The following is a 42,252-nucleotide window of genomic DNA, read 5'->3' as shown; positions in this document are numbered from 1 at the left end:
CAGGAGGTCGACACCGCTCAACTGCTCACGGCATGATCACCGCACTGACCCGCACGGTGTCGAGCAACTCCACCACTCAGCGGGACGTCACCCTCGTCGGTCCCCACGTCGGGTTGCCGTCCGCGTCGGAGCGCCAGAACCAGCCGGCGTGCCGCCCCTCGGGCCAACCGTCCGGGGTGTCCTCCCAGCTCTCGCCGCGTCCGTAGGGCGTCATGTCGAGCAGACCGAGGGCGGCGTTGACGCGCTCGTTGCCGCGCCCCGTCGTCGCGTACGTGAGGAACACGCGGTCACCGTCACGCAGGAAGCAGGTGATCGACCCCATCGCGCTGCCCACCAGACCGTCCACGCCCCGCACCGAGTACCACGGCTGCGCGTAGCCCATGAAGTCGACGAACGGGGCCACCTCGTCCCAGGCGCCCTCGGTGAGCACGGCGAACGAGACGCCGCGGGCGTTCAGGTAGCTGGCGTCGTCCAGGTGCCAGGCCGTGGTGGTGCACCCCTCGCACTGGCCCTGGTGCGGCGCCCCGTCGTGCCACATGTGCTTGTAGACGACGAGCTCGTCGCGACCCCGGAACAGGTCCAGGAAGGGGACGGGCCCGTCCGCGCCGACGACCGGCACCGTCCCGTCGAGCTCGACCATCGGCAGCCGTCGGCGGGCAGCGGCCAGCGCGTCCCCCTCGCGCGTGTACGCCTTCTCCCGGACGAGCAGCTCGTCCCGGGCCGCCGTCCAGGTCTCGAGGTCCACCACCGGCGGTCGTCCCGGGAGCTGCGTGGTCGTGGCGTCCTGCGTCGTCATGAGTCCTCCGTGCGTCCCGTGGTCGCGGCACTCGGGTGCCCACCCTGGTCACCAGGGCGGACTCCCCACCGGAGGAGAACTCATCGCGCACGGTTGACCCTGGCGCGACCAACGGGTCACGCACCGGGACGGCGGCCGCCGGGACCCCGGTGCCGGTCCGGGCGAACCGAGTCGTCCCGGCAACCTGCCGATCGGCCGGCGAGGACACGTTCGAGACGCCGCGCTGACGGTGGTCGGTGGCAGGCTCCACCCGTGCCCCCGCAGCTGCCCGAGCTCGTCGTCCCCGACGCCACCGCGTGGCGGGAGTGGCTCACCGAGCACCACGCGCAGCCCACCGGGGTGTGGTTGACGCTCGCGAAGAAGGGGACGACGTCCCCGACGAGCCTGCGGTACGACCAGGCGCTGGAGGAGGCGCTCTGCTTCGGCTGGATCGACGGGCAGGCCCGCCGCGGTGACGACGCCACCTACTCGCAGCGGTTCACGCCGCGCCGTCCGCGCAGCATCTGGTCGCAGCGCAACGTCGGGATCGTCGAGAGGCTGACCGCTGAGGGCCGCATGCGCCCGGCGGGGGTCGAGCAGGTGGAGCGCGCGAAGGCCGACGGGCGCTGGGAGGCGGCGTACCACGGCCCCGCCACGATCCAGGTTCCCGACGACCTCGCCGCGGCGCTGGACGCCGAGCCGACGGCCCGTGCCTGGTTCGAGGTGCTCACCGCCACCAACCGGTACGCGATCCTCCACCCGGTGACCACGGCGCGTCGGGCCGAGACCCGGGCACGGCGCATCGACAGGTTCGTCACCATGCTCGCGCGCGGCCAGACCCCGTACCCGCAGAAGCGCCGGCCCGACCCGCCGGGGTGACGACCCCGCGCGCCCTCCCTCGCGGCGGCTCAGGCGCGGTCGACCTCGCTGCGCAGCTTCAGCACGCGCGCGCCGTCGTCCTGCTCGATCAGGTAGGCCGGGTCGTCGTCGCTGCCGTTGCGGGTGATCTCACTGCCGCCGAGGGTGCGGGTCACCGTCGCGCGGTGCACCTCCACGACCTTGCCCTCGGCCCGGCCGCTTCCCCACACCCACGACACCGTGGTGCCCTCGCGAATCGCCATGGGGTCACTCTGCCCCGGTGGCGTCCACTCGGCGCGGTCGACGACGTCAGTGCGAACCGCTCCGGTCGTCGGCAGGGGTGCCTACGCTGAGGCCGTGGACCTGGAGGTGACCGGCGAGGTCTGGTACTGGCGCGGTCCGGCGCCGTTCCACTTCGTCACGGTGCCGGCGGAGGAGGCCGCCGAGATCCACGCGGTGGCGCGCGACGTCACCTACGGGTGGGGCGTGATCCCGGTGACGGTCCGGCTCGGCGGGACGACGTGGACGACGTCGTTGTTCCCCAAGGACGGCGGTTACCTGCTCCCCCTGAAGGACGCCGTCCGCCGGGCCGAGGACGTCGAGCTGGGGGACGTCGTCAGCGCGGTCCTCACCCTCGACCTGCGGACCGGGCGCCGCGTGTGACCGGGTCGCGGGTGCACCAGCTGGCCCAGCAGGATGCCCGCCGGGTCGCCGTGCGCGCCCAGCTCCTCGACGCGCGGCGCCCCTCAGGCGTCCTCGAGACCGTGCGCGGGCTGTCGCTGCTGCAGGTCGAGCCCACTGCCGCCGTCGCCCCCAGCGCCGAGCTGGTGCTGTGGTCCCGGCTCGGGTCGGCCTTCCGCCCCGCCCAGCTGTGGGACGCCGTGGACGAGCAGCGGGTGGTCGAGCTGCGCGGCGCACTGCGCCCCGCCGAGGACGTCGCCCTCTACCGGGCCGACATGGAGGCTTGGCCCGGTGCCGACGCGCCGGCGTGGCGGCTGCGCGACGCCGAGTGGTTGCGGGACAACGACTCCTGCCGACGTGACGTCCTGGCGCGGTTGCGCGCCGACGGGCCGCTGCGTTTGCGTGACCTGCCCGACACCTGCGTGCGTCCGTGGCGGTCGACGGGCTGGAACGCCAACCGCAACCTGACGATGCTCCTCGACCTGATGGTGCAGCGCGGGGAGGTGGCCGTCGCGGGCGGCACCGGCCGGGACCGACTGTGGGACCTGGCGTCCCGCGTCTACCCCGACGGTCCCTACCCGCCGGTGGACGAGGCGCGCCGCCTGCGCGACGAGCGCCGGCTGCGCGCCCTCGGCATCGCACGCGGCAAGGGACTGGCGTGCCCCGTCGAGCCGCTGGACGTCGGCGAGGCAGGGGAGGAGGCCGTCGTCGACGGGGTCCGTGGCCGGTGGCGCGTCGACCCCGCCCAGCTCGACCGCCCCTTCGTCGGCCGCACGGCGCTACTGTCCCCGTTCGACCGGCTGCTGCACGACCGCAAGCGGATGCGCGACCTGTTCGGGTTCGAGTACGCCCTGGAGATGTTCAAGCCGGCCGACCGGCGACGCTGGGGGTACTACGCGCTGCCCGTCCTGCACGACGACCGGCTCGTAGGTAAGGTCGATGCTCGTGCGGACCGCAGTGACGGGGTCCTGCAGGTGAACGCCGTCCACGAGGACGAGCCCCTGGACGCGAGGACCCGCGACCACGTCCGTGCCGAGATCGAGGACCTCGGTCGCTGGCTGGCGCTCGACGTCCGGTGGCCGGTCGGCGCTTGAGGCCCGCGTCCGGTGGGCGACCAGACCCCCGGGCCTGTCCGTCACTCGACGTCACCGCTAACCTCTGTCACGGCTGTCACAGCCCCCGTGACTGACATCCGGTCGTCATCTTCGCGAAACCCGTTGTGCCCCAACGAGACGTCGCCTATCGGTTGGATCGGATTATGACTTTAGGTGACAAGTCTGTTACGTTCGGTCAGCAAGGTCGGCGGGGGCTCATCCGTGAGTCACAGCCGATGTCTCGGGGGGCCGCAGGCCCGCGCTGCGAAGGGGGAGACCAGTGATGGTCCGCATGGCGAAGGCATCGTCCTCCGGCATCCTCAGGCCCGTCCCGGCGTCAGCCTGCTGACGGCCGCAGCGCTCGGGGCCGCAACGGCGCAGCACCCGAGCCCATGATCCCCGCGGTCCGGTCCACCTAGCGACCACCCAGCGCGTCGACATCGCGGTCGAGCGCGCCCGTGACCGCTGCACTCCCACCTTTACCAGCTGACCAGGGCACGTCCGGCGTGCCCGTCGGGAGCATCGTCATGTTCGTTTTCCTGCTCATGCTGCGCCACGCCATCGTCGAGGACGGCCAGCTGTTCCTCTTCGCCGTGTTCGTCGGCGTCGTCTGGGGCCTGTGGGCGCTCAAGGTCGTCCTGTCCCGCCGGTACCAGCCGTGGACCGAGCCGCACGACACGACCACGAGCGTCGTCATCCCGGTCGTCGACGAGCCGCTCGACCTCTTCCGCGACGTGCTGACGCGCATCTGCGCGCAGCAGCCGACCGAGACCATCGTCGTCATCAACGGCCCCCGCAACATCGACCTCGAGAAGGTGTGCGAGGAGTTCGCCGACTACGGCGTGCGCCACACCTGGACGCCCGTGCCCGGCAAGCGCAACGCGGTCAAGGTCGGCACCGAGATGGCGACCGGCGAGATCCTCGTCCTCGTCGATTCCGACACCGTCTGGGCGCGCGACACCCTCGACGAGCTGGTCAAGCCGTTCGCCGACCCCCGCGTCGGCGGCGTGACCACCTCCCAGCGCATCCTCGAGCCGGGCCGGCAGTTCATCACCCGCTGGGCCGACTGGCTGGAGAACAGCCGCGTCAAGTACTCGATGCCCGCGCAGTCCGTGCTCGGCCAGATCGGCTGCCTGCCCGGGCGCACCATCGCCTTCCGCCGCCAGGTCGTCGTCGACGCCATGGAGGACTTCCTGAAGCAGCGCTTCCTCGGTGTCTTCCTCGAGGTCAGCGACGACCGCACCCTGACCAACCTGGCGCTCAAGCAGGGCTACCGCACGGTCTTCCAGTCCACGTCGATGGTGTGGACCGACGCCCCCACGAAGATGGGCAAGCTCGCCAAGCAGCAGCTGCGGTGGGCCCGCGGATCGCAGTACAACACGCTGCGGATGCTGCCGTGGATGCTCGGGCACGCCCCCGTCCTCGCGCTCTTCTTCGTCGCCGACATCGTCCTGCCGTTCCTGCTCGCCGGCGCCATCATCGGCGCCGCGTACCGGATCGCCTCCGGCACGGGCATCAACTACTACGGCGCGCTGGTCAGCGAGTACGGCGCCAGCATCGGCATCGTCTCCGTCGTCCTGCTGACCGTCATCGCCTCCGGCCTGTCCATGGGGATCCGGCACCTGCGCCACCTCATGGAGGTCCCCGGCGACTGGTGGCGGATGCCGCTGTACGTCGTGTTCTCCACGGCCTTCCTCATGCCGATCCGCCTGTGGGGCTTCTTCCGGATGGCGCACGTGGCCGGCTGGGGGACCCGCAAGGACGCGTACACCGGCACCAGCTCGGACGAGGCGAGCGACAGCCCCGACCTGATGGACGAGCTCGAGAGCGAGCTCGCCCCCGGCCCCGTCGACGTCGTGGACCTGCGCGGCGAGACGGACCACGAGCTCGACCTCACGGAGGACACCACCTGGTCCGGTCGCGGTGGAGGCACCGCGACGGCCACCGCGACGGCCACGGCCGCCGCCCCCACGTCGACCGCCGCGCCGGCGACCCGGGCCGTGCAGAGCCCCCTGGCTCCCGCCAAGACCCGCAGGTTCAACGTCTGGGCCGGCGTCCCGTACCTGATCGGCTTCGCGATCCTGACCGCAGAGGTGCTGCACATTGTCCGCTGAGAAGAACCCGCCCGCCGAGAACAGCACGCCAGACAGCCACGTCTGGTCCGGGCCGGCCGACGTCGTCGGCGCCGCAGCGGCGCACGTCGCGGCCACGAGCGTGCGCACCCGGCTCGTCGCCCTCGGCCTCGTCGCCGCCATGGCGGCCACGACCCTCGTGATCTGGGGGTCGCCGTCCCTGCGCAGCTCCCTCGACGACGCCGTCGACGGCACCGCCGGTGCGGTGACCGCCTCCGACGACCTCGCCGAGAGCATCAGCGACCGCGACGACAGCGAGCAGCGCGCCCAGCGCAGCGAGACGCGGTCCACCCTCACCGCCCTCGCGGCCGCCCTGACGGCCGCCGACCGGGAGACCGCCGCCGACCTCGCGCGGCAGGTCATCGCCGCCTCCGGTGACGACCCGAAGCTGGAGGAGATGCTCGCCGACATCGGTCTGACGCCCGAGCAGCTGTGGCGCGTCGCCGGGGCCGGCACCGCCAAGACCTTCGACGAGCTCCTCGTCGAGGTCGGGTACGACGGCCAGGGCGGCCAGGGCGGCCGCGCGGGCCAGGGATCCGGCGGCTCGTCCGGCTCGCCCGGCTCGGACGCCTCCGGCGCCGGCTGGCACGGAGGTGCCAGCGGCGGCACGAGCGGCAACGCCCCGGGCACCAGCCCCGCGGGCCGCGACTCCAGCGAGTACGCCAAGCGCCCGGCGCAGCCCGCCCCGGCGCCCGACCCGGCCTGCTGGCAGTTCACCTGGCAGCAGGACGCCCAGGCCGCCTACGTCAAGGACCTGAACGACCCGTACGGCCTGGACGGCAACCCCGGCCCCCGCGACGACGACGGGATCGCCTGCCGCGACCTGCCGGACGACCCGAACCGGGCTGCCAGCATCCCCGCGGGCGCCTTCGAGCCGACCGCGCCGCCGGTGCAGCACCTGCTCGACCCGGCACGCACGTTCTTCGGCGTGCACAGCCCGCAGGCGCCGTACTTCTTCGGCGAGGTCGAGGAGCTCGCGCAGGCGATCGACCACGTGCCGAGCTCGGTGACGTACTTCGCCGGCTGGGACCAGGACTTCCGCCCCGACGCCGCCGACGCGGCCTGGACGCGGAACATGTTCCCGATCATCGCCTGGGAGGCCCGCCCGAACGAGACCGACATGGGTCCGGGCAGCAACAACGCCGTCAACGAGGACTACCAGCTCGCCGACATCATCGAGGGCGACCACGACGAGTACCTGCGGCAGTACGCGCAGGACGTCGCCGAGTACGGCCTGCCCGTCGGGATCCGCCTCAACCACGAGATGAACGGCATCTGGTACCCGTGGGCCGAGCAGGTCAACGGCAACCAGCCCGGCGAGTACGTCGCCGCCTGGCGCCACGTGCACGACGTCTTCACCGAGGCCGGCGCGGACAACGTGCTGTGGATCTGGTCGCCCAACGTCATCGAGTTCCCCCAGGCCCAGCCGCTCGAGGAGCTCTACCCCGGTGACGAGTACGTCGACTTCACCGGCCTGGTCGGCTACTACCGCAAGCCGATCGAGGGCAAGGAGGCGTCCTTCCAGAACACCTACGGCAAGTCCGTCGCCAAGCTCCGCGAGGTCGCACCCGGCAAGCCGATCTGGCTCACCGAGGTCGGTGCGACCGAGCAGGGCGGCAACAAGGTGGACTGGGTCACCTCGTTCTTCGAGGCGATGGAGGCCAACCCCGACATCAAGGGCATCACCTGGTTCCAGCGCGAGGTGACGGCGATCCCGATCGGAGAGAAGGACCCGGTCACCAACGACTGGCGGATCACCTCCTCGCCCGAGGTCACCGCGGTCGCCCGCCAGGCGCTGGACCGCGGCGGCTTCTCCGCCGGCACCGCGCCCCGCCAGCCCCTCCCCGCCCCGATCGGACGGGTCGGCTGATGCCCGGCACCACGCCCGACACCACAGCCGACGTCAGCGCCGACGTCACCGACACCACCGACGACACCACCGCGGCCACCGCCGCAGACACCACCGAAGGACAGCACATGAGCACCCGCATCACCGTCATCGGCACCGGCTACCTCGGCGCCGTCCACGCCGCCGGCATGGCCGAGCTCGGCTACGAGGTCATCGGCGTCGACGTCGACCAGCGCAAGGTCGACACCCTCAACGACGGCCGCGCGCCGTTCTACGAGCCCGGCTTCGAGCCGCTGCTCGCCGAGCACGTCCGCTCCGGCCGGCTGCGCTTCACCACCTCCTACGCCGAGGCCGGCGAGTTCGGCGACGTCCACTTCGTGTGCGTCGGCACCCCGCAGCAGGCCGGCGGCCGCGCCGCCGACATGCGCTACGTCGACGCCGCGATCGACTCCCTCGCACCGCACCTGACCCGCCCGGCCCTCGTCGTCGGCAAGTCCACGGTGCCCGTGGGCACGGCCGCCCGGCTGACCGAGCGGCTTCGCGCCGCCGCCCCCGCCGGTGACCAGGTGCACCTGGCCTGGAACCCCGAGTTCCTGCGCGAGGGCTTCGCCGTCGAGGACACCCTGCGCCCCGACCGGATCGTGCTCGGCGTGACCTCCGCGGACGACGCCGAGACGCTCCAGGGCGTGTACGGTCCGATCCTGGCCACCGGCACGCCGCTCGTCGTCACCGACCTGCCGACCGCCGAGCTGGTCAAGGTGTCCGCCAACGCCTTCCTGGCTACCAAGATCTCCTTCATCAACGCGATGGCCGAGGTCTGCGAGGTCGCCGGCGCCGACGTCACCCAGCTGTCCGAGGCGATCGGCCACGACGAGCGGATCGGCAAGAAGTTCCTCAAGGCCGGGCTGGGCTTCGGTGGCGGCTGCCTGCCCAAGGACATCCGGGCGTTCTCCACCCGCGCCGCCGAGATCGGCGCCCACGAGGCGCTGAACTTCCTGCGCGAGGTCGACGAGGTCAACATGCGCCGGCGCACCCGCGTCGTCGACCAGGCCCGCGACCTGTGCGGCGGGTCGCTGCTCGGCCGCAAGATCGCCGTCCTCGGCGCCGCCTTCAAGCCGAACACCGACGACGTCCGCGACTCGCCCGCCCTGAACGTCGCCGCCACGCTGCACCTCGGCGGCGCCCAGGTCGTCGTGCACGACCCGGAGGCCAATGACAACGCGGCCTCCCGCTTCCCGACGCTGGCCTACGCGGACAGCACCGAGGACGCCGTGCGGGACGCCGACCTGGTGATCCTGGCGACCGAGTGGAAGCAGTTCGTCGAGCTCGACCCCGCCCGGCTCGCCGAGCAGGTCGCCCACCCGTGCATCGTCGACGCACGCAACGCCCTGGACCCGCAGGTCTGGGCGGACGCCGGCTGGCAGTACCGCGGCATGGGCCGCCCCGCCCCGGTCACCTCCGCCGTGCCCGCGACCGTCCCCGCCTCCGTCGTGGCGTCCGTCCCGGCGGAGCTGCAGCAGGCATGAGCGCCGTCGGGGTGGGCCCCACCCAGGTCGGCCGGTCGGCGCCGCAGGCGCCGGCCGGCCGGCACGGCGCCGGCTTCCGTCCGGACGTCGAGGGGCTGCGGGCGATCGCCGCCGGTGTCGTCGTCCTCGGCCACGCCGGCGTGGCGTTCCTGCCCGGCGGGTACGTCGGCGTGGACGTCTTCTTCGTCCTGTCCGGCTTCCTCATCACGGGGTTGCTGCTCAAGGAGGTCGAGCGCAGCGGCCGGGTGGACCTCAAGCGCTTCTACGCGCGGCGGGCCCGCCGGCTGCTGCCGGCCGCGGCGCTGGTCGTGGTCGCGACGGTCGTCGGCGCCTGGTTCCTGCAGTCGCCCCTGGCCGGCAAGCAGGCGGCGCAGGACGGGCTGTGGACGGTCTTCTACGCGTTCAACGTCAAGCTCGCCGCCGACGGCACGGACTACCTCAACGCCGAGGAGGCGCCGTCGCTGCTCCAGCACTTCTGGTCCCTCGCCGTCGAGGAGCAGTTCTACGTCGTCTGGCCGCTGCTGCTCGTGGCGGTCGCGGGGACGGCGCTCGGACGGCGCGCCGCGCGAGCCGGTGAGGACGCTCGACGCGCGCGACCGCGTCCGGTGCGCCGCGGCCGGGTGGCCACCGTCCTGCTCGTCGTGGTGGCCGGCTCGCTGGCCCTCAGCGTCTGGCAGACGTCGGTGGCGCAGTCCTGGGCGTACTTCGGGCTGCACACCCGTGCGTGGGAGCTCGGGGTCGGCGCGCTGCTCGCGGTCGGGCTCGCCGGTGTCCGCCGGGTGCCCACCTGGGTGGCCGTGCCGCTCGGCTGGCTCGGCCTGGCCGCCGTCGTCGTCGCCGCCGTCGTCTACACCGAGGACACCGCGTTCCCCGGGTACGCGGCCGCCGTCCCGGTGCTCGGCACCGCGGCGGTCGTCGCCGCCGGAGCCGCCGCCCCCGGGCGGGGCGCGTCCCGGCTGCTCGCCGCCCGCCCGCTGACGACGGTGGGGTCGATGTCGTACGGCTGGTACCTGTGGCACTGGCCGCTGCTGACGCTGCTGCCGGCGGCGCTGGGCGTCCCCGCGGAGGGCACCGTCCTGCTCGTGGCCGCCGCGCTGGGGCTGGGGCTGGCTGCCCTGTCCCTGCACCTGGTGGAGAACCCGATCCGGTTCTCGCCGTCGCTGTCGGCGCCGGGTGACGGCCTGGCGCTGGGCTTCGCGGTCTCCTCGGTGCTGGTGCTCGTCGCCGTCACCGCGGCCGTGGCGCCCGGTGCGGCGCCCAAGGGGGAGCGGGTGGACGTCGCGTCCTACCGCACGGAGGACGCCAGCCTGGCCCCGGTCATCCAGGCGTCGTTGGAGGCGCCGGCGGCGCCGCAGAACCTCACCCCGGCGGTCGGGGAGGCCAAGGGCGACCTCCCGGCGTCCCGGGAGGACGGCTGCCACGCCGACCTGCTCGACGTCGAGCCGAAGCGCCCCTGCCTCTACGGGGACACCGGGTCCGACCGCACGGTGGTGCTGTTCGGCGACTCGCACGCCGACCAGTGGCTCCCGGCCCTCGAGCCGGTCGCCGCGGAGGCGGGCTGGGCGCTGGCGCACCGGACCAAGTCCGCCTGCCCGCCGGCGACCATGACCGTCCGGTCGGGTGACCTCGGCCGCACGTACGACGAGTGCGACACCTGGCGCGAGGACGTCCTGGCCGAGATCGAGCGCACCAGGCCGGAGCTGGTCGTCGTGGGCGCGTCCTACGGCCTCGGCGACGACGACCCGCAGCAGTGGTCGCAGGCCATGGCCACCACGGTGTCGCGGCTGACCGCGGCCGCGGACCGGGTCGTCCTCCTCGAGGACACCCCGGTGCGCTCGTCGTCCGGACCTGACTGCGTCGCGGCGAACCTCGACGACGTCGCGCAGTGCGCCGTCGACAGGGACGCCGCCACCCCGCACACCGACGTCGCCGAGGCGGTCCGCACCGCCGTGGCGGAGGCCGGTGGGCAGGTCGTCGACCCGCTCGGCTGGTTCTGCGCGGACGACGTGTGTCCCGAGGTGATCGGCAACTACCTCGTCCACCGCGACGCCACGCACGCCACGGCCGCGTACACGCGGTTCCTGGCCCCACGCGTGGGCGAGGCCGTCGGCCTCGTCCGCCACGACGCGAGCTGAAGCCACCCGGCCGCGTCACGAAGCCGGCGGCCCGGTCCCTCAACGGCGAGGGACCGGGCCGCCTGCGCGTCCAGCCCGCGCGTTCAGTCTGCGGGCCGAACGGCCGGCGCCGCGGACGTCGCGGGGAGCGCGGCCGCGAGCAGGTCGCTGGTCACCTCGGTCGCCGGCGCCGAGGACCCGGCGACCTCCACCGCGGCCACGCACACCGCGAGCACCAGCGCCTCGCCGTCGGGGATGGTGAGCACCGGGTCCTCGGCCGGCTGCTCCGACGTCGTCACGGACCGGACGTCCGTGCTGGTGCCGGACGCGTTGGTCGCGACCGCCCGCACCTCGTACGTGGTGCCGGGCGCCAGGCCGGCGAGGGTGACGTCGAACCACCGGAAGCCGGTGTGGGCCGCGACGTCCGCACCCGGCAGGGTCAGGACGGGGCCCCCGTCGCCCGGCACCAGCTCGAACACCAGGGTGCTGTCCAGCGAGTGCGGGTGCACCTTCGTGCGCAGGGTCGTCGTCGTGGCCGTCACGTCCAGCGTGCTCTCGACCTGCACGGTCGGCGGTGCCGTCGTGTCGGTGTGACGGTTCGCGACGACCGTGCTGCCGGCGTCGGTGACGGCGGTGACGCGCCAGTGGTGCCGGGTGCCCGGGGTGAGGCCCTCCAGCCGGACGCGGACCTCCTGGCCCGTGGTGCTCGCCGGCAGGTCGACGGTCCGCGGCGTCCCGCCGAACGTCGTGTCCGTCCCCCACTCGACGACGACACGACCGGCCAGGCCGTGGGTGCCCACCCAGGCGACCACGGTCAGCGCCGTGTCGGTGGCCTCGCGCCCGTCCGCCGAGAGCGTCGGCGCCGCGACGACCGGGTCCGTCCCGGTCTGCCCGTCGCCACCGCCGGACGGCGCCGTCCCGGAGGTGGTCAGGGAGCGGGTGGCCGTGCGGGTGCCGGAGGCGTTCGTGCCGACCGCCTGCACCTCGTACGTCGTCCCGGCGACGAGCCCGGACACGGGCACCGACAGCCACCGGAAACCGGTGTGCGCTTTGACGGTCAGCGTGTCGCTGCTGACCGTCGTCCCCCCGCCGGCCGGGACGAGGCGGAAGCGCACGGTGCTGTCGAGGGAGTGCGGGTGCACGCGCGCGTTGAGCGTCGCCGACGCGGTGGTGACCTGCGTGGGGGCGTCCAGCAGGACGGTGGGCGGGCCGGTGGTGTCCAGGTGCCGGCCGGTCAGGCGGGTCGTGCCCGCGTCGGTCCGGGCCACGACCTTCCAGTGGTAGCGGGTGCCGGGCTGGAGCCCGGTGAGGTCGGTGCGGAGGGTCTGCGACCAGCCGAGCGCCGCGGCGTCCACGGTGTGCGACGACCCGTAGTCGGTGGTCGTGCCCCAGTGGAACGTGACCGTCCCCTCCTGGCCCTGGGTGTTGACCCACGCCGAGATCCTGGCGGTGGTGTCGCCGGTGCCGACACCGTCCCCCGTGACGGTCGGGGGCTTGGCGGCCGCGATGACGCGGGTGCGGGCGGCGGTGCCGCCGAGGACGTCGGTGACGTGCAGGGTCACGGTCCACGTGCCGCCGGCGAAGGTGTGTGGCAGCGCGCTCGGCGGGGACCCCGTGCCCTCGGCGGCGGCCGAGCCGTCGCCGAAGTCGACCCGCCACCGGGCGATGCCCTGCCCCGCGGCGTGCCCGGTCGCGGCGGACGCCGAGGCGTCGAAGGTGACCGTCAGCGGACCGGGGCCACCCGTGGTGTCGGGGAGCAGGGACGCCGTGGTCCGGCCGTGGGCCGAGGCGGCACCGGCGACCTCGCGGAACGCCTCCAGCGTCTGCGGGCTGGAGTCGGTCCACCACGGGCAGGTGCCGTGCGTGTCGAAGTAGGAGACGGCCTTGATCTCGGGCATGGCGTCCAGGGCGGCCATCCCCTCGCGCAGCCACGCGGCCTTGCGACCCGGGTCGGACGGGTCATCGACCGAACCCCACTCGGCCAGCATCAGCGGCTTGCCCTTGGCGGCGCCGAACGTGCGGAACGGGGAGACCACCGTGGCCAGAGGCCGCCACGCGGTGGGCTTGCCGGGGGCGCACCCCAGCCAGTTGTAGGCGTCCAGCGCGGCCCAGTCGACGACGTCACCCCCCGGCCAGTACGCCTGCGCCCCGGCGCCGACGTACTGCGAGCCGAAGCTGGACGGCGTCATGATCCACGTGTACGCGGCGTTCGTGACACCCGCGGCGCGCATGCGGCTGACGTAGTGGCGCCACGCTGCGACGTACTCGGCGGGGCTGCCGAAGCGGGTCTCCATGTCGGGCTCGTGGTGGAAGGACAGGAAGACGGGTGCACCGAGCGTACGCACCGCCTGCGCCTGCACTGCGATGTCGGCGTCCACCGCCCCGGAGGCCACCTGCGACCAGGTGATGAGGGAGCCGTCCCGTCGCTGCGGCCGCACGGACAGGACGGGGGTGCGCCCCCGCGCGACGTCGGTGCGGACGGTGGTGGAGTCGACCGGGTCGTCCCAGCGCAGGAACACCCGCCGCAGGTCCAGCGAGCGCCCGATCCTGCGCTCGAAGGCGTCCACAGCCGCCTGGCTGTCGCCGTCCGAGGGGTTCGTGGGCGAACCGGCCGGGTCGACGAACGCGCCGAAGAGGCGCCCGGCGGGCGGGGCGAGGGCGTCGACGGCCGCGGAGCCGGCAGCGGGCTCGGACGGCTCCTCGGGCTCGGACGACGCGGCCGGCTCGACCGATGTCACCGGCTCGGCGGTCGGCGAGACCGCTGCGACGGCGGTCGGACCGCCCACCGTCCCAGCTCCCACGACGAGCGCGGCGCACAGGACGAGGGCGGAGGTCAGCAGGGTCGGACGAGGGCGTCGGCGGCTGGGACGGGCGGTCGGGACGGGCATGGGTGCGGTGATCCCCCGGGAGCGTGGCGCACTGGGCTGAGAGGGCCGAGCGGGTCCGGGCCCCACTACCTCTGTCGGCTCGCCGGGCCCCCGGACTGAGGTCTGCCGGGGCACCGGCTCGCCGCTTCACCCGATGAGTGCCCGCAGTGGGACGGCTCGACGTCCGGCGAGCCGGGTTGCGGCGCGTCACCCGCTGTGAAGGGATGAGACGCCGACGAGGGAGGTTCACGCGTGAGAGCACTCATCACCCGGGCCCACGACGCGCTGGGGCTGCGCACGGGGCCGGTCATCTTCACGGGGTCGGCGGCCGTGACCCTGCTGTTCGTCGTCACGACCATCCTGTTCACCGACACCGTCGACGGGGTCTTCGCCGGGGCGACCGGCTGGCTGATGGAGAACCTCGGCTGGTTCTACGTGCTGGGCGTGACGGTCTTCCTGATCTTCCTCGTGTACATGGCCGCGAGCCGGTGGGGGCGGGTCAAGCTGGGCGCGGACGACGAGGAGCCGGAACACTCCGGACCGGCCTGGTTCGCCATGCTGTTCGCCGCCGGCATCGGGACCATCCTCATGTTCTGGGGGGTTGCCGAGCCGATCAACCACTACGCCAACCCGCCGATGCAGGACGTCGACGGCGGGACCGTCGCCGCCTTCGAGGAGGCGATGGCGTTCACGCTGTACCACTTCGGCCTGCACACGTGGACGATCTTCACGCTGCCGGCGCTCGCGTTCGCGTACTTCATGTACAAGCGGAACCTGCCGCCGCGGGTGTCCTCGATCTTCTACCCGCTGATCGGGGACCGGATCCACGGCCCGCTCGGCGCCGTCATCGACATCACGGCGATCGTGGGGACGATGTTCGGGGTCGCCGTCTCCGTCGGGCTCGGCACCCTGCAGATCAACAGCGGCCTCGCGGCGCTGTTCGGCGTGGAGGAGAGCCGGGTCACGCAGATCCTCATCATCCTCGTCGTCACCGCGATCGCAACGATCTCGGTGGCCGTCGGGCTGGACCGCGGCATCAAGCGGCTGTCGAACCTCAACATCGTCGTGGCCGTGGGCCTGCTGTTCTTCGTGCTCGTCACCGGCCCGACCCTGTTCCTGCTGCAGGGAACCATCGAGTCGGTCGGCACCTACCTGTCCTGGCTGCCGGAGCTGGCCTTCTGGAACGACACGGTCAACGACAGCGACTGGCAGAGCTCGTGGACGGTCTTCTACTGGGCGTGGACGATCTCCTGGTCGCCGTTCGTCGGCATCTTCATCGCCCGGATCTCCCGCGGCCGCAGCATCCGGCAGTTCGTCATCGGGGTCCTGGGGATCCCGGTGGCCTTCAGCCTGATCTGGTTCGGCGTCTTCGGGTGGGGCTCGTTCAGCATCGAGCGGGACGACCCCGGCACGCTGGTGGAGCCCGTCGTCGAGCAGGGAGACGTCGCCGCCGCGCTGTTCGTCTTCCTCGAGAGCTTCCCGCTGACGACGGTGACGTCGGTCGTCAGCATCCTGCTCGTCGTCGTGTTCTTCACGACGTCGGTGGACTCCGCCGCGCTGGTCATGGACACCATCGCCAACGGCCACGAGGACCCCGCCCCGACGCGGCAGCGCGTGTTCTGGGCGCTGTGCGTCGCCGCCGTGGCCGGCACCCTGCTGGGCGCCACCGGCGCGGGCGGGCTCGAGGCCCTGCAGCAGGTGATCATCGTCGTCGGGCTGCCGTTCTTCGTGATGGGCTACCTGATGATCTACAGCATCCTCAAGGCCCTCAGGGAGGACGCCGGCGAACGGCCACCGCTGCGCACGCGCCGCTGGCGGCGGGTGCTGCCCCCCGAGGAGGCCGAGCGCCGCGGGGGCGAGGGGCACCCGGCGACGACCACCCAGGAGCACGACGAGGACCACGACCACGACGGGGACGGCGACCACGACACGGACGGCGAGGACTCCCGCGGCCCGCTGCTGACGAAGACCGACACCAGCAAGCGCGACCAGGTGCCGCCGCGCGACCGCTGAGGCGCGGCGGGGTCAGGCGAGCAGCTCCCGGACCCGGGGGACCACCTCCGTGCCGTACAGGCCGATCGCGTCGACCAGGTGCGTGTGCGGCATCGGCCCGTTGCTGTACTTGAGGTCGAAGCGCTGGAGCCCGAGCTCGCGCACCGTGCCGGCGATCTTGCGCGCCACCGTCTCGGGCGACCCGGCGAAGACCGCCCCGTGCTCGACCTCCGCCTCGAAGTCCGCGCGGGTGGTCGGGGGCCAGCCCCGCTCGCGGCCGATCCGGTCCCGGTTGGCCTTGAAGTGGGGGAACATCAGCTCGCGGGCCCGCTCGTCGGTGTCCGCGACGAAGCCGGGGGAGTGCACGCCGACCGGCAGCCGGGGCAGCCCGAGCCGCTCGAGCGCCCGGTGGTACAGGTCGGTGTACGGCGCGAACCGGGAGGGCTCACCGCCGATGATCGCGAGCATCATCGGCAGGCCGTGCCGGGCCGCCCGGATCACCGACTCCGGCGAGCCGCCGACCCCGACCCAGGTCGGGACGCCCCCGCGCTCGGTGCGCGGGTGCACCTCCACGTCGTGCAGCGGCGGGCGGACCGTGCCCTCCCACGAGAACCGCCGCTCCCGGCGGACCCTGGTGAACAGGTCCAGCTTCTCGGTGAACAGCGCCTCGTAGTCGGCCAGGTCGTACCCGAACAGCGGGAAGGACTCGGTGAACGAGCCGCGCCCCAGCGTCACCTCGGCCCGGCCGTCCGACAGCGCGTCCAGGGTGGCGAAGCGCTCGTAGACCCGGACCGGGTCGTCCGAGCTGAGCACCGTCACCGCGCTGCCGAGGACGATCCGCTCGGTGCGCGCGGCGATCGCCGCCAGCACGACCTCGGGTGCGGAGACGGCGTAGTCGTCGCGGTGGTGCTCGCCCACCCCGAACGCGTCCACGCCCGACCGGTCGGCGACGACGGCCTGCTCGACCAGGTCCCGCAGGACCCGCGCGGGGTGCACGGGGACGCCGTCCCCGTCGACCGTGACGTCACCGAACGTGTCCAGCCCGAGCTGCACCGTGCCTGGGGCGGGCGCGCCGCCGTTCGCGTCGTCCACGTCTCTCCTCACGTCGGTGACCATCCGAGTGGCCGTCCGAGGCGACAGCGTCCCTGCGGCGCAGCGCATTCCGCGCACGCGCACCGATGGCGCCCGAAGCGACCCGGGACGTTCGGCCCCTACGACCCGTTCACCCGGATGGGGTAAGCAAGGGGCGTCCCTTCCCCCACCCGTGAGGAGCTCACGTGCTCTCGGACCGTTCGCGCCCCGTCGTCGAGGCCACCCTGCCCGTGGTCGCCGACAACATCCACGCCATCGCCCAGCGCTTCTACCAGCACATGTTCGGGGAGCACCCCGAGCTCCTGGACGGCGTGTTCAACCGGGGCAACCAGGCCGAGGGCACCCAGCAGGTCGCCCTGGCCGGGTCGGTCGCCGCGTTCGCGGCCGCGCTGGTGAAGGACCCCGAGCAGCTGCCCGAGCAGCTGATGAGCCGGATCGCGCACAAGCACGCGTCCCTCGGCATCCGACCGGACCAGTACCAGGTCGTGCACGACAACCTGTTCTGGGCCATCGGCGACGTCCTCGGCGACGCGGTCACCCCGGAGGTGGCGGCCGCCTGGCAGGAGGTCTACTGGCTGATGGCGTACGCGCTCGTCCACATGGAGCGGGGCCTCTACAGCGCCCGCGGCGTGCGGCCGGAGACGGTCTGGCGCGAGTGGGAGGTCACCGACAAGGTCGAGGAGACCGCGGACGTCGTGACGTTCAGGGTCAAGCGCACCGACGACCGGCTCGTGCGGACGTCGCTGCCCGGCCAGTACGTGAGCGTCAAGGTGCTCATGCCGGACGGCGTGCACCAGCCGCGCCAGTACAGCCTGACCCGTGCGGACGACGGCGAGCACCGCCAGTTCGCGGTCAAGCGCGTGCGGGGCGGTGGCACGCCCGACGGCGAGGTGTCGAACCACCTGTGCGACAGCGTGCAGGTCGGTGACGTGCTGACGCTGTCCCTGCCGTTCGGTGACGTGGTGCTGGACGACTCGGGCCGGCCGATCGTGTTCGCCTCCGCCGGTATCGGCGTGACGCCGATGGCGGGGATGCTGTCGCACCTGCGCCAGGCCGGTACGCACCTCGACGTGACGCTGCTGCACGCCGACTCGCGCGAGGAGTCCTTCCCGCTGCGCCGGCAGGTGCTCGACGACGTGCGGGCGCTGCCCGGCGGGTCGGCCTACGTCTGGTACGAGCAGGGTGGCAGCGACCTGCCGGTGGACGGCGCCTTCACCGGGGTGATGGACCTCGCGGACGTGACGCTCCCGGACGGCGCCGGCTACTACCTGTGCGGTCCGCTGCCGTTCATGCAGGCGGTCCGCAGCCAGCTCGTCGAGCGGGGCGTGCCGCCGCAGGACATCCAGTACGAGGTGTTCGGGCCCGACCTGTGGGCGGCGGACCTGCTCACCGAGTCCGCACCCGGCGCCACCACGAGCTGACGGACCGCCGCGGCGGCCGGGCCCACGCCGCGCGGGCGGGACGTCCCCGCCCGGCGGCGACCCCGGTCGCCGCGGCCACCGGAACGCGGCTGCCGGCGGCAGCCCCCACCCCGGCGACCTCGCGGTCCGGTGCGTCGTCCAGGGGTCGGCGGGGTGCAGGCAGCGCACTGCGCCCGCCACCCGCACGGCGCCTGTCGGGGCGGCGCTCGCCGCGCCACGGGACGGCGTCCACCACCGGCATGGCCGTGGGCACGGGGACGGCCAGGTCCTCGGCGAGGCGGCGCACCTGCCCGCCGGTCAGCGTCTCGGCGTCCAGCAGGGCCGCGGCGACCGCGGCCAGCAGGGGCCGGTGCGCGTCGACGAGCTCGCGGGCCTTCTCCAGCGCCTGGCCGAGCAGGTCCTCCACGACCTCGGTGACCTCGTCCATGCCGCCCGCCTGAAGGACGCCGTCCGAGCGCACCATCAGGCCGAGCCGGGTCATCCCGAACCGGGTGGTCAGCTGCAGCGCCAGGTCGGTCGCCGACTGCAGGTCCCCCGCGGCGCCCTGGGTGTACTCGCCGTCCAGCAGCGCCTCCTCCGCGGCACGGCCGGCGAGGGCGACCACCATCTGGGCGAGCGCGCGCCGTCGGCCGAGGAAGACGTCGTCGTTGCCGGCCATCCACGTCACGCCGCCCGCGGCGCCCCGGGGCACGATCGTCACCTGGACGGGGTCGTCGGCGTCGGGAAGCAGCAGGGCGGCGACGGCGTGACCGGCCTCGTGCCAGGCGGTGACCTCGCGGTCGTGGTCGGTCACCAGCGCGGAGGTGCGCGCCCGGCCCATCGCCACGGTCGCCACGGCGTGGTCGAAGCACTCGGCGTCGACGAGGTCGCGCCCGCGCCGGACCGCCTCCAGGGCCGCCTCGTCCACGACCGCCGCGAGCTGCGCGCCGGAGAAGCCGGGCGTGCGGCGGGCCAGGGCGGTGAGGTCGATGACGCCCAGGGGAAGCCGGCGGGCGTGCACCCCGAGGATCTGCTCGCGACCGCGGCGGTCGGGGTTCGGCACCTCGATCCGCCGGTCCAGGCGGCCCGGGCGGGTCAGCGCCGGGTCGAGCACGTCGGGCCGGTTCGTCGCGGCGAGCACGACCACGGCGCCTCGGTCGTCGAAGCCGTCCAGCTCGGTCAGCAGCGCCACCAGCGTGTTCTCGTGCTCGGTGGTGTTTCCCCCGCCGTCGGGGCCACCGGCGCCACGGGCCCGGGCGACGGCGTCCACCTCGTCGAGGAAGACGATCGCGGAGCCCGCGGCGCGGGCGCGGGCGAACAGCTCGCGGACCCGCTTGGGGCCGACGCCGACGAAGGTCTCCACGAAGTCGGCACCCGACGCCGCGAAGAACGGGATGCCGGCCTCCCCGGCCACGGCGCGGGCGAGCAGGGTCTTGCCGGTGCCGGGCGGTCCGGTCAGCAGCGCGCCGCGGGGGACGCGGGCCCCCATCCTGGTGAAGCGGTCGGGGTCCTTGAGGAAGTCGACGAGCTCGGCGAGGTCGGCCACGGCCTCCTGCGCGCCGGCGACGTCGGCGAAGCGCGTCGTGGGCACGTCGGTGGGGCGCGTCGCGCGGAACGACCCGCCACCGGGCAGGCGGCGGCGCACCAGCAGCGCGAGCGCCACGAGGGCCACGGCCAGCGCGGACCAGCCGGCGACCTGCGCGGCCACCGCCACGGCGCCGTCCGCGCCGTCCCGGGCGAGGGCCCGCCGCGCAGGCGCCTCGGCGGGCACCACCTCCAGCGGCACACCGGCCTCCACGACGGCGGCGGTGAGGTCGCTGGCGTAGTCGGCGGGGTAGAGGACGGTCGCCGACGTCCGGTCGGGGTAGGTGACCGTCAGTGTCTGGTGCCGCTCGTCCACGGACGCCGTCGCGACCGCCCCGTCGTCCAGGTCGCCGACGACCTCGGCGAGGGTGACCTCGTCGGTCACCGCCGGCACGTCGGGGCCGCGCTCGGCGACCCCCCGCAGGGCCAGGAAGGTCACCAGCAGCAGGGCGGCGACGACCGACAGGGTCACCAGGGGGGTGGGCCGCCACCACGGGCGGGAGGGGTCACGCGGCTCGCTCACCCCCTCCCATCGGCGGTTTCCCGCCGTTCGTTGAGCCGCTGCGCCCGACCAGCCGCCCGACCAGCCGCCCGACCAGCCGCCCGCGAGGGGACCGAGGTCCCGCCGGGTCGGGACCTTCTCGCCCCACCCGGCCCCGGCCGCGCCCCTACGGTGGTCATGGAGCCGCGGTGACGTGGTGCGGGTCGGGGAGCCCGCCCGCCGCGGTCCGGAGAGGCCGGTCGTGAGCACCCAGCAGGACACCCGGACCACCGTCCCGACCACCTCAGCGGCACCCGCGGCCCGCCCCCGCGGGGAGGCGGTGCGCACCGACCCGTGGGAGGGGTTCGCGGACGGCCCGTGGCGCGAGGGCGTCGACGTGGCCGACTTCGTCCGCCGCAACGTCACCCCGTGGACCGGGGACGCGTCGTTCCTGAGCGGCCCCACCGAGCGCACCCGGCGGCTCTGGGAGCGGGTCAGCGGGCTCATGTCCGCCGAGCGCGAGCGGGGCGGCGTCCTGGACGTCGACGTCTCCACGCCGTCGACCATCACCGCGCACGCGCCGGGGTACGTCGACCGGGCCCTCGAGGTCGTCGTCGGCCTGCAGACGGACGAGCCGCTGAAGCGCGCGATCATGCCCAACGGCGGCCTGAAGATGGTGGTGGACGGCCTGCGGGCGTACGGCTTCGCGCCGGACCCGCGGGTCACCGAGGTGTTCAGCCGCTACCGCAAGACCCACAACGACGCGGTCTTCGACGCCTACACGCCGCAGATCCTCGCCTGCCGCCGCGCGGGCGTCATCACGGGCCTGCCGGACGCCTACGGCCGCGGCCGGATCATCGGCGACTACCGCCGGGTGGCGCTCTACGGCGTCGACGCGCTGGTGGCGGCCAAGCGCGCGGACCTGGCCGCGCTGGCCGAGCGCTACGCCAGCGACGACGTGATCCGGCTCCGCGAGGAGGTCAACGAGCAGGTGCGCGCCCTCGGCGAGCTCGTCGAGATGGCCCAGGGGTACGGGTTCGACGTCCGCCGGCCCGCCGCCGACGCCCGGGAGGCGGTGCAGTGGCTGTACCTGGCCTACCTGGCCGCGGTGAAGGAGCAGAACGGCGCGGCGATGAGCCTCGGCCGCACGTCGACGTTCCTCGACGTCTACCTCGAGCGGGACCTGCGGGCGGGTCTGCTCACCGAGACCGACGCCCAGGAGCTCGTCGACCACCTCGTGATGAAGCTGCGGATGGTGCGCTTCCTGCGGACCCCGGCGTACGACGAGCTGTTCTCCGGCGACCCGACCTGGGTGACGGAGTCGATCGGTGGGATGGCCGAGGACGGACGTCCCCTCGTGACGCGCACGAGCTTCCGCTACCTGCAGACGCTGTACGACCTCGGGCCGGCGCCGGAGCCGAACCTCACGGTGTTGTGGAGCCCCTCGCTGCCCGCCGGCTTCAAGCGGTTCTGCGCCCAGGTCAGCATCGACACGTCCGCCATCCAGTACGAGTCCGACGACCTCCTGCGGCCCCGATTCGGCGACGACACGGCGATCGCCTGCTGCGTCTCGCCGATGGCGGTCGGCAAGGCGATGCAGTTCTTCGGCGCCCGGGTGAACCTGGCCAAGACGCTGCTGTACGCGCTCAACGGGGGGCGGGACGAGGTCAGCGGTGAGCAGGTCGGCCCGCGGGTGCCGCTACCCGAGGGCGACGTCCTGCGCTACGAGGACGTCCGCGAGCGGCTGGACACGATGATGACGTGGCTCGCCCGCACGTACGTCGAGGCGCTCAACGTCATCCACCACATGCACGACCGGTACGCCTACGAGCGGCTGGAGATGGCGCTGCACGACACCGAGCTGCTGCGCACCATGGCCTGCGGCCTGGCCGGGCTGTCCGTCGCGACCGACTCGCTGGCGGCGATCCGGTACGCGACCGTGCGTCCGGTGCGCGACGAGCGGGGGCTGGCCGTCGACTTCGAGGTGGACGGCGAGTTCCCGACGTACGGCAACGACGACGACCGTGCGGACGCGATCGCCGTCGACCTCGTCGAGGCGTTCATGGCGAAGGTGCGGCAGAACCCGACGTACCGCGACGCCGTCCACACCCAGTCCGTGCTGACCATCACCAGCAACGTGGTCTACGGCAGGGCCACCGGTGCCACACCCGACGGCCGGCGCGCGGGCGAGCCGTTCGCCCCGGGCGCCAACCCGATGAACGGCCGGGACCGGCACGGGGTGGTCGCCGCCGCGCTGTCCGTCGCCAAGCTGCCGTTCGACGCCGCGCTGGACGGCATCTCGCTGACGACGACGGTGACGCCGGCCGGGCTCGGTCGCACCCGCGAGGAGCAGGTGGCCAACCTCGTCGGCGTCCTCGACGGCTACGTGGCCTCCGGCGGCTTCCACGTCAACGTCAACGTGCTGGACCGGGCCCTGCTCGAGGACGCGATGGAGCACCCGGAGAGGTACCCCCAGCTCACGATCCGGGTGTCGGGGTACGCGGTGAACTTCGTCCGGCTCACCCGCGAGCAGCAGCGCGACGTCGTCAACCGCACCTTCCACGGCGGGCTGTGATGCCGGCCGCAGCCCGCGAGCCGGTGCGGGCAGGGGGTCTGCGGACCACGTCGCGGCCGCCGTCCAGCGCTCGCGACGCGGTGCGCGGTGCCGGTGCGGACGATGTCACCGGCTTCCTGCACTCGTGGGACACCTCGACCGGTGTCGACGGTCCGGGCACGCGCTTCGTCGCGTTCACCGCCGGCTGCCCGCTGCGCTGCGTGTACTGCCACAACCCCGACACCTGGCAGGAGCGGTCCGGGGAGCGGGTGGGCGCCGCGCAGGTGCTCGACCGCGCGCGGTCCTTCGTGCCCTTCATCCGCGCGTCGGGTGGCGGGTTCACCGTCTCGGGCGGGGAGCCGCTGCTGCAGCCCGACTTCACCCGCGCGCTGCTGACCGGCGCGCGCTCCCTCGGGCTGCACACCGCCCTGGACACCTCGGGCTACCTCGGGGCGCGCGCCGACGACGAGCTGCTCGCCGCCACCGACCTCGTGCTGCTCGACGTCAAGTCGTGGGACCCCGCCACCTACCGCCGCGTCACCGGCGGTGAGGTGCGCCCCACGCTCGCGTTCGCGCACCGGCTGGCGGCGCTCGGCACCCCCGTGTGGGTGCGCTTCGTCCTCGCACCCGGCTGGACGGACGACCCGGCGAACGTCGCCGGTGTCGCCGCGTTCGCCGCCGGCCTCGGGGTCGTGGAGCGGGTCGACGTGCTGCCCTTCCACACGCTCGGGCAGGCGAAGTACGACGCGCTGGGCGTCCCCTTTCCCGCCGCCGGCACGCCGTCGCCGTCCCCGGAGCTGCTGGCCCGGGTGCGCGGTCAGTTCGCCGAGCACGGCCTGACCGTCGTCTGAGCCGCGGCCCACCCGCAGCGCGCTGACGGCGGACGGCCGTCGCGGCTCAGGTGCCGGCTGCCCGGGCCGCGAGCACCTGCGACGCCCGCTCCAGCATCCTGCCGTTGAGGCGCACGGAGACCGGCCGGGGCAGCAGCCGGCTCAGGGTGCGCATCGGCCGCCCAGGGACGTGGCTGGCCCGGCCGCGCCGCAGTGCGCGCAACGCCTCCTCCACGGCGGAGGGCACGCTCTGCAGGGCCACCGGCAACGCGTCGCGCTCCAGGCCCAGCGCGTCCACGACGGGGGTGTCCACGGCGCCGGGGAGCAGGACCGTGACGTCGACCCCGTGGGGGCGCATCTCGTGGTGCAGCGCCTCGCCCAGGTTCAGGACGTAGCCCTTCGACGCGCTGTCGTGCGCCATGAACGGCACGCCGTGGACGCCGCCCAGGGCCCCGACCAGCAGCAGCCCCCCGTGCCCGCGTGCGGCCAGCCGGGGGAGGGTCGCGTGGGCGAGGTCGAGGTGCGCGGCGACGTTCAGCCGCAGCCTGCGGTGCAGCTCGGCGAGGTCGGTGCCGAGGAACGCGCCCGGGTGGCCGGCGCCCGCGTCGGAGACGACCAGCCCGACGTCGAGGTCGGCGACGCCGGCGGCCAGGGCCGTGCCCGCGCCGGGTTCGGCGAGGTCGGTGACCAGGACACGGGTGCTGGTGCCGTACTCGGCCCGCAGCCGCTGCGCCAGGTCCTGGAGCCGGTGCTCGGTGCGCGCCGCGAGGACGACGTGCAGGCCGCGGGCGGCGAGTGCGGCGGCGAAGCCGGCGCCGATGCCCGAGGAGGCGCCGGTGACCAGCGCCCAGGGTCCGTACCGCTGATTCCAGATCATGGTTTGGACTGTAATCCAAAGCACCGCCGGTGACCAGGGGCCTCGCGGTAGCGTGCCGCCCGTGAAGAGCCCGCCGGAACGCCTGGCCGACCGGCTCGTCCACCACGCAGAGGACGTCCTGGACCCCGTCCGGTACCCGCGGCTGGAGGACGTCGCCCGGCTCCTCGGGGTCTCCCGGGCGTCGCTGTACTACTGGTTCTCGGGGAGGGACGACCTCGTGGCGTTCCTCCTCGCCCGGCACGTCGCCGAGGGCGGTGAGGTGCTGCGGGAGGCGGCTGCCACTCCCGGCACGGGCGCGGAGCGCCTGGACGCCGTCCTGTCGGCGATGCTGCGGCACCTGGCGGGGCGACCGGCCGCGTGCAGCGCCCTGCTCGCGGCCTTCGGGTCGGCGGGGCGGGTGCAGGAGGTCCTGCGGGCGACCGACGAGGAGGTCGCCACCGTGGTGCGTGACGTGCTCGCCGCGGGGGCGGACGACGGCACCCTCGTCGTGGGGGACGTCACCGACGCGGCGAACGCCCTGGTCGGCGCCGCCCTGCTGGCCGTCCTGGGCCGGGCGGCCGCCGGTGGCGTCCTCGACGACGCCGCGGCCCGGCGGCTGGCCGCGCAGCTGGTCGGCGGCCTGCGACCCCGGTGAGCGGTCGGTCGACGGGTCGGTCGGGGCTCGGTCAGACGAAGTGCACGAGCGCCGGGTCCGGCACGTCGGCGGCCACGACCTGCGCGGCCGAGCGGGAGGCGTCGACCCGGACGGTCCCGGCCTCCAGCTGCTCGGCCAGGTCCTCCACGTCGTCGGCCCGCAACGCCAGGGCGAGCTCGACCGACACCTCGGCCTCGGCCGCCCACTCGGAGCCCGTCAGCGCGACCACGTCGTGGACGAGACGCGGTGCCAGCGCGTGCATCCAGGCCTCCATCCGCTCCGGGGTGGTGTCCCAGACGACGGAGCGCAGCGCGGCGACCTGCTCGGCGTCCGCAGCCAAGGTCGCCACGTCCTCACCGCCCGCGGTCACGGTGAGGGGGGCGCGGCCGGCCACGACGAGCATCTGCGCGACGAGCGCGACGTCGAGGAGATCGAAGGGCCTGCTGTCCGGGCGCGACCAGACGGCCGCCGGGACGGCGGCGGTGGGGGCGCCGGCCGGCAGCAGGGTGCACCGGCCGTGCGGGCGCGCCGCGCGCACCCGGTCGCGGCAGCGCCGCTCGCGCTGTCGCTGGTGCCGTCCTGCCGTGGTCATGCACACAGTGTCGGCACGCTCCCACCTGGCCCTGAGGGTGAAACCTCGGCGACTTGACAGAGGACGTGACGGGGGTGCGTCTCAGCTCCCGGAGGGCAGGCCCGCCGGCCGGTAGAGCAACGCGGGCGCGACGTCCAGGCACTCCTGCCAGTCCAGCAGCAGCGAGCCGCCGTACATCTCCAGCGCCCGCTGGAACACGGCCTCGTCGACGGACGCGGACTCGAACCGCGCCCGCTCGAGCCAGTCACGCGCCTGCGACCAGCTGGCCCCGCGCCGCAGCGTGGCGATCACCGCGGCCTGCTCGGCGGGGGTGCTGCTGGCCACCAGGTCGCGGGCGGCCTTCTCGGCCTCGTCGGCGGGCACGCCGTTCTCGCGCTGGAGCTGCAGGAGGATCTCCTGTGCGTCCATCTCGTTGCCTCTCCTCTTCCGCACGGCGGACCCGAGCGGAGCACACCGTACCGACCGGTACACCCCTTCGGAGCAGGCGCAGGCCCGGCACCCGCATCCGCGGCGTCCGGACGGGCGCACGCCCGCTACTCTCCGGCGGACGGTGATCGCCGTCCGCTCCCAGCTCCCCGTGAGGAAAGAACGTCGTGCGCACACGCCTGCCCCTGACCATCGCCGCCTCGACCCTGCTCCTGGCCGCCACCGGCTGCGGCCTGCTCGCCGAGGAGGGCGAGACGCCGGAGCGCGACGCCTCCTCCGGCCAGGTCACCGAGGCCGTCGACGCGAACGTCTTCGAGATCGCCGTCGGGGACTGCCTGCCGGCCGAGGGCCCCAGCGGCGAGGTCGCCTCGCTGGAGGTCGTGCCGTGCTCCGAGCCGCACGGCAGCGAGGTGTACTTCAGCCACCAGATGGAGGACGCCGAGGAGTTCCCCGGCTCCGAGGCGGTGACCGCGGCGGCGGCCGAGCACTGCCTGCCCGCCTTCCAGGAGTTCGTCGGCGTCGCCTACGAGGAGTCGGTCCTGGAGGTCACCACGCTGGAGCCGACCGAGCAGACCTGGGCCGAGGGCGACCGCGAGCTGCTGTGCATCATCGTGGACACCGAGGGCGCGGTCACCGGGACCCTCGAGGGCGCCAACCGCTGACCCGGGCCGCCCGGACGCTGCCGGACGGCGGCACCGAAGGCGGCACGGACGACGGCACGGACGACGGCGCGCGGGTCCTCGACCCGCGCGCCGTCGCCGTCCTGCTCCCGGCCGACGTCAGTCGCCCGCGTTGCCCTCGCCGACGCGCACGACCTTGGAGTCGGTGACGGCGGCCAGGTCCAGGTCGTCGTCACCGCGCGCGTAGTACACGCGCGCGCTGACGCCGATCTGCGGCCTGGTCGAGCTGACCACCGCCCGGCCCTCGTCGAAGGTGAGCTCGGGGTTGGGCACCGAGTTCGTCACGGTCACCTCGCCGGGCAGGTTCCGGCTGGCGAAGTCGACGGTGAAGTCGGGCGGGATCGAGAAGGTGCTCTGCCCCACCGGCGACGAGTCGTCGCTGAAGCCCTTGTACCAGGTGACCGTCACCCGGTTCGTCTGCTCGGACTGGTTCGTCACGCTGACGACGGTCGCCGAGCGCAGCCGCCCCCCGGTCTGCGAGTTCATGTACGTCACCAGGTAGCGCGGCGTGGACCGCACCAGGGCGCCGGTGAGGTCCTCCAGGTGACCGAGCTCGATCGCCTGCTCCAGCCTGCGCAGCGCCCGCTTCTCGGTCGGTACGTTCGGGCCCTTGGCCCTCAGCTCCTCGGACACGTGGTCCTCCTCGTGCGGCCGGGCGGGGCGGCACCCGCTGCCGGCCGCGAACCACCGGGCGCCGGGTCCGGGCTGGTGCCCGTCCCGGGAGAGGACGTCGCCGAGCGGCAGGTGATACCCGACCCGACCTGCCGCCGACCAGCCACCGGTCGGTCCCGGTCGGTCCCGCAGGTCCGCCGTCGACGTCAGTCGACCGAGAAGGACACCGCCGTCGCGGGCCACGGGCCGCCCGGGTCGGCCGGTGCCAGCCCCACCGCCACGACGTGCCCGTCCGCGGCCCAGCCCCCCGCCGGGGCGGGGACGCTCACCCGGACCCGGTCGCCGTCGGCCCCCTCGGCGGTCGCCGTCGCCGTCACGTCCTCGCCGTCCGCGAGCACGAGCAGCGTCGCGTCGTCGCCCGCCGCGGGCAGCACCACCTCGACGGCCGCGTCGGCACGGTGCGGCTGGCCCGGCAGGGGTCGCACGACCTCCGGCACGACCCCGGTGAAGGCCTCCACGACGACCCGGCCGTCCAGGCGGTGCGCGAACCACGCCCGCGCGTCCCGTTCCGTCATGCCCTCGCGGGTGACCTCCCCCGACGCCACGACGAGCCGTGCGTCCGGGTGGCCCGGCACCTCGGCGACCGTCCAGTCCTGCGCGTCGGCGAACGCCGCGACGCCCTCGGCCAGCCCGGAGGCGAGCGAGTCGAGTCCACCGAGGCCCTCCGCGGCCGCGACGGAGGACGGCCCGAGCAGATCCGTCATCCCCGGGACGTCGGCGTCGCGGGCGGCGGCCAACCACGCGCGGACCGCCTGCTCGGCGTCGTCCGCGGACAGGCCCCCGTCGCTCGTCGGCGACGCGGCCGGCGACGTGGACGACGCCGTGACCGCGGGGGCGTCGCCCGGGGCAGGTGCGTCGACGGAGTCGTCACCGCACCCGGCGGCGCCGAGGGCCAGCACCACGGCCAGGGCGGCCCAGCGACCGGTCGCGCGACGACGGGGCCGGTGCGGTGCGGGCGCGGTCCGGCGGTGGCGGGTCGCGGCGGTCAGGGGGTGGTTCGTCGGGTGCACGCTGTCCTCCGGTCCCTCGGTCTCTGCTGGGTCTCCTGCGGCGTGTGCCGGTCCGGCACCGGTGTGCTGACCCGTGGACGCGTCCGGGGGCCGGGTCGTTGCACCAGCCTGCACCAGGCTCGGCCGGAGCCCGCCGCCGCGCGGGGCGGCGGGGCGCGGTGCGTGCCAGCATCTCGGTCGTGGTGCAGACCGTGGAGCTGGTCCTCGACGAGGGCCTGGACGCGATGGTGCGCGGGGAGTGGGCCGCGCTGCTCGCCGCCGGGCTGGCGAGCCAGGCGCGCCACACGGGGGCCTCGAACCGTCCGCACGTCACGATGGCGGTCGCCGCGCAGCTCCCGGAGGACCTCGACGCCCCGCTGGCGCGGGCCGCGGCGCGCCTGCCGCTGCCGGTGCGGCTCGGCGGGCTGGTGGTCTTCGGGCACCGCCGGGTCGTCCTCGCCCGGCTGGTGGTGGCCAGCAGGGCGCTGCTGGACCTGCACGCGGCCGTGCACGAGGTCACGGCCGACTGCCCGGGGCAGGGGCGGCTCAGCGCGCCGGGGGCCTGGACGCCGCACGTCACCCTCGCGCGCAACGTCCGCCGCGACGACGTGCCGCGGGCGCTCGACGTCCTGCTGCCCGTCACGGAGCGGGAGGGTGCCGCGGTGGCAGCTCGTCGCTGGGACGGCGAGGCCCGCCGGGAGTGGTTCGTGCGCTGAGCGCGCCGTCCGCGGGGGCGCCGCCGCGCGCGCCGGCCCGCGTGAGGACGACCCCGGCCGCCGCGACGAGGTAGGCGACGACGGCGACGACCCAGGCGCCGACGTAGCCGGCGGACGCGCCGTCGCCGGACGTCGCCGACGGTCCCGCCAGGGCGAGGGCCGCGAGCACCGGGCCGACCGCCAGCCCCGCGTAGAAGCCGGCCGTCACGGTGCCGGACTGCCTGCCCGCACGCTCACCCGGTGCGGCGAGCACCAGGGCCAGCATGGCGACGGCGGGCCAGGTCGTGCCGGTGGCGCCGAACAGGGCCGCCCCGACCCACAGGAGGGCGGGGGCCTGGGGTGCGAGGGCGACCAGGGCCACCGACGCGGCGGCGAGCAGCGCCAGCCCGACCAGGACGCCGTCGCCCACCGTCCGCAGCAGTCGCGGCAGGAGCAGGCGGCACAGGACCGCCACGCCGCCGTAGGTGACCGCCGTCCACCCGGCGGCGCCCGGGCCGACGAGGTCGGCGTGGACCGCCGCCAGCGGCAGGTACGCGAACACCACGGCGGAGCCGGTGCCCATGGTCAGGGCGTACCCGGCGAGCCGCAGCACCGCGCGGCGCTCGCTCGCGGGTGCCGCGACCGGGCGTGCGCGTCCGCGGCGGCCGGGGTGGGCGACCGGCGGCAGCCGCCAGGACGCCAGCGCGGCGAGCACGCACGCCGCTCCCGCGCCGGCCAGCGTCCACCGCCACGGCAGCGCGGTGCCGCCCGTGACGGCGAGCAGCCCGGCCGCGACGGCGCCGAGCTGCACCCCGACCTGGGCGAGCCCGACGACGAGGCCGGTGGCCGGTCCCGCGAGGCCGGCGGCGGCGCTGTTCACCGCCGGGTTGACCAGCGACATCCCGAGCCCGCCGGGCACCGTCGCGGCGAGCAGCAGCGTCAGGTCGCCGGCCTGCGCCGCGAGCACCATCCCCGTGCCGGCGAGCAGGGGGGCGGCGACGAGGCACGGGCGCGGTCCGACCGCGTCGACGAGCCGGCCGGCCGGCGGGGAGGCGACGAGTGCGACGACGAGCAGGGTGGTGAACACGAGGCCGACGTCGGACGGCGCCAGCCGCAGGTCGGGCGCGTACAGCGGCGCCATGGCGCCGGCCGCGAACTGCAGGAAGGTGCCGCTGGCCAGGACCGAGGCCAGGACGACGACGAGCCGGCCCGGGCGGACCGGTGACGACGGGGCCGGCTCGGGCGTGGTCACCGGGTCGCCCGCGGAACCGTCACCGGACGGGGTTCTCCGGCTGGGGGGTGTCGACGTCGAGGACCTTCTGCTTCGCCGACGGGGGACGGACGAGGTTCATCACGACGGCGATGAAGGCGGCGGGGACGATGCCGGACACGAGCAGGACGCGCAGGTTCTCGGGGAAGAGGTCGACGGCGGCCGGGACGGCGGCGAAGCCCTGCCCGGCGCCGACGGCCACGGCGATGACGAGGAGGTCGTGGCGGTCCAGCCGCGCCTCGGCGAGCAGCTTGACCCCGGAGGCGGCGACCATGCCGAACATCACCACGGCGGCGCCGCCGAGGACCGCGGCCGGCATCACGGCGATGACGGCGCCGAGCTTCGGCACGAGCCCGCCGAGGATGAGGAAGCCGGCTCCGATCGACACCACGTGCCGGCTCATCACGCCGGTGAAGGCCACCAGGCCGACGTTCTGGCTGAACGAGGTGTTCGGCAGGGCGCTGAACAGGGAGGCGAACGCCGTCCCGACGCCGTCGGCGACGACCCCGCCGGACAGCTCCTTGTCGGTGACCTGGCGGCCTGCGCCGCCCTTGGTGACCGCGGCCAGGTCGCCGATCGTCTCGACGGACGTGGCGATGGCCATGGCGCCCATGCCGATGAGGGCGGCGGCGGGGAAGCTGAGCCCGAACTCCAGCGGGGTGGGGACGGCGAACCAGGCGGCCTCGCGGATGGCGGTCGCGTCGACCTTGCCGAACGGGATGGCCACGACGTAGCCGACGACGAGGCCGATCAGCACCGACGCCGCGCCCAGGATCCCGCGGCCGAACCGGTAGGTGAGCAGGACCGTCAGCAGCACCAGCGACGCCAGCCCGAGGTTGGTCCAGGACCCGAAGTCGTCGGCGCCGACGCCGCCGGCGAACAGGTTCATGCCGGTCGGCAGCAGGCCGATGCCGATGACGAGGACGACGATGCCGCTGACCAGCGGCGGGAACAGCCGGTTGAGCCACTTGAGGCCGAAGCCCAGGGCCACCTGGACGACGCCCGCGAAGATCGCGCCGCCGAAGACCGCGGACAGGCCGTACTCCTGCGCCAGCGGGATGGCGATGATGAGGAAGCCGAAGCTCGTGCCCTGGACGATCGGCAGGCGCGCCCCGACCGGCCCGAAGCCGATGGTCTGCATCAGCGTGGTGATCCCGGCGACGAGCAGCGCGACCTGGACCAGGAAGGCGGTCTGGCCCGTGGTGGCCCCGATGACGCCGGCGATGATGACGGGGATGCCGACGTTGCTCGCCATCATCACGAGGACGTGCTGCAGCCCGAGCGGGATCGCCTCGCGCAGCGGGGGCATCTCCTCGACGTCGTAGCGCACGTCCGGGGGCAGGTCCTGGTTGGTCGCGGACACCGCGCACCTCCTGGGGAAGTGATGTGACTGTCGCCACGCTAGGGGCGGGGGCGCTCCCGCGGTTCGTCGTGATCCGACACCGCGCACCCCACCGGCCGGTCACTCATTGCCCTGTTCGGGTGACAGGGCGTCACCACGGTCCCCGGGTGAGTCAGCGCCTGCGCACCCCCCGGACCGGCTCCGCCGTCGTCGGGTCCTGCGGCCAGGAGTGCTTGGGGTACCGGCCCCGCAGCTCCGCGCGGACCGCCGGGTAGCCGGTCCGCCAGAACGAGGCCAGGTCCGACGTCACGGCGGCCGGGCGACCCGCCGGGGACAGCAGGTGCAACAGCACCGGTACCCGCCCGCCGGCCACGGCCGGGGGGCCATCCCAGCCCAGGACCTCCTGCACGCGCACCGCGAGCACCGGCTGCTCGCCCGACCAGTCCAGCCGCAGCGACGATCCCGACGGCACCGTGACCCGCTCCGGGGCCAGCTCGTCCAGCCGGCCCGCCTCCGGCCACGGCAGCAGCCCGCGCAGCCCGGAGGTGGTGTCCAGCCGCGCCAGGTCCGCCCGGCGTCGCACCCGCTCCAGACCCGGCAGCCACGCCGTCGCGGACTCCACCAGCGCCTCGTCCGACACGTCCGGCCACGGCGCGCCGAGGACCCGGTGCAGGAACGCCACCCGCTCCCGCAGCGAGCGACCCGCCGGCGACCACCGGAGCACCCCGAGACCCTCGCGCCGCAGCCCCTCGCGGACGGCCCGCGCCACCGCGTCCGCGGGCGGGTCGCGCAGCGGCTCGGAGACCAGTACCACGGCCCCGAGGCGGCGCACCGTGCGCGCGACGACGTCACCACCGGACCACGAGACCTCCTGCTCCTCGCGCAGCAGCGCTCCGGCCGCCGCCACCGCGACGTCCTCGGTGGTGGCCACGCCGCTGCGGACCACGCCGTCGGCCCGCCCCACCGGGCGCTGCACCTCGGCCACCGCCAGCCAGGGGGCGCCGGCCAGCGGCGACCCACCCGGCAGCGTCACCGCCGTCCCGCCGGCCATCAGGTAGGTGCCGTCGGAGCCCGGCCGCCGCCTGGCCACCCGCTCGGGGTAGGCGGTGGCCACGACCGTCGCCGCGCGGACGTCGTCCGGCAGCCGGACCCGCCCCGGGGGCGAGGCGGACCGCGCCGCACGGTCGCCGTCCACCTCGCCGCCCACCTCGCCCTCCACCACGCGCCCCACCTCGCCCCCCACCTCGCGCAGCAGCCGGGCGACCAGGTCGCGCCAGGGCCGCTCACCGGCCCGGCGGGCGTCCCGCCAGGCGGCCACGACGTCACCCTGCACCGGGCGGTCACCCGCGAGCAGGGCCACGACCTCGGCCGCCTCCCGGGCGCCGACCGCCGGTGCCGCCGCCAGCAGCGCCCGGGCCAGCCGCGGGTGCGCCGGGACGGCCGCCACCCGCCGCCCGATCTCGGTCACCCGGCCGTCGCCGTCCACCGCACCGAGGTCGCGCAGCACCTCCTCCGCGACGTCCACGGCGGCCGCCGGCGGCGCGGACGGCAGCCGGGACCCCCGACCGCGCGGTGACCCCCAGCACGCCAGCTCGAGCAGGAACGCCGTGAGGTCGCTCTGGTCCACGGCGGGTGGGGGGTGCGAGGGCAGCCGGTCGTGCTCGGCCGGTGACCAGCACCGCACCACGGTGCCCGGACCCTCGCGGTGCGCCCGGCCCGCCCGCTGCTCCGCCTCGGCCCGCGACAGGCGCGTCGTGACCAGCGCCGACATCCCGCGGGCCAGGTCCGTGCGCGGCCGGCGCGCCAGCCCGGCGTCCACCACCACCCGCACGCCCGGGACCGTGAGGCTGGACTCCGCCAGCGCCGTCGACACCACCACCCGGCGGCGCGGACCGGGCCGCAGCGCGGCGTCCTGCTGCGCCGCGGGCAGCCGGCCGTGCAGCGGCACGACGTCGACGGCGCCGTCCCCAGCGCCGTCCCCAGTGCCGTCCCCAGTGCCGTCCCCGGCGCCGCCCCGACCGCCGTCCAGGACGTCACCGAGCAGGCGGCGGACGTCGTCCACCTCCCGCGCACCCGGGACGACGACCAGCGCGTCGCCGGGCACCTCCCGCAGCGTGCTCGCGGTCACCGCCGCGACGTGCCGCAGCAGGGCGGGGTCGACCCACGTCCCGTGCGCCGGGCGCGTCGACGCCGGCGGGGGCGCCCACCGGACCTCCAGCGGGTGGACCGGCACGGTGGCGGTCACCACGGTCGCGGGCGCGGTCGGCCCGGCCAGCACCTGCGCGAAGACGTCGGCCTGGGCCGTGGCCGACGTCGCCAGCACCGCCAGGTCCTCGCGCAGGGTGCCGCGCACGTCGGCGAGCATCGCGAGCAGCAGGTCCGTCTCGAGGTGGCGCTCGTGGCACTCGTCGACGACCACGGCGCTCACGCCGGCCAGGTCGGGGTCGCGCTGCAGCCGCCGCAGCAGCACCCCCGTCGTGACCACCTCGACCCGCGTGGACGCGCCGGCCTGCCGCTGACCGCGGACGGCGAACCCGACCGCGCCGCCGACCCGGTCGCCGACCAGCGCGGCCATCCGCGCCGCGGCCGCGCGGGCGGCGACCCGCCGCGGCTCGGCGACCAGGACGACGCCGTCGGTCCGGTCGGCCAGGACGAGCGGCACCACTGTCGTCTTGCCCGTCCCCGGCGGCGCCACGAGCACCGCGGCGCGACCGCCGTCCCGGGGCGGCGGACCCGCCGGGCCGGGCACGCCCAGGGCGGCGAGCAGCTCGGGCAGGACCGCCACGACGGGCAGGTCCGGAGGGTGGGGCAGGAGCACGGGTCCATCCCACCACCGCTCCACCACCCGCGGGCGGGGTGCCCGGGCGACCCGCCGGGACGCCGCCGACGCGCCCCCGACCGCCCCCAGGCCCGACAATGGGCGCCATGACCGCGGCACCGAGCGTCTCCTACTCGATCACCGTCCGGCTGGAGCTGCCGGCCAGGCCCACCGCCGTCAGCGAGCTGACGAACGTCATCGAACGGGCCGGTGGCATCGTCACCGCGCTGGACGTCACGGCGTCCGGGCACCAGCGCCTGCGCGTCGACGTCACGTGCGCCGCCCGGGACAGCGACCACGCCGGTGAGCTCGTCGAGGCGCTGCGCACGATCGACGGGGTCGAGATCGGCAAGGTCTCCGACCGGACCTTCCTCGTCCACCTCGGCGGCAAGATCGAGATCGAGTCGAAGGTCCCCATCCGCAACCGCGACGACCTGTCCCTGGTGTACACCCCGGGTGTCGCGCGGATCTGCCAGGCCATCGCCGAGAACCCCGAGGACGCCCGCAACCTGACGATCAAGCGCAACACCGTCGCCGTCGTCACCGACGGGACGGCCGTCCTCGGCCTGGGCGACCTCGGCCCGCTGGCCGCGCTGCCCGTGATGGAGGGCAAGGCGGCGCTGTTCAAGCGCTTCGCCGGGATCGACGCGTTCCCGATCTGCCTGGACACCACCGACACCGAGGAGATCGTCCGCACCGTCAAGGCCATCGCGCCCGTCTTCGCGGGGATCAACCTCGAGGACATCTCCGCCCCGCGCTGCTTCGAGATCGAGGAGCGGCTGCGGGCCGAGCTGGACGTCCCCGTCTTCCACGACGACCAGCACGGCACGGCCATCGTCACGCTGGCCGCGCTCACCAACGCGCTGCGCGTCGTCGGCAAGGAGATCGGCGACGTGCGGATCGTCATGTCCGGCGCGGGCGCCGCCGGGACGGCGGTGCTCAAGCTGCTGCTCGCGGCCGGTGCCCGCGACGTCGTCGTCGCCGACGTCGGCGGCGTCCTGCACCCCGACCGCGACGACCTCGACGGCTCGACCGGGTGGACCGCCGAGCACACCAACCCCCGGCGCGTCACCGGCACGCTGCGCGACGCCCTGGCCGGCGCCGACGTCCTCGTCGGGCTGTCCGCCCCGAACATCCTGACCGGCGACGACATCGCGACGATGGCCCCGGACGCGATCGTGTTCGCCCTGGCCAACCCCACGCCCGAGGTGGACCCCGTCGCGGCGTCCCAGCACGCCGCCGTCGTCGCGACCGGGCGCAGCGACTTCGCCAACCAGATCAACAACGTCCTGGCGTTCCCCGGCGTCTTCCGCGGGCTGCTGGACGCGCAGTCGCGCAGCATCACCACGAACATGCTGCTGGCCGCCGCGCAGGCGCTCGCCGGCACCGTCACCGAGGACGAGCTCAACCCGGCCTACATCGTCCCCAGCGTCTTCCACCCCGACGTCGCGAAGGTCGTCGCCGCGGCCGTCGAGAAGGCCGCCCGGGCCGAGGGGGAGGGGTCCTGAGCGCCGTGCCGCCGCCGGCCGCCACCGCCGAGCGGACCGAGGAGCCGCTCGGCCGCCCCACCGCCTGGCGGGTCGCCCTCGCGCTCGCCGTGACGCTCCACCTCGCCGTCCTGTACTGGCCCGCCGGGACCGGCGAGCCGCTGGTGCCGCACCTCGACAAGGCCGTGCACGTGCTCGTCTTCGGGGCGGTCGCCCTGACCTGGCGAGCCGTCGGCGGTCCGCTGGTCCCGGTCGCCGGGGTGCTGGCCGCGCACGCGGTGGTCAGCGAGGTCGTGCAGCACCGGGTGCTCGCCGACCGGACGGGTGACGCCTGGGACGTCGCCGCGGACCTCCTCGGGGTGGTCACGGGCCTCCTGCTGGCCGGTGTGCTGCGGCCCCGACGACCACTGACGACCAGCCGGTCGCCCGGGGGATGATGGCGCCATGGGCACCGGGCTGACGGGGCAGCTGCTCGTGGCGACGCCACGGCTGGAGCACCCGACGTTCCGGCGCACTGTCGTCCTGCTGCTCGACCACGGGGACGACGGCGCGCTGGGGGTGGTGGTCAACCGGCCCACGGACCTGGACGTCGACGCGGTCCTGCCCACCTGGCAGCCGTACGTCGCCCACCCGGGTCGCCTCTTCCAGGGCGGCCCGGTCGCCACGGACTCCGCGCTCGGCCTGGTCGCGCTGCGCGGTGGCCCCGACGAGCCGCTGGGGGTCCGGGGGATCGGCGACCACCTGGGCCTGGTCGACCTGGACACCCCGCCGGAGGTCGTCGTCGCCGAGGTCGACGCGGTGCGCATCTTCGCGGGCTACTCGGGGTGGAGCCCCGGCCAGCTCGAGGACGAGATCGCCGAGGGCTCCTGGTTCGTCCTGCCGGCCGAGCCCGCCGACGCCTTCAGCGCCGACCCGGAGGAGCTGTGGCCCGCGGTGCTGCGCCGCCAGGGCGGGGACCTCGCCCTCGTCGCCACCTTCCCCGACGACCCGTCGATGAACTGACGACCCGTCGATGGGCCGACGTCCCGACGACGGGCTGACGACCCGACGGGCGGCCACGGCCGACGTGCCGGCGTCCTAGAGTGGTGGCATGACCGAGGAGCTGTCGCGACCCGACGACGGGGCGCCGCTGTCCGAGCCGAGCCGGCAGGGCACCGCGGTGCTCGAGCGCGAGGCCGTCGCGCAGGAGGCCGAGCCGGGCGACCACGAGCGGTTCGCGCACTACGTGCGCAAGGAGAAGATCCTCGAGTCGGCGCTGTCCGGTGACCCCGTGATCGCCCTGTGCGGCAAGGTCTGGGTGCCGGGCCGGGACCCGAACCGGTTCCCGGTCTGCCCGGCCTGCAAGGAGATCTACGACGGCCTGCGCCCGGAGGACCCCGCCTCCGGCGGCGACTGAGCGCCGCGGGGTTGGCCAGCGCCCTCCCCGAGACGCCAGGCACCACCACCGACCGGCCCACGTCCGGCCGGTACCGCACGGTCACCGTCGCCCTCGTCTCGCTCGTCTCCCTCATCGCCTTCGAGGCGCTCGCCGTGTCCACGGCCATGCCCGTCGTGGCCCAGGCCCTGGACGGCGTGCGCGCCTACGGGCTGGCGTTCTCGCTGTTCCTCACCATGAGCCTGCTGGGAACCGTCGTGGCGGGCAGCTGGTGCGACGCGCGCGGCCCGCGCTGGCCGGCTGTCAGCGGCCTGGTGCTCTTCGGCGTCGGGCTCGTCCTGTGCGGCGCCGCGACGACGTTCCCGGTGCTCCTCGCCGGGCGCGTCGTCAGCGGGGTCGGCGGTGGCTTCCTGGTCGTCACGCTGTACGTCGTGATCTCCGGCATCTACCCGGAGGCGATGCGCCCCAAGGTGTTCGGGTACATCAGCGCCGCCTGGGTCGTGCCCTCGCTCGTCGGGCCGCTCGTGGCCGGGTGGCTGGCGACCGAGGTCTCGTGGCGGTGGGTCTTCCTCGGCGTGCCGCCGGTCGTCGCCGTCGTCGCCCTGGCCCTGCTGCCGCGGATCTGGGGCGCGTTCGCCACCGCCCCCCGGGCCATCACCGCCCGGCAGGCGCGCACCCGGGCGCTGCTCGGCGCCGGGCTGGCGGCCGGGGCGGCCGCGCTGCAGTGGGGCGCCCAGCACCTCGACCCACCGAGCGCGTGGTCCCTGGTCGCCGTCGTCGGGGGCGCGGCGGGCGTGGCCGCCTGCCTGCCGCCGCTGCTGCCCCGGGGGACCCTGCGCGCCGGCCGTGGGCTGCCCGCGGTGGTCGGCGTCCGCGGCCTGCTCGCCGGGTGCTTCTTCGCGGCCGAGACGTTCGTCCCCCTCATGCTCGTCACCGAGCGGGGCCTGACCCCGACGGCGGCGGGGTTCACCCTCACCGGCGGTGCGGTCGGCTGGTTCGCCGGCGCCTGGCTGCAGGGCCGGCAGGGACCGGGGTTCGAGCGGTCCGTCTTCCTCGTCACCGGTGGGCTGGTCGTCGGCGCGGGCGTGGCGCTGCTGCCGCTGACGGTGCTGGACGCCGTCCCCGCCTGGCTGGTCCTCCCGCTCTGGACGGCCGCCGGCTTCGGCATGGGGATGGCACTGTCCACCACCTCCGTGCTCGTGCTGTCGCTGTCGCCGGCCGGGCAGGAGGGGCGCAACTCCTCCGCCCTGCAGGTCAGCGACGCCACCGGCAGCGTCCTGGGGATCGGCGCCGCGGGCGCGCTGTTCGCGGCGCTGCACACCGCGCCGGGCCAGGACGGGCCGGTGTTCGCCGTGATGTGGGCCGGGCTGTCGGTCGTCGGTGTCGTCGCGGCCGTGGTGGGACGGCGCGCGCGACGGTCGGTGACGGCGTGACGGAGGAGGTCCCGTGACGGGCAGGGGCCTGCCTGGCCGTCCGGGCGGCGCTCAGGGCGGTGACGAACGGGGTCCCGCCGACTCCGGGGGCTCCGGGACCACCGGGGGGCGGCAGTCCGCCACGCTGATGTCGGCGGTGCACGCCGTCGTCCTGGCTGGAACGGGTGGCAACCCGCCCCTGGCGTCGTGGGCGGCGCTACTGGTCGCGGCGGGCGTGCCGGCCGCGGAGGCGGCGGACCTGCCCCAGCGCCTCGGCGTCGGCTTCCACGTCGGCGCCTGGACGCGTGACGACGTCGTGGCCCAGCTCGCGACGTGGGAGCAGTCACTGCGCGTGCGCGCGCTGGAGCCCGCGGCCGACGCCGTCGCCCGTGCGGTCGAGGTCCTGCGTTCGCACGACGACCCCGGCGGTGACGCGGCGGGCGTCGCCGGTCCGGCTCCGGTCGACCCGCTCCCGGTCGAGCCCGTCCTCGCCGGCCCGGCTGCCGTCGCCCCGGCTGCCGTCGTCCCGGCTGCCGTCGCCCCGGCTGCCGCCGGCCCGGTTTCCGTCCCCACCGCGCCGCAGCCGTCGGCCTCGCACGACCGGCGGCGTCCCGGTCCCCGGCGGCCGCGGCGAGGCCGGCGCTGGCCCGCGGTCGTCGCGGTCGCCGTCCCGCTCGCGGTCGTCGGCGTCGGAGCCCTCGCGGGCGGGTCGGCCGAGGACCCTGGTGGCTGGGTCCCGGGAGCCGGCAGCGACGAGTGGCGGACCGACGAGCGGCAGACCGACGGCGGCGCGCCCGGCGGTCCCCTGGGAGCGGTCCCCGAGGAGCAGGTCCTGGGCTCCGACGCGGTCACCGCCCGCCTCGCCGACGAGGTCGAGCGGCTGCGCGCCGACCTCGTCGCGGCCGGAGCGAGGGTCGGCGTCGAGGTCGCCCCGGGGGATGTCAGGTCGAGCGAGGTCGAGTGCGGGGTCGAGACGGCCGAGGGCAGTGCGCTGCGGAGCCTGCAGGCGGACTTCGGCGTCGACGCGGGACCGGTGGGCGCGGCCGGCGACGGTGCCGAGGCCGAGACCGAGGCCGCCGGGCTGACCCGTGAGCAGGCGACCGTGCTGCTCGACGCGCTGCCCGACCGCGACCCCGCGGACCGCTACGAGAGCTGGGCGGTCACGGACCCCGAGCGCGTCGAGCGGGTCGACGAGTGGCGCTGGGGGGCCGAGCGCGCGGGCGCCCTGACGAGCACGGCCTCGCTGTACGCGTCGTGGTACGCCGACGGCACCCGCGGCCGGCTGTCCGTCTGGATCGACACGCCGTGCCACGTCCGGGAGGACGACCGGGTCGCCACCGCCAGGGGAGCGGAGCCGGTGCCGCCGCCGGTCCCGGCGTCCGACGTCCGCTCGCCGGGTGAGGCCCTGGACGCCGCCGAGCTGGACGCCTGGTGGTCGGCCGCGTCCGCGTCGGTGCCCGAGGCGGTCTCCCGGGCCGCCGGCCGGGCCGGTGTCCCGATGCGGTTCGTCGAGGTGGGACCGAGGGAGAACGGCTCGTGCGGGCTGTGGGCCGACGAGGAGGGCACGCCGCTGCTGGGCAGGCTGTCCCGCTGGCAGAGCGCCGAGCTGCTCACCCAGGACGAGGCGCGCGACCTCGCGGCCGCCCTGGGCGACCTCGCCCCCGACGACGACCGGGTCCCCGAGGCGCCGCCGGCCGACCCCGACGACGCCGACGGCAGCTGGTACCGCGACGTCCAGGCCCTGCCCGGACGCGGCGACCGGGACGCCCTGGGGACCGCCACGGCCTGGTGGCGGGCCGAGCACGCCGCGGGTGCCGCCGACCGCGGGATCCTGCGCGTCACCGTCGAGTCGCCGTGTGCGCTGCCGTGACGACCCACTAACCTCGGACCACCGTGAGCTCCTCCTCCCCGCAGCACGCCAGCGCGGCTGCCGCATCCCACCTGTCCCCGGCGTTCCCGGAGCGGGCCGCGTGGGGAACCGCCTCCAAGCTGCGCGCCTGGCAGGCGGAGGCCCTCGAGAAGTACCTCACCAGCAACCCTCGGGACTTCCTCGCGGTCGCCACCCCCGGCGCCGGCAAGACGACCTTCGCCCTGCGGGTGGCGGCCGAGCTGCTCGCCCGGGGGGTGGTGCGGCGGGTGACGGTCGTGGCGCCGACCGAGCACCTCAAGACGCAGTGGGCCGACGCCGCGCACCGCGTGGGCATCCGCATCGACCCCGCGTTCCGCAACAGCACCGGCGCGCACAACCGCGACTACGACGGCGTCGCGCTGACGTACGCCCAGGTCGCCGCCCGGCCGCTGCTGCACCGCGCCCGCACCGAGGCGGCCCCGACCCTGGTCGTCCTCGACGAGATCCACCACGGTGGCGACGCGCTGAGCTGGGGTGACGCCGTCCGCGAGGCGTTCGAGCCGGCCACCCGCAGGCTGTCCCTGACCGGCACGCCGTTCCGCTCCGACACGGCCGCCATCCCGTTCGTCGAGTACGCCGAGGACGGCGACGGCATCCGGCGCTCGCGGGGCGACTACGCGTACGGGTACGCCGAGGCGCTGCGGGACGGCGTCGTGCGCCCCGTGCTGTTCCTGGCGTACTCGGGGCAGATGCGCTGGCGCACCCGCGCCGGCGACGAGGTCAGCGCCCGGCTCGGCGAGGCGCTGACCAAGGACATGACGGCGCACGCGTGGCGCACGGCCCTCGACCCGGACGGCGACTGGGTCCCCGCCGTCCTGCAGGCCGCCGACAAGCGGCTCACCGAGGTGCGCCGTGGCGTCCCGGACGCCGGCGGGCTCGTCATCGCCACCGACCAGGCGTCGGCCCGCGCCTACGCCGCGGTGCTGCGCCAGGTCACCGGGGAGGCGCCCGTCGTCGTGCTGTCGGACGACGACGGCGCGTCCGCGCGCATCGAGGAGTTCGCCGGGGGCGAGCAGCGGTGGATGGTCGCCGTGCGGATGGTCTCCGAGGGAGTCGACGTCCCGCGGCTCGCCGTGGGCGTGTACGCGACGTCCGCCTCCACGCCGCTGTTCTTCGCCCAGGCCGTCGGCCGGTTCGTGCGGGCCCGCCGCCGCGGCGAGACAGCGTCGATCTTCCTGCCCAGCGTCCCCACCCTGCTGCAGCTCGCCGGCGAGCTCGAGGCGCAGCGCGACCACGCCCTGGACC

At 75.1% G+C, this 42,252-nt stretch carries 34 protein-coding genes (1 of these 34 cut by a window edge); 21 read left to right on the top strand and 13 right to left on the bottom strand.

Annotated features, from left to right (window positions below; all coding sequences use genetic code 11):
- Positions 1-76: 76 nt before the first annotated feature.
- Positions 77-796 (bottom strand): DUF899 family protein, encoded by a 720-nt coding sequence (locus ACYVQV_RS07500; protein ID WP_461022643.1) that lies wholly within the window; start codon positions 794-796, stop codon positions 77-79.
- 252 nt (positions 797-1,048) lie between these two features.
- Here ACYVQV_RS07500 and ACYVQV_RS07495 point away from each other — a divergent pair, with 252 nt between their 5' ends.
- Entirely contained in the window at positions 1,049-1,654 is a 606-nt protein-coding gene (locus tag ACYVQV_RS07495) for a YdeI/OmpD-associated family protein (protein WP_461022642.1), read from the top strand.
- Between the two features lie 29 nt (positions 1,655-1,683).
- Here the strand turns inward: ACYVQV_RS07495 and ACYVQV_RS07490 are convergent, their stop codons facing one another.
- Entirely contained in the window at positions 1,684-1,896 is a 213-nt protein-coding gene (locus ACYVQV_RS07490) for a hypervirulence associated TUDOR domain-containing protein (RefSeq protein ID WP_461022641.1), read from the bottom strand.
- Positions 1,897-1,990: 94 nt separating this feature from the next.
- Between ACYVQV_RS07490 and ACYVQV_RS07485 the strand changes: the two genes are divergently transcribed.
- From ACYVQV_RS07485 to ACYVQV_RS07460, 6 genes are all read left to right on the top strand, one after another.
- The gene (locus ACYVQV_RS07485; protein WP_461022640.1) at positions 1,991-2,296 is read left to right on the top strand and encodes a DUF1905 domain-containing protein; all 306 of its coding nucleotides are present in this window, start codon (positions 1,991-1,993) and stop codon (positions 2,294-2,296) included.
- A gap of 11 nt (positions 2,297-2,307) precedes the next feature.
- Positions 2,308-3,408, top strand: coding sequence for a DNA glycosylase AlkZ-like family protein (locus ACYVQV_RS07480; RefSeq protein WP_461022639.1), 1,101 nt, complete (start codon positions 2,308-2,310; stop codon positions 3,406-3,408).
- A gap of 506 nt (positions 3,409-3,914) precedes the next feature.
- On the top strand, positions 3,915-5,522 hold the full coding sequence (locus ACYVQV_RS07475) for a glycosyltransferase (RefSeq protein ID WP_461022638.1): 1,608 nt from the start codon (positions 3,915-3,917) through the stop codon (positions 5,520-5,522).
- Positions 5,512-7,410, top strand: a complete 1,899-nt coding sequence (locus tag ACYVQV_RS07470; protein WP_461022637.1) for a glycoside hydrolase family 26 protein — start codon at positions 5,512-5,514, stop codon at positions 7,408-7,410. Before ACYVQV_RS07475 ends, ACYVQV_RS07470 begins: the two co-directional genes overlap by 11 nt.
- A gap of 107 nt (positions 7,411-7,517) precedes the next feature.
- Positions 7,518-8,915, top strand: coding sequence for a UDP-glucose dehydrogenase family protein (locus ACYVQV_RS07465; protein WP_461022654.1), 1,398 nt, complete (start codon positions 7,518-7,520; stop codon positions 8,913-8,915).
- Positions 8,912-11,050, top strand: coding sequence for an acyltransferase family protein (locus tag ACYVQV_RS07460; RefSeq protein ID WP_461022636.1), 2,139 nt, complete (start codon positions 8,912-8,914; stop codon positions 11,048-11,050). The genes ACYVQV_RS07465 and ACYVQV_RS07460 overlap by 4 nt, the downstream gene beginning before the upstream one ends.
- An 83-nt stretch (positions 11,051-11,133) precedes the next feature.
- On the opposite strand, the gene ACYVQV_RS07455 is transcribed toward ACYVQV_RS07460, so the two are convergent.
- The gene (locus ACYVQV_RS07455; protein ID WP_461022635.1) at positions 11,134-13,917 is read right to left on the bottom strand and encodes a PKD domain-containing protein; all 2,784 of its coding nucleotides are present in this window, start codon (positions 13,915-13,917) and stop codon (positions 11,134-11,136) included.
- A gap of 231 nt (positions 13,918-14,148) precedes the next feature.
- On the opposite strand from ACYVQV_RS07455, the gene ACYVQV_RS07450 reads away from it, so the two are divergent.
- Positions 14,149-15,909: a BCCT family transporter gene (locus tag ACYVQV_RS07450; RefSeq protein WP_461022634.1), complete on the top strand. Its 1,761-nt coding sequence runs from the start codon at positions 14,149-14,151 to the stop codon at positions 15,907-15,909.
- 12 nt (positions 15,910-15,921) lie between these two features.
- Here the strand turns inward: ACYVQV_RS07450 and ACYVQV_RS07445 are convergent, their stop codons facing one another.
- Complete coding sequence (locus ACYVQV_RS07445; RefSeq protein WP_461022633.1) at positions 15,922-16,992, bottom strand: LLM class flavin-dependent oxidoreductase; 1,071 nt, start codon at positions 16,990-16,992, stop codon at positions 15,922-15,924.
- 173 nt (positions 16,993-17,165) lie between these two features.
- Here ACYVQV_RS07445 and ACYVQV_RS07440 point away from each other — a divergent pair, with 173 nt between their 5' ends.
- Positions 17,166-18,401 carry a globin domain-containing protein gene (locus ACYVQV_RS07440; protein WP_461022632.1) on the top strand — a complete coding sequence of 412 codons (1,236 nt, stop codon included), beginning with the start codon at positions 17,166-17,168 and terminating at the stop codon, positions 18,399-18,401.
- Here the strand turns inward: ACYVQV_RS07440 and ACYVQV_RS07435 are convergent.
- Complete coding sequence (locus ACYVQV_RS07435; RefSeq protein WP_461022631.1) at positions 18,367-20,487, bottom strand: ATP-dependent metallopeptidase FtsH/Yme1/Tma family protein; 2,121 nt, start codon at positions 20,485-20,487, stop codon at positions 18,367-18,369. The two genes, ACYVQV_RS07440 and ACYVQV_RS07435, sit on opposite strands and share 35 nt — an antisense overlap.
- A gap of 298 nt (positions 20,488-20,785) precedes the next feature.
- Between ACYVQV_RS07435 and pflB the strand changes: the two genes are divergently transcribed.
- Together pflB and pflA are read left to right on the top strand one after the other, a co-directional pair.
- On the top strand, positions 20,786-23,020 hold the full coding sequence (gene pflB / locus ACYVQV_RS07430) for a formate C-acetyltransferase (RefSeq protein ID WP_461022653.1): 2,235 nt from the start codon (positions 20,786-20,788) through the stop codon (positions 23,018-23,020).
- A complete protein-coding gene (gene pflA, locus ACYVQV_RS07425) occupies positions 23,020-23,850 on the top strand; it encodes a pyruvate formate-lyase-activating protein (protein ID WP_461022630.1) in 831 nt (276 codons plus the stop codon). Before pflB ends, pflA begins: the two co-directional genes overlap by 1 nt.
- 46 nt (positions 23,851-23,896) lie before the next feature.
- Here the strand turns inward: pflA and ACYVQV_RS07420 are convergent, their stop codons facing one another.
- Positions 23,897-24,706, bottom strand: coding sequence for an SDR family NAD(P)-dependent oxidoreductase (locus ACYVQV_RS07420; protein WP_461022629.1), 810 nt, complete (start codon positions 24,704-24,706; stop codon positions 23,897-23,899).
- Positions 24,707-24,767: 61 nt separating this feature from the next.
- On the opposite strand from ACYVQV_RS07420, the gene ACYVQV_RS07415 reads away from it, so the two are divergent.
- Complete coding sequence (locus ACYVQV_RS07415) at positions 24,768-25,340, top strand: TetR/AcrR family transcriptional regulator (protein ID WP_461022628.1); 573 nt, start codon at positions 24,768-24,770, stop codon at positions 25,338-25,340.
- 31 nt (positions 25,341-25,371) lie between these two features.
- On the opposite strand, the gene ACYVQV_RS07410 is transcribed toward ACYVQV_RS07415, so the two are convergent.
- Complete coding sequence (locus ACYVQV_RS07410; RefSeq protein ID WP_461022627.1) at positions 25,372-25,932, bottom strand: hypothetical protein; 561 nt, start codon at positions 25,930-25,932, stop codon at positions 25,372-25,374.
- A gap of 81 nt (positions 25,933-26,013) precedes the next feature.
- On the bottom strand, positions 26,014-26,340 hold the full coding sequence (locus ACYVQV_RS07405) for a hypothetical protein (protein ID WP_461022626.1): 327 nt from the start codon (positions 26,338-26,340) through the stop codon (positions 26,014-26,016).
- Positions 26,341-26,525: 185 nt separating this feature from the next.
- Here ACYVQV_RS07405 and ACYVQV_RS07400 point away from each other — a divergent pair, with 185 nt between their 5' ends.
- Positions 26,526-27,020, top strand: coding sequence for a septum formation family protein (locus ACYVQV_RS07400; protein WP_461022625.1), 495 nt, complete (start codon positions 26,526-26,528; stop codon positions 27,018-27,020).
- A 117-nt stretch (positions 27,021-27,137) separates the two neighbouring features.
- Here ACYVQV_RS07400 and ACYVQV_RS07395 read toward each other — a convergent pair whose 3' ends face one another.
- Positions 27,138-27,671 (bottom strand): hypothetical protein, encoded by a 534-nt coding sequence (locus ACYVQV_RS07395; protein WP_461022624.1) that lies wholly within the window; start codon positions 27,669-27,671, stop codon positions 27,138-27,140.
- A 185-nt stretch (positions 27,672-27,856) separates the two neighbouring features.
- Positions 27,857-28,720, bottom strand: coding sequence for a hypothetical protein (locus ACYVQV_RS07390; protein WP_461022623.1), 864 nt, complete (start codon positions 28,718-28,720; stop codon positions 27,857-27,859).
- A gap of 179 nt (positions 28,721-28,899) precedes the next feature.
- Between ACYVQV_RS07390 and ACYVQV_RS07385 the strand changes: the two genes are divergently transcribed.
- Positions 28,900-29,415: a 2'-5' RNA ligase family protein gene (locus tag ACYVQV_RS07385; protein ID WP_461022622.1), complete on the top strand. Its 516-nt coding sequence runs from the start codon at positions 28,900-28,902 to the stop codon at positions 29,413-29,415.
- Here ACYVQV_RS07385 and ACYVQV_RS07380 read toward each other — a convergent pair.
- The 3 genes from ACYVQV_RS07380 to hrpB form a co-directional block, all read right to left on the bottom strand.
- Positions 29,339-30,646 (bottom strand): MFS transporter, encoded by a 1,308-nt coding sequence (locus ACYVQV_RS07380; protein ID WP_461022621.1) that lies wholly within the window; start codon positions 30,644-30,646, stop codon positions 29,339-29,341. The two genes, ACYVQV_RS07385 and ACYVQV_RS07380, sit on opposite strands and share 77 nt — an antisense overlap.
- Positions 30,647-30,665: 19 nt before the next feature.
- A complete protein-coding gene (locus ACYVQV_RS07375; RefSeq protein WP_461022620.1) occupies positions 30,666-32,027 on the bottom strand; it encodes a uracil-xanthine permease family protein in 1,362 nt (453 codons plus the stop codon).
- Between the two features lie 151 nt (positions 32,028-32,178).
- Positions 32,179-34,824, bottom strand: a complete 2,646-nt coding sequence (gene hrpB, locus ACYVQV_RS07370) for an ATP-dependent helicase HrpB (protein ID WP_461022619.1) — start codon at positions 34,822-34,824, stop codon at positions 32,179-32,181.
- Between the two features lie 107 nt (positions 34,825-34,931).
- Here hrpB and ACYVQV_RS07365 point away from each other — a divergent pair, with 107 nt between their 5' ends.
- The 7 genes from ACYVQV_RS07365 to ACYVQV_RS07335 all read left to right on the top strand — a co-directional run.
- The gene (locus ACYVQV_RS07365; protein ID WP_461022618.1) at positions 34,932-36,332 is read left to right on the top strand and encodes a malic enzyme-like NAD(P)-binding protein; all 1,401 of its coding nucleotides are present in this window, start codon (positions 34,932-34,934) and stop codon (positions 36,330-36,332) included.
- Positions 36,333-36,337: 5 nt separating this feature from the next.
- The gene (locus tag ACYVQV_RS07360; RefSeq protein ID WP_461022617.1) at positions 36,338-36,748 is read left to right on the top strand and encodes a VanZ family protein; all 411 of its coding nucleotides are present in this window, start codon (positions 36,338-36,340) and stop codon (positions 36,746-36,748) included.
- A gap of 7 nt (positions 36,749-36,755) precedes the next feature.
- Positions 36,756-37,313: a YqgE/AlgH family protein gene (locus ACYVQV_RS07355; protein WP_461022616.1), complete on the top strand. Its 558-nt coding sequence runs from the start codon at positions 36,756-36,758 to the stop codon at positions 37,311-37,313.
- Positions 37,314-37,401: 88 nt separating this feature from the next.
- Positions 37,402-37,707 (top strand): DUF3039 domain-containing protein, encoded by a 306-nt coding sequence (locus tag ACYVQV_RS07350; RefSeq protein WP_461022615.1) that lies wholly within the window; start codon positions 37,402-37,404, stop codon positions 37,705-37,707.
- Between the two features lie 11 nt (positions 37,708-37,718).
- Entirely contained in the window at positions 37,719-39,119 is a 1,401-nt protein-coding gene (locus tag ACYVQV_RS07345; protein WP_461022614.1) for an MFS transporter, read from the top strand.
- A gap of 13 nt (positions 39,120-39,132) precedes the next feature.
- On the top strand, positions 39,133-40,968 hold the full coding sequence (locus ACYVQV_RS07340; protein ID WP_461022613.1) for a hypothetical protein: 1,836 nt from the start codon (positions 39,133-39,135) through the stop codon (positions 40,966-40,968).
- A gap of 23 nt (positions 40,969-40,991) precedes the next feature.
- Positions 40,992-42,252, top strand: the 5' portion of a protein-coding gene (locus ACYVQV_RS07335; RefSeq protein ID WP_461022612.1) for a DEAD/DEAH box helicase. The gene runs 536 nt beyond the window's last position; only the first 1,261 of its 1,797 coding nucleotides appear in the window; the start codon lies at positions 40,992-40,994; its stop codon lies beyond the right edge, outside the window.

The sequence above is a fragment of the Thalassiella azotivora genome (assembly GCF_054781695.1).
Note: the sequence above shows the minus strand (reverse complement) of the source record. Positions and strands in the feature narration are given on the sequence as shown.

Bases quoted from the DNA above. Each gene is read 5' to 3' on its own strand.
- ACYVQV_RS07410 (WP_461022627.1), bottom strand. From the start codon at position 25,932: ATGACCACGGCAGGACGGCACCAGCGACAGCGCGAGCGGCGCTGCCGC.
- ACYVQV_RS07355 (WP_461022616.1), top strand. From the start codon at position 36,756: ATGGGCACCGGGCTGACGGGGCAGCTGCTCGTGGCGACGCCACGGCTG.
- ACYVQV_RS07405 (WP_461022626.1), bottom strand. From the start codon at position 26,340: ATGGACGCACAGGAGATCCTCCTGCAGCTCCAGCGCGAGAACGGCGTG.
- ACYVQV_RS07365 (WP_461022618.1), top strand. From the start codon at position 34,932: ATGACCGCGGCACCGAGCGTCTCCTACTCGATCACCGTCCGGCTGGAG.
- ACYVQV_RS07420 (WP_461022629.1), bottom strand. From the start codon at position 24,706: ATGATCTGGAATCAGCGGTACGGACCCTGGGCGCTGGTCACCGGCGCC.
- ACYVQV_RS07465 (WP_461022654.1), top strand. From the start codon at position 7,518: ATGAGCACCCGCATCACCGTCATCGGCACCGGCTACCTCGGCGCCGTC.
- ACYVQV_RS07500 (WP_461022643.1), bottom strand. From the start codon at position 796: ATGACGACGCAGGACGCCACGACCACGCAGCTCCCGGGACGACCGCCG.
- pflA (WP_461022630.1), top strand. From the start codon at position 23,020: ATGCCGGCCGCAGCCCGCGAGCCGGTGCGGGCAGGGGGTCTGCGGACC.
- ACYVQV_RS07490 (WP_461022641.1), bottom strand. From the start codon at position 1,896: ATGGCGATTCGCGAGGGCACCACGGTGTCGTGGGTGTGGGGAAGCGGC.
- ACYVQV_RS07460 (WP_461022636.1), top strand. From the start codon at position 8,912: ATGAGCGCCGTCGGGGTGGGCCCCACCCAGGTCGGCCGGTCGGCGCCG.
- ACYVQV_RS07455 (WP_461022635.1), bottom strand. From the start codon at position 13,917: ATGCCCGTCCCGACCGCCCGTCCCAGCCGCCGACGCCCTCGTCCGACC.
- ACYVQV_RS07350 (WP_461022615.1), top strand. From the start codon at position 37,402: ATGACCGAGGAGCTGTCGCGACCCGACGACGGGGCGCCGCTGTCCGAG.